This window comes from Agrobacterium cavarae (assembly GCF_004310285.1).
Taxonomy (GTDB): Bacteria; Pseudomonadota; Alphaproteobacteria; order Rhizobiales; family Rhizobiaceae; genus Agrobacterium; species Agrobacterium cavarae.
This window is the reverse complement of the sequence record NZ_SISF01000026.1, coordinates 112,656-170,326: the sequence shown is the minus strand read 5'-3', so window position 1 is coordinate 170,326 and position 57,671 is coordinate 112,656. Positions and strand designations below refer to the sequence as shown.

The window sequence follows — 57,671 nt, the reverse complement described above, 5'->3', positions numbered from 1 at the left end:
CTCTTCGAAAAGCCTTGTAACCTGCTCTCTGGACGCATTGATACCATTCTCCAACTCATTCATTTGCGAAGACATCTGCGACAAAAGCGAGACGACGCTGCCGGAACCAGTCGTGCCCGTCAGCGCCCCTGACTGTCGTTCGGATGCCGCAAGTTGGGCGAAACGCTCTTTGGCGCGTTGAATATCCGGCAAAAGACTCTGTGCTGCGAGTGCGTTCTGGTGCGCCTGATCGAGATCTCCGGTGTAGTCTTGAACAGTTTCCGCGAGATGCTGTTCGAGGGCAGCTGACCCCGCAAGCGCAGCGGCATTCAGCCAGCTCGACATTGCCAGGATCATCACGCAGCCAATCGCCATCACTGCTAACATAGCCGTGCGACTAGAACGGCTGGTCACGTGCGGGTAAAATCGCGCCATGTAAGACCAAAACGCGTAGATTCCCACTGAAACCGAGGTGGAGTAGATGATGGCTGCAAAAAAGACTGATGTAGGAGAGCCATCTAGAATACTGCGTACGCCTAGATACGTGTAGACGCCTGAAGCGAGCGCAAGAACAGCGAGAGCAAAACGAGTCATCGTTTCGACCGCCGCCAAGCTTTCGTGCAAGCGATGCGATTCGCCTAGCGCCATAAATCTTTCTCCGGAGAAGGGTTTCGGTTTCAATTCGAACTGAAATGTCGGCGAATTCAAGGCCTGAAACATCAAGCTCGGTGAAAGCACAATGATCGGTCTGAAGGCTCGGCTTGAGATTAGATGGTAGATCTTTGACAATTTGTCATCGATTACCGCGCATCTCGCCGATGTAACAACGTTATGGTGGAAAGGGGTGGGAGATATGCGTTGACACAAAAGGATTTTCCGTGGGCGGAGGCCTCTTGTGCTTGAAGATCGACCACGCGCGCGTCAGAGCCACTGTAGAGACCGACGTCGGTGTTAAGGATCGCATGCCAGGTGCCAGCAAAGGGCACTCCTATGCCATAGCTGTTCGCTCGACGGGAGTAAAGTTAGACACGACAAGCATCGTAAACCGGCGTTCGATGTCGTATCGCAACATCGCCACCACAGAGTTTTTCCGCGTCATCGACGACAGCCTACTCGAAACCCTCCGGCTGAAGATCCCCAAATTGAAGCGCTGGCTGATCGCGATAAACCCTATTCAAGTCCCTGACCAAGCGTTGGATGCCACTATGGCTGGGGAGATTGATCAAATCCCAATACACCGAGGAGTCGTGGTCCCGTTCGTTGATCTGACCTATCTTGCCACAGATCACATAGTGACCAGGCACGATCTAGGCGGTGAACCCATAAACTGGGTACCGGATTACTGATTGTCTCGACCGATCAAATCCAGCGCTACATCGAAGGATGGCGCTACCGGTCTGAGGCTTTCTTCCAGGTCCACGTTGAACATGTCGAAGGCGACGAGCGGATATGGCGCATTTTCCCGCAAGTCGAATGCCACGGCTTCGCCGCCACCGTTGCCGCCGATCACGAACAAACCCCGGAAAAACTCTCGGAAAGTCCCGTCCCGTTCAATCTGAGCAGCTTCCTCGGCGGGATAGAGTTGGAACCAAAGCGGTTGAACCGCTAGCGGTCCTTCACCGCCATTGCTGAAAGTCAGCAATGCGTAATAACTCTCAGGAAGATCGACCGGAGCCAGCGATTTGAGCGCGGCGATTGCGTCTGCGGAGGCTCCATCGACTTTATGCCATTCTCGATTTTGCAGCACGCGGCCTCCACTTTCGCTTTCCTGAATGATGACGGCTTCCATTACAGATCAAAAGCTGATTCAGCGCTAGCATGAGCCGATATGACCTGACCGATTTTGAATGGCGCGTGATTGAGCCACTTTTACCCAACAAGCCAAGAGGGGTGCCGCGCGTCGATGACCGTCGCGTGCTGAATGGAATCTTCTGGGTGCTACGATCCGGTGCGCCGTGGCGCGACCTGCCCGAACGCTATGGTCCGCGAACCACCTGCTACAACCGATTCATACGATGGCGGAAAGCAGGCGTCTGGGACCGAATGATGGGCGCCATCACTGCTGCCCATGATGGCGACATCCAGATGATCGACAGCACTTCCGTTCGCGCCCACCAACAGGCTGCGACGGCAAAAAGGGGGATCGAGATCATTGTCTCGGCCGTTCCCGAGGCGGGCTCACGACCAAAATCCACGCGGTCGTCGACGGGCAAGGTCTCCCGATCAGGCTGAGCCTAACCGCTGGGCAAAGCCACGACGGGCAAGCGGCTGACGGTTTGCTTGACCATGTGGGTGCCGGAACCATCGTGCTCGCTGACAAGGCCTATGATGCCGATCGCATCCGGGCGTCTCTCCGCGAGAAGGGGGCGTTCGCCAATATTCCGCCCAAGGCAAACCGTAGATCAAAACCGTACTTCAGCACATGGCTATATCGCGAACGGAACCTGATCGAGAGGTTCTTCTCCAAGCTGAAGCATTTCCGTCGGGTCGCTACCCGCTACGACAAGGTGGCGGGAAACTTCCTCGCCATGGTCCAGTTGGCGTCAATGCGCCTGTGGCTGCGGGCTTATGAGTCTACGGCCTAGTTCCCGAATAAAGAAAGCCGCAAGGGTAACGGATTAACTACGATCTGGTGACGCCGCGAGTTTGCCCTGGCACGTGATGGAGGCAGGACGTAGCATGATCGTAGTCATACTCGGCGCAGGTCTCATCCTGATTGACGCCAACTCGCGGCGAGATTGCCGCAAAAGATGGACGCTGGAGTCAAGACGTCTCCTCTAAAGTTGCCATCCGCGCGGAGACAGCTCCTGTTCTCGGTGACCGGTGATACCATCTACTGTGTTGAAGCGAATTTCTTCTCACTCGCCCCCTGCTTTTGAGCTTTTTCCAGTACAGAAGCGGACAGAGGAACAAAATTTATTCTCTAGTAAAGCGGTTTTTATGAAATATTGAGTATTTTTCAATGATGGTCCCCCGGGCACATGCACACGACCGGGGGTACTTTTTATGACTGCAGAAGCTGTACGAAAACCACTTTGGATAAAGATCACCGGCTACGGCTTCGCCGCAGTCCTTTTCGCGAGTGCCTCCATCGGCGGATTAGCTTGGTCCCGCCAAGCTGACATGAACAATAAAGCTCTGCAGAGCAAGGCAACGAGTGATCTCGACGTCATTCAGACAGACATGGCAGCCATTCAACGCTCCGCCTCAGCGCTAGCTTTGGCGTTCGCCGGCGAGCCTGACATGGCCGGATATATCAGTACGAATGATCGACAGCGACTTCTGGAAAAGTTTTCCGCTAACATCAAATCGGTAGCGCAAATTGGTGGGTTGCAGAACATTACAATCGCAGACGCTCAAGGCAATGTCGTCGCGCGAGCGCATGCGCCGGAGAAGTTCGGGGATAACTACTTGGGCCGCCGCAAGACTGTCGCATCAGCTATTTCAACCGGGAAGGTGGCGGCCGGCATCGAACCTGGGCGAACAGGCATCGGCATTTATGCAGCTGCGCCAGTCCTATTAAACGGTAAAGTCGTTGGCGTCGTTGACGTTGGCACGGAACTGTCGAACGCGTATTTTACGCCTCTGGCGGAAAGCCTGGGCGCAGAGATTTCCGTGAATGTGCTCGCCGAAGGAAAGCTGGTGAACCAGTCATCAACGGAGAACGGCAAGACGCTTTTGCCTTCAGAACAGATTCAGGCTGCCTTTGACGGCAAGCCTGTGCTTGAAACGACCATGATCGAAGGCCGCGACATGCTAATCAAAGCGGTACCCTTCAGCTCATTCACTGGAGAAACGATTGGCGTCTTCGAAATCGGTACCGACGCCACGACGATTACCGCTGAAGCCCGTACCGCCTTGTGGAGCATGCTCGGCCTCACTGTCCTCACTTCGATCATAGCCCTCACCGCCTTCTTTCTGTTCGCGAGGTCTCTCGGGAATGCCATCGGACGCCTGACCGGCACGATGTCTCGACTTGCTGCCGGGGACCTCTCCGCTAGCATCGATGGCGAGGACCGCCCTGACGAAATTGGTGCCATGGCGCGCGCCGTTGAAGTGTTCAAAAGCAATGCACTGAAGACAAAGGAACTGGAGCACCAAGCCGAAGCGCAGCGCAACATGACCGAGGAGCAGCGTCGTCAGAATGCCGAGGAAGAGCGCATTCGCGCTGAAGCTATGGCGGAGGCGACAAACGGTCTGGCCACCGGCCTGAAGCACCTCTCGTCAGGCGACCTCACCTTCCAGCTCGCCAGTCCATTCGCTGCCGATTTCGAAAGTCTCCGCGCCGACTTCAACGCTGCTGTTGAACAGCTGCGCTGTACCCTCGGATCGGTTTCGGAAGCGGCTCGCTCAATCGACAGCGGTTCCCGCGAAGTCAGCAACAGCGCTGACGATCTGTCGAAGCGCACGGAACAGCAGGCGGCGTCGCTGGAAGAGACAGCCGCGGCGCTTGATCAGATTACGGCCAATGTCACCAATTCGTCCAAACGGGCCGAAGAAGCTCGTATTGCAGCTATCCAGGCAAACGAAAGCGCTCGTCAGTCCGGTTCCGTTGTTGCTAATGCTGTAGACGCTATGGGACGCATCGAAGAGTCGTCGGGCCAGATCTCCAACATAATTGGAGTCATCGATGATATCGCGTTCCAGACCAATCTGCTCGCACTTAACGCCGGTGTCGAAGCGGCGCGCGCCGGTGAAGCTGGGAAAGGTTTTGCGGTCGTTGCACAGGAAGTGCGTGAATTGGCGCAACGTTCTGCCAAAGCTGCCAAGGAAATCAAGGATCTTATCGGAAAGTCTACCGGAGAAGTAAGCACAGGCGTCAAGCTCGTCAAGGACACTGGTGAAGCCCTTCGTTCCATCGAAGCCCATATTGTCACCATCAACCAGCATATGGAATCGATTGCCACCTCGTCACGTGAACAGTCCGTTGGTCTCGCTGAGGTCAACACCGCCGTCAATCAAATGGACCAAGTCACCCAGCAGAACGCTGCTATGGTTGAAGAAGCCAACGCCGCTGGCGCTACTCTTGCCACCGAAGCTGGTCGGTTGCGCGAATTGATCAGCCAATTCCAGCTCGGTCAAGCGAACGTATCAAGCGCGACCACAAAAAATCTCACGCTTGCCAATACCGCGCCGGTGATAGCGATTACGGCCCACGCAAAGTCTGTCGCTTCGCCAGTCCGCGGGATGGTTGGCAAGATCGCCAATGCTTTTACCAGACACGGCAATGCAGCTGTGGCGACTGATAGCTGGGAAGAGTTTTAATCGACTGGATGGTATGGAGAGGACGCAAACGGGGGCATTACGTCCGCGTTTGCACCAAACCTCTTGTGAATGCGCTTTTTACTGGAGCTAAACTTACCAACCTGCCGCAATCCTTATCTTAACGATCAGACTGACCAAGGCGTACGGGTGATTTTCTGGAGCCCGTAGCTCACCAATCAAGACGTTTGTCTTGATAATCAAGGTAGAGATTTTCGCCGGTGGCCATATGCTTTTCTACTACATCGGCAACGCCGCGAACGCTCGGTTCAATCCCGATGTCAGCTTTCACCGAGCCTCCCAAGGTACCCATCGCAGTACTTACCCAGCCAGGATGGATAGACAGGACCGTAAGTCCCCTTTCCTTATGCTCCGCATAAATACCGCGCGCCAGCATATTGGAAGCAACCTTGCTTGCCCGATAAAGTTCAAGCCCACCCTCGAGGTTGATGGCGATACTGCCACGATGAGAAGACATGAATGCCAAGGTGCCGCCCGGCATGACGAGGTAATTGAGAAGATGGCGGGCGAGCCTTACAGGCCCAAATGTGTTTGTCAGCATGATCTCGGCAAATTCCTGATCTGTTGCCTCCAGAACGCTCTGATGCTCGGCACCCCAAATTCCAGCGTTCATGAAGACGACATCAAAGCGACTATCTCCAAGAGAGTTGAGAAACGGCTTAATCTGGGCAGGGTCCGTCACATCTATAGGTGCAACAGCCAGACGATCAGGATTGGTCGTACCCACGCTATTTAGTTCATCAACATTGGCATCTGGCTGGGACGTGCCCATCACGTTCCATCCGCGTCTGAAAAATTGATGCGCGAGGCCTAGGCCTAAGCCGCGTTCAGCAGCCACGATCAGAATCGATTTTGTCATCTTGTTTCGCTTTCTCATAGAGCGGTGTAACCGCCATCGGCCATCACCAAGGCGCCCGTCATAAAGGTCGGTGCAGGCGACGCCAAAAATGCAATCACCTCCGCTATATCGATTGGTTGCGCTACCCTACCGATCGGGTGAGCATTGCCGTAAGCTGTCAGTGTGCTCCTACTGTTCTCGACGATTCCCTCAAGGATGTCCGTTTCAACCACACCGGACGACACAGCATTGGCGCGAATTCCGCGATCGCCGTATTCAACAGCGACAACCTTCGTCAACTGGGCAATAGCGCCCATGGATGCGCCATAGACTGATGTATCCTTCATGCCGACGGCAGACACGATGGACGCGACGTTAACGATGGCGCCGCCACCTCTGCCTAACATAGCCCTCACCGCCTCCCGCGAATGCAAGAAGTTGCCGCGCGCATTGATCGCCATGATGGCATCCCAGTCGGCAGTGCTCATGTCGATCAGAGGCTTGTTCATGGTGCGCCCGGCGTTGTTCACGAGGATGTCGATACTACCGAAGCGTTGCAGTGCAAGCCTGCTCGTACCAATAGCCGTAGCCTCCTGAGATATGTCGCCGCAGAATGTGGCGATGTCCTCTCCGCCAAGTTCATTCACAGATGGATTGAGATCGCTCGCAACCACACGTGCGCCCCTTGACCACAGCAGGTTCACCCTTTCCAGGCCTATCCCGCGTGCAGCGCCGGTCACGATGGCGACTCTGCCGGAAAGATCCCATCCACTGGGTATCGGCATCATCTTCCTTCCTCCGGGTAATCGGTGCTAAGTGTGATCGCCTCCCAACCATCGATTTCATCCACGACCTGATCGAGCTTCGCACGCATACGCCGCAGGGCATCGCTGCCCAGCAGAAGGTGCAAGGGATGATGTTCAGAGCGGACCATGGTTATGATCGCAGCGGCTGCTCGCTCCGGATCGCCCAGTTGACGTCCAGCCGCCGCTTCGAAGGCCACGCTGCTCTTTCCGATCGTTTCGCTATAGGCGGAGTGCGCTTCGTCGCTCTTGCGGATCGAATGGTTCGAAAGAAAATCCGTCCTGAATGCGCCAGGCGCAACCGCCGTCACCTTTATGCCGAGGGAGGCCACTTCCAACGATAGCGCCGCAGACAGGCCTTCCAGGGCTGCTTTCGCAGATGAATAGAGTGCTGATCCAGTGGAGGGTGCTCTACCTGCAATCGAGGTGATGTTGACGATGTGTCCTGAGCCTTGCGCACGCAGATACGGCAAGGCGGCCCGAATAATACGAAACGGGGCGAAAACGTCGACCGCGAAGAGCCGGTCAACTTCCGCATCGGTGGCACTTTCGAAGGCGCCAAGGAGACCGTATCCGGCGTTATTAACGATGACATCAATCTTACCGACAAGATGAAATGCATCTCTCACTACAGCTTCGGCAGAGGCACCATCTGCTAGGTCGACGTTAAGAATGTGAAGAGATTCCGTGTCGTGACCGAACGAAACGGTGCCGGAGCGAACTGTTCCTACGACAGTGTCGCCATGCGACAGTGCTGCCTTTGCTAGCGCCTCGCCTAGGCCCCGCGAGATACCTGTAATGAACCAAGTCGTCATCTTTTGCTCCTTTGTGTGAACGGCATAAAGATGGCGCATGGACTCGAACTTTATAATGCGATAAATTTTTACTGAAGTTATTAGCTCAATTAAACAATGCGCGCACCCAGATGGACACTCTCTTAAACAGTCAGGACTACAATCAACTTCGTGCTTTCATCGTAGTGGCGGAACAACTGAGTTTCAGTCGAGCAGCCCATCAGCTTGGCGTTTCACCATCTGCGCTCAGCCAGATGGTCGGAAACCTCGAAGATCAACTGGGCATGCGGTTGCTTCATCGCACCACCCGCAATGTGTCGCTTACTGAAGTCGGCGAAACTTTGTTTCAGCGGGCGCGGATCGCAGCGCTCGACATGGGCGGCGCGATGTCACAGATCAAGCAGTCCAGAGAACAACCCACCGGAACGGTTCGGGTGCACACGTTCCGGTCCGCGGCACGAAAGTACATCCATCCGATCCTAGAAAACTTTACTAGGCAGTACCCGGAGATCGTGCTCGATATCACGCTTGACGATGAGGTCGTTGACATTGTCGCCGCTCGCTACGACGTCGCCCTCAGGATCGGGGAGGTGATCGAGAAGGATATGGTTGCGGTCCGCCTAGGACCTGAGCTTCGGCAGATTGCTGTTGCAACGCCGGAGTACCTTCAGCGTCACGGACAGCCAGTCCACCCACGAGACCTTGTCAATCACCGCTGCATCCGATGGCGCTGGCCCGGTCGATCGATGCCCTACGCCTGGGAATTTTTCGAGAACGACGCCTGGTTCAGTGTTACCGTCGGCGGTCCACTGATCTTCAGCGACAAAGAGAGCGCGCTCACCGCTACACTTAAGGGGATTGGCATTGGTTTCCCAATTGAAGACACCATCACGGAACATCTCAACTCGGGTCGGTTGATCCCCCTTTTGGAGACTTGGTCGGCGCCATTTCCAGGCCTCTTCATCTGCTACCCCGGGCAGCGTCAGATGGCTCCCGCCCTGCGAGCGTTTATCGATGCGTTGCGAGCTGGCGCTTGCATGTCAAAGTAAAGTTTGACCTAAACCGGTCTTCGTTGAGCGATTCCCGCCATTTCTTTGATTACCTCTTTACGGTGGTATTATCCGGTCACCTGTGCAGTGGAAAGATGGCCTGAGGAACCGCAGCCCATTATGAGTTGTTGAACCAAATGAAACCTGGACCGGTGCTTCACCGCGATTAACGGAACATTCTTGCTGTTCACCTCCATTGTAACAATATTAATGCCCGTCGTAGACATGTCTCGCAGGATGAAAGGCCTCAGCCGATCGCAAAGTCAGTCCACCACCTTTATTGCAAACTCCCCGTCTTACCCGGTCACGAGCCTGAACTCAGTATAGCTATCAGCCGCATCGACGAGGTCACCTGAGGGGCCGAACGTTGCTGGACTCGCTGGGCGCGGCCACTGATTACTTATGCTGAGCTGCCGCCCGGCTCAAAGTTGCAAAATAACTGGCTTGGCGCGCAGCGGGTAGCGGGTAGCGACGGCGCGCTCCTAGTCATCACCTGACCAGCACCAACAACGTCGTACGGACGTGATCACTTCAACTCGGATGCTCCGCCTTACTACCTGGACTAGCAGGAAGCACCCGATCGTGACGGGGGGCTTGTTCACCGCGATCTTTGCCTAACAGGCAACTGCTGTCGGAACTCCCTCAAACAGTTAGCTGGCGGGCGATCTATCAACTACCTCGATTTGTTCGACGATTTTTGCAAGAACCGACAGTTCCTCAGCGTTTAAATCTGTGAGGGGCGGCCGTACTGAACCGGGATCTCGACCAACGACCTTCAGCCCCGCCTTAATTATCGAGACGGCATAGCCACGCTTCTTGTTCCGCACGGCGACGAAGGGAAAAAAGAAGTCGTTCAATATTGCCTGGCTGGTCGCCCGGTCGCCGGACCGTAGCGCCTTGTAGAACCGCTGGGCAAGGACCGGGACGAAATTGAATATGGCTGACGAATAGGTAGTGACACCCGCTGCGAAATATCCCTGGGCGTAGACCTCATGGGTCGGCATGCCCCCCACATAAACGAGCCGGTCCTGAAGCTTCGTTGTGATCTCGATCACCTTATCGACGTCGCCCACACCATCTTTAAAGCCGATCAGGTTGGGGCACTCGTCACACAAGCGCGAAAGGCTATCTGCCGTTAGAATACAGTTATCACGATTGTAGACGATCACACCAATGCCGACTGCGTTGCAGATCGCTTTTACATGAGCAATCAGCCCACCTTGCTCGGCAAACATGAGATAAGGAGGCAGCAGAAGCAAGCCGTCAGCACCAGCCTTCTCCGCTGACTTGGCTATCTCGATTGCAAGCGCGGTGCCGTAGCCGGTTCCAGATATGATCGGTGTGGCACCGGCGACAGCCTTTGCAGCCTTCACCACCATTGGCACCTCGCTCGGTGCCAGAGAAAAGAACTCCCCCGTTCCGCCAGCCGCGAACAGCGCGGCCGCATCGAAATTTGCGAGCCACTCGAAGTGGCGACGATAGCCGTCCTCGTTAAAACTGAGATCGGCGTTGAAATGCGTCACAGGGAAGGAAAGAAGGCCACTGCCCACAGCCTGTTTCAGTTGGTTCAGATGCATATCTAATCCTACGGTAGAATTGTTTGAGACAGAAAAGGTGTCTTCGATGAACTGGTATGGCGTGGCACAGCTACGTCAGTTGGCGTTGAGCATAGTGCCTTGCTGCGCGAAGCTCGTGACAAACAGGCTGTTTTGCTGTTCAAGCTTAGCGGCCCCGGAATTCGCTGGAGCCAAGGCCCCAGCGAATTTAGGTTTCTTCACTGACGCGAGACCAGGTCATCCGGCAGTTCAGCATTGTGGTACTTTTTGTAGATATCGCGCAGCACCTTGTTGTCGAAATTGGTCTTGACCCATTCATCGAGCCAGCCTTTGAGAGCCGTTTCGCCCTTGGGGATACCAATGCCGAGATTGGTTTCCCTCTGGGTGAACTTAATCTGCAGTGGATTTGCGGTCATTTTCTTGTTGATGCCGTTGATGACGGCTGACTGGCTGGAAAGGATATTGACCTGTCCCGAGACGACAGATGTGATCAAGGTAGCGTCATCCTCGAAGCGGACAATATCGGCCCCTTTGGCCTTGGCGGTAATATCCTGATCATTGGTGGTCGCGCGTGTCACGCCGACGCGCTTGCCTTCGAGATCGGCGTAGTCTTTTATCGCCACGTCAGCCGGCCCGGCAACGACGAGAGCCAGCGTTGCATAGGGAACCGAGTAATCGATTGCCTTCTTGCGTTCTTCCGTGATGCCAAGTGAAGAAACAACCATATCCGCCTTACCGGTCTGTACCGACGGCACTCGCGCTGCATTCGTGATTTCCACGAGCTCGAGCTCGACTCCAAGGTCTTTTGCGATCAACTTTGCCGTCGCAACGTCCGAGCCGTCCGGCTTCAGGTTCTCATCGACAAATGAATATTCAGGAATGCCCATGGCCACGGCAATGCGGACCTTCCCAGCCTTTTTGATGTTGTCCAGCGCGTCGGCGTTGGCCAAAGATGCCAAGGTCAGCAGGCTTGCTCCGGCGACGATCAGCATTTTCGAAATCGTTCTTGTCGGCATATGAGACTCCTCTCTCGTGTTTCCGACCCTGCGGTTCTACGCAGGTACTCCTCCTCAGCTCACAGCTCCTCTGCCATGAACTCCTTCAGTTCGGGGGTCTGCGGGTTGGAAAGGATATCTGCCCCTCCAGTCTCGCAGACTTTACCGGTATGCATGTAGATGACACGATTGGCGGCGCGCTTGGCGAAACCCATCTCGTGCGTGACGACAATCATAGTCATTCCGCCGCGGGCTAGATCCTCCATGACCCGCAGCACTTCGCCAGTCAGCTTCGGATCAAGCGCCGATGTCACCTCGTCAAAAAGCATCACTTTCGGCTGCATGGCGAGCGAGCGCGCGATTGCCACGCGCTGCTGCTGTCCACCGGAAAGCTGCTCTGGATAGTTGTCGATCTTTTCCGACAGCCCGACTTTCGCGAGAGCCTCCTTCGCTATCTCGTGTGAGTCGACCTTGCGGATACCCTTCACCCGTCGCAGCGCCAGCATGATATTTTCCGCGACGGTCATGTGCGGGAAGAGATTGTAGCTCTGAAAGACCATGCCAATATCTCGGCGCAGCGCGCGGAGATCGAGCTTCGGATCCTCGACGTGGTGCCCGCAGACCTCGATCGCGCCACCCTGAATCGTCTCTAGCCGGTTGATGCAACGCAACGCCGTGCTTTTGCCCGATCCGGACTGGCCGATGAGCGCCACGACCTCGCCCGTATTGATCTCGAAGGTCACACCCTTCAGCACCTCGAGTGCTCCGAAACGCTTGACGACATTCGTAAGTTTAACGGCGGCCGGCATTGAGTTTCCTCTCGAGCGAGCGGCTCCAGACCGACAGTGGATAGCAGACGCAGAAATAGAAGAGGGCTGCGATGCCGAAGACCAGGAACGGTTGGAACAATGAGTTATTGATGACCTGCGCCGCGCGAGTCAGCTCAAGGAAACCGACAACGGAGGCGAGCGAAGTGTTTTTGACGAGTTGGACGAGAAAACCCACCGTCGGCGGCGTGGCGATCTTGAGTGCTTGCGGCAGGATGACGTCGCGCAATGCCTGCCATCTGCTGAGCCCCAAACACTCGGCGGCTTCGAACTGCGTCTTGGCGATCGACTCCACTGCACCACGCCAGATTTCGCCCAGATACGAGCTCGAATAGACCATCATGCCAAGACCAGCCGCAGCAAGGGGTGGCACCGAAATGCCAAACACGCCGAGGCCGAAATAGAGCAGAAACATCTGGATCAAGAGGGGCGTACCCTGGACGATCTGGATATAGACGAGGGCTGTGCGCCGTAACCAGCGAAAGCGCGAGATGCGGGCCAGCATCACGAAGAAACCGGCGACGCCACCCAGTAGGAAGGCGAGCGCCGAGAGGACGATCGTCCACATCAGACCGTTTAACAGGTAGGAAAGGTGATTGGTTGAAAAGGCTCCGAGCATAGTCATCTCACACCCCCAGCCCGAGCCGTCTACGGCGCGGGAATGCGATAAGCCCGAGTAGGAAGAAGGCAACGCGCATTAGATAGGTGATAGCGATGTAGATCAGTGCAACGACGAAGTAGGTTTCCAAGGACCGGAATGTGTTCGACTGGATGTTGTTGGCGATGCCCGTCAACTCCTCCGCGGAGATCTGTGAACAAATCGACGTGGACAGCATCATCAGGATGAACTGACTTGAAAGAGACGGATAGACACGCTCGATCGCCGGCAGAAGGATGATGTCCCGGTAGATTTGAAATTTCGATAGACCAAGCGCCTCCGCAGCCTCAATCTGGCTTGGATGGATGGAATCCATGCCAGCGCGAACGATCTCAGCCGTGTAAGCGCCGACATTGATGACCATCGCAAATACCGAGGCTGCGAGGATCGGCAGGCGAAAGCCGATCGACGAGAGGCCGAAGAAGATGAAGAATATCTGCACGATGAACGGCGTGTTTCGGACCGTCTCGATATAGACGCTGACGATGCTTCGTAAGATGGCGGAGTCCGAGCGGCGACCGATGGCGCAAGCGACGCCGATGCCCATGCCGATGATCACCGAGAACAGGGTGATCTCGACTGTCATCAGAGCGCCGGAGAGAAAATCCCGCCAGTAGGGCAAGAGCGCCCCGAAATCGAATTGATACTGCATAACTCCTCCGTGCGCAGCGCGTCGCGCAGCGCCAATGCATTATCGTGCGAGCCAGCCACCATCGACTGGGATGACGGTGCCGTGGACATAGTCGGATGCCGCCGATGCGAGGAACACGGCGGCACCGCCAAGCTCAGAGGGCTTTCCCCAGCGTCCGGCAGGAATACGCGCCAGGATCGCTGCATTTCGGTCGGGGTCTTCGCGCAGCGCTGTCGTGTTGTTGGTCGAGAAATACCCAGGGGCGATCGCGTTGACGTTGACGCCCCTGCCGGCCCATTCACAGGCAAACAACCGTGTGATACCGGCAAGGCCGCTCTTCGAAGCAGTATACGATGGGATGCGGATGCCTCCCTGAAACGACAGCAGCGAGGCGATGTTGATGATCTTGCCGCTTCCCATTTCCAGCATGCGGCGGCCAGCCGCCTGCGACAGAAAGAAGGCTGTCTTCAGATTGGTGTTGAGAACCGCGTCCCAATCCTCCTCGGTAAAATTGATCGCATCCGCACGCCGGATGATCCCGGCATTGTTGACAAGGATATCGAGAGAACCGAAGACCGAGATGGTCTCCGCAACGATATCCTGGACCGGAGCGATTGTGCCGAGATCCGCCTTGATCGCGTGAAAGCGCACCCCTTTCTTTGTCACAAGCGCTTCGGTTTCTTCCATCGAAGAGCGTCCGACGCCAACAATCGATGCGCCTGCTTGCGCCAGCGCAATAGCGATGCCCTGGCCGATGCCAGTATTGGCGCCGGTGACAATGGCGGTGCGGCCTGAGAGATCGAAGGGATGAGCCATCTTTCTACCTCAAATCCGCAACGGCAACATGGTCCATATCGGTGAAGCTCTTGTTGTCACCGGCCATCGCCCAGATGAAACTGTAATTTTTGGTGCCTGCCCCTGAATGGATCGACCAGGGCGGGGAAATGATTGCCTGTTCGCTCGCGACAAGCATGTGGCGCGTTTGCTGCGGCTCACCCATAAAATGGAAAACTCGCTGATCGGCATCCAGATCGAAATAGAGATAAGCCTCCATGCGCCGGTCGTGGGTATGAGCCGGCATAGTATTCCAGACGCTGCCCGTATCGATCATGGTGAAGCCCATGGTCAACTGGCAGGATTGGCAAACATCTGGATGGATAAACTGGTAGATTGAGCGCTTGTTGGCAGTCGCAGCTTCTCCAGGCGTCAGATGGCGAGCCTTGTCACGCGTCAGAAGCACGGTTGGATAAGCCCCGTGCGCGGGAGTGGAGACGAGATAGAACTTCGCGGGCCTTTCGGCATCGACGCTTTCGAACCGCACGTCTTTTGCGCCTTTTCCAATATATAGGCAGTCGTACTTCGCAAGATCATGAATCTTGCCGTCGACGACGACACGGCCAGGACCGCCCACATTCAGGGCGCCAAGCTCACGTTGGGCAAGGAAGAAGTCTTGACCAACCTCCTTGGGAGAGGAAAGAAAAAGGCCTTGATCGAGCGGCATAGCTCCCCCGATGACCATGCGGTCGTAGTGGGAGTAAGTGAGGCAGATTTCACCGCCCGCGAACACCGTCTCGACCAGAAAGTGGCGCCGCAGCGTTTCGGTATCGTAACTGCGGACGGCGTCGGGGTGGGAAGCGTGACGAACATCGATCTTCATGGCTTTTTTTCCTTCTGCTCGATGGATGGCGAGGGGGATTTCGCATCCTCGATAAAATAGTCCGGATCCCAGATTTCGGCTTTCTCGACTTCGACAAGCAGCTTGCCCAAGTGAAACCCCATCGCGGCAGCGGCCCCGGCTTTATCGCCGGTTTTCATGCAATCGATCACAGCAGCGTGCTCTTCGATAACTCGCGTCAAGCGCCCTTCCTGCGGCAGCGTCAGCAGGCGATACCTGTCCGAGTGGACCTTCACCTGCTGGATGATCTCCCAGATGCCCGGAAAACCCGCGATAGTGCTGATCAGCTTGTGAAAAGCGTTATCAGCGACATGAAAAGCCGCGACATCGCCATCTGACACACAGACGCGAAGGTTAGCTAGATTGCTCTCCAACGAGCGGATTCCAGCCAGAGTGATCTTTTCAACGGCAATCGAAACGGTCGTATCCTCGAGCGCCTTGCGCACCAGGATCGCCTCGTACAGCGCCCGGCGCGGAATACGCGAAACAAATGTGCCAGATTGAGGAAAGACATCGACCAGCCCTTCGTCCGAAAGGCGCAGGATTGCTTCGCGGATTGGTGTGCGGCTGACGCCGAACTGCGCCTGCAGTTCTTTTTCGTTGAGAAGGTCCATCGGCTTGCGGCGCAATGAAATAATGTCGTCACGCAGTGCGTTATAGACAAGCGTCGCGGCGCGTGGGGCGGCAGCGCGCTGATAAGACATTGGCGTCACGCCGCTGAGCGAGCGCCTCTTACTGCCGGGATCACTCACCACGAACTACTCCTCCCGCTGGCAAAAATACGCTCGTGCGCACTTCCCATCAGTCGCCACCTCCCGTCGGCTTGGAGAAGTAGTATATTAGTATTCAAGGCTACGCAAGTAGTCTGGTTCTTTGGCTGGCTTTTGTGCGTAAGCCACCTCGATTGAGTTTCACATTCGCGCGGCCTAAGAACTAGCGAGTTAATGGCGTTACAAATGCCTGTGACCTTGATGCACAAAACGCAATAATAGACCGATTATTTGCATTTAACACACGAGATCAAATTCAGTTAAGTCTGAGACAGGAGTGCTGTCGGCGATTCAAGTAGCTGACGGCTTGGAGGAAACCATGACATCCGTATTTGTAGCAACATCACTTATTGTGATGACGATCTCACTTGCCTGTGTGCCAGTAACATCTGCTTTCGCCGAGCCGCAGGATGCGACTGACCTGTGTTCGGCGATAGCCGCATCATCCATCCCCGCGTCAAGAATAAGCCTCCCAACTACGGGCGCGAAGGTACAATCGGCAACCCTAATCGGCGGGTCTGATCCAGCCAATCAAAAGGGGGAATATTGCAAAGTCATTGGGCAAATAAAGCCTGTCGATCCGAAGGCCCCGGACATCACTTGGCAGGTCAACTTGCCGAGCGCATGGAACGGTAAGCTGTTGCAATATGGTGGGGGTGGCTATAACGGCAGCATTCCCCCCACTACGGACAAAACAACTCTAGGACTAGATGTCGTACCGACACCGCTGGAGCAAGGATACGTCACCTTCGGCAGCGATTCCGGCCATCAAGCTCCGAACGCGGACGACGCCTCTTTCGCAAAAAATGATGAGGCGATGCTGAATTACGGCTACATGCACATCAAGAAGGCGCTCGATGTGGCGAAGGTTCTCGTTGCTGCGCGATATGAGAAGCCTGTTACCCACGTCTATTTTCAGGGCGGCTCGACAGGTGGACGCGAAGGGTTGACGGCAGCCTCGCGCTGGCCGGAATCCTACGACGGCATTTTGACGAATTACCCAACGGCAAACTTTGTGGGACTTCGTCTGTGGGGAGCCGGTCTAGCGCGGGCCGTTTATGACCACAAATCCGCAGGCTGGATCCCGCCGAAGCTCGTTGAGAGAATTTCCAAAGAAGCTCTGAAAACTTGTGACGGCCTTGATGGCGTCGAAGATGGCCTTGTGAGCAACATGCAGCAGTGCCGTGCTCAATCCGCAGCGCTGGTTCAAAGCCTGGTCTGCAATGCAGACGTGACCGGAAACCCTGACGATTGTCTGACGAAAGCACAGATCGAGCAAACTCTGAAGATTTACCATGAAGGATATTCACTGCCTTATCAGCTGGCGAACGGCATAGACACCTATCCAGGCTATAACAGCCTTGAGGGCATCATGATGCAACTCGGCTCAGAGCCTCAGATGCGCACACCTCCCGTTTCGGGGCCTAACGCGCATCACTCAAGCCGCTCCTTCGAATTCCTTCAGAACTTCGTCCAGCGCGATCAACCTCTCGATCTGCTTTCATTCGATATCCGCGAGCCGGGAAAGCTCAAGGATCGGATCGTTGAGCTTTCCGATGTAATCGGTGCGACGAGGACGGACTGGTCTACCTTCAGCCATCGCGGCGGCAAGATCATCTGGCTTCAGGGCAATGACGACCCGAGTGTCAGCCCGCTGGGCAATGCTAAATTGTTCGAATCCATAGTTGCGAAGATGGGCGCTGATAAGGTCAAAAATTTCATGCGCTTCTACCTCGTACCCGGCCTGGCGCATGGCGGCGGTCGTTTCTCTCCGACTTGGGATAACCTCGCTGCGCTCGATAATTGGGTTGAACACGGTGTCCCCCCCTCCGATCCGGTCGTCGTCGACGCGACGAAATCGTCGACCAAGGGCCGTAGCAGACCGCTGTGCGAATATCCGAGCTGGCCAAAATATAAAGGCGATGGCGACGTCGCAATCGCTTCCAGCTTCAACTGCGCCAATGATTGACTCTAACGACGGTCAACATAGTCATCTTAAATTTTTTGGGAGGAATAGAATGACAACAGGTCCCACTCTATCAAGACGTTCCGTTCTCGCAGCATCCGCAGCATCGACATTCGCCGCTGTCAGCCTTGTCGGAAAAACCGTATCCGCGGCAGACACGACACCTTGCGTCGCGACCGGGAAGCCATGGAAAACCGCAGGCGATGTGGCAGCCGCAGGCTGGTCTTTGGCAAAATTGGAGGAGATGGAGGCAAAGCTTTACCCATTGGCCACCACGTCTATGATGGTAGTACAGGGCGGAGAGATCGTTTATCGCTACGGCAATATGTCGGATGTGAGTTACCTGGCTTCGGCGCGAAAAAGCATATTGTCCATGCTGTTCGGGCGCTATGTCGCGGAAGGAAAAATCGATCTTGATATGACGATCGGCGAGATCGGCATTGATGAGGACGACGGACTTCTGCCGCTGGAAAAGACAGCCAAGGTCAAGGATCTGCTGACATCGAGTTCTGGCGTTTATCATGCAGCAGGTAGCCCAGGCGGTAACGAAAACACACCGGAACGCGGCAAGACAAAACCCGGCTCGGTTTTCCTTTACAACAACTGGGACTTCAACGTCCTTGGTGCCATTTTCGAGAAGCGTACCGGAAAAACCGTGTTCGAGGCGCTGAAAGAGGATTTGGCAGACCCGTTGGGTTTCGAAGATTTCGACATCAACCGTCAGCGGATGATGGGTTACGAAAATCAGTCGCGCTATCTCGCCTATCATCTTTTCCTCTCAGCGCGTGACATGGCGCGCCTTGGGCAATTGATGCTACAGGGCGGAAAGTGGGGAGGTAAAACCATCGTGCCCGCACGCTGGATTGCCGAGAGCACGGAAATGCGGTTCACGCCAGAGCAGACCAAAAGCAAGGAAGGTCTCGGATATGGCTATCTGTGGTGGATACCCACATCCAGCGACCCCGCGTTCAAAGGCGCCTATTTGATGAACGGCAATTTCGGACAGTTCGTTCTGTGCCTTCCGGCCATCGATACTGTCATCGTTCATCGCCGTGCGGTAACCGATGAGTTTGCTATCGCCAGAAATCAGGGCAAGACCACCTACGAACCGACAAAGGTTTCAGCCGGCGATTTTCTGAAAATTGCCGAAGCAGTCGTAGCTGCGAGAACCTGACAAGTATCCGGCACCTGGAGTTCTCCTCCAAGTGCCGGTTCGACATGCAGAACGCGTGCCGTTATGATCACCGGAGAGTGTCGAGAAAACGGACAGTGTTGCCATGCAGCGGTTTCAATTGGGGTCGGTCGATCTCAATCTTTTGAAAGTCATTTATGCTCTGGTCGTCAAAGGCAACATGACGGCAGCAGGAGAATATATCGGCCTTTCCCAACCCGCCATGAGCCACGCCTTGAAGCGGGTGCGCGCTGTAACGGGCGATGAATTATTCAAAAAGACCTCCGGCGGTTTCGTGATGACGCGATTTTGCACCGAGATTTTCCCCGCAGTGCGACGCATTATCGAAGACACAGAAACCGTCATGCTGCAGCGGTTGGCATTTGAGCCCGCGACATCCCATCGTGCTTTCAGAATCGGTATGAACGACTATTTTTCCGTGGTCCTCATGCCACGGCTTGTAGAGCGTGTACGCTCCAAGGCGGAACATTGCGTTCTGGAAGTCATTCACATGCCGCGCACGGGTGTCGGTCATAACAGAAACTTTATGCCGGTGGTTCAGGAGCACCTCGATGAAGGGACAATCGATGTAGCCGTGATGACTGCGGAAAACTTTCCGGCTCGGTATCGCTGCGCTTCGCTCTTTACCGAGAGGCGCGTCTGCATCATGTCGGCAAACAATCCGGCAGCGAAAGATCTGCTGACGCTAGATGCATTACTGTCACTGGGCCATGTGAAGGTTACGTCGTCCCCAAGCCGTCGGGGCTGGATCGATGAACGACTGGATGCAATGGGGCTGGAGCGCCACGTCGTGGCAGTCGTCCCGCATTTTTCCGCTGCGGTTGCAATCGTCTCAAGAAGCAATCTCGTCGCCATGATGCCGGAAAGCGTTGCCAAGCTATTCGAACGCTCTCACGAATTGCTGCTCTTGGAATCGCCTTTCGCAGAGGAAAAGCAATCGACCAGCATGATCTGGCTTGCCGAAAAAGAGCGCGATCCGGCAAGCCTTTGGTTGCGTGAACAGATCTCCGCGTGTTTCTCGGACGACCTGCACTGATTTTCCCTCTTATCTGACGCTCAGCTTTGCCGCAATGAATTGGTCGACGACGCTCAGGAACTGCTCCATTGTGACTGCCGGCAGCTCTTCCTTGAAGCTTCCGTCATTGCGGGCAATAGCCAGATCATCCGGAATAGCGCGTCGGTTGACAAACACCATATCCAGCACAGGCATGCAGAGGATGAATTGTCCGAAATGCCCAGCGGCCACAAAGGCGCCTTCCCATTCGGGTGTGTCCTTCGTCACAACAGGAATCCACCACAGATAGCTGTAGCCGGCGATGCGGGATTTCTCGCTCTCGTTCATCTTGTCGGCGGGAACACGGATACGCGTGCTTTCGGCAACCCAGTCTGCCGGTATGATCTGCTCATCGCCCCAGCGACCGTTGCGCACCATCGCCAGACCCAGGCGCGCCATATCTCTGCCAGACAGGAAGAAATGGTAAGCGAGATAACGGGACGCACCGTCGTAGCCCATCATGCGCTGACGTGATGGATCGAAATCCTGAAGGCCCATTGGACCTGCGAAATCCTCTTCGAAAGCCTTGAAGACGCTACGACCGGTCAGCTGTTCGAAAGCCGCGCCGAGAACGTTGAAGTCCCAGTTGTTGTAGTGGAAATAGTCGCCGGGTTTTTTCGAGCCCCGCTCTGGAATGTTCTTCGTATTGCTGCCTGGGCTGCCGGGCCGATGATAGACGCCGGAGCTGCTGATCAGCAGATCACGCAGCCTCGCAGTCTTCTCGATCGGAAGAAGACCATGGTCTTCATCGATGTTCAAATCCGCCATCGTCAGATCGAGATCGATCTTGCCTTCGGCAACAGCCTTGCCGAAGAGCATTGAAAGGATGCTTTTTCTGGTCGATGCGAGATAGCTGACTTCGGACACATCGCCATAGGTGTAGAGCGCTTTGCCCCCGGCGACCGCCATGAAAGATGTCGTCGACAATGCGTCGAGCATAGCCTCGACTTTTTCTTTGACGTCGACACAGAGACCGTGCTCTTCAGGAGAAGTCACCTTGGCCCAGTCCTGAGCAGGAAAGTCCTGACTTGCGGTTTGTTGCTGGCGTTCCAGAGGTGCTGAAACAGACATGTTCGATCCTTTTAAGATTGTCGATTGTGGGAGGTTCAATCGTTGAGATGGCAGGCACTCTTGTGTCCCGAAGCGACGGTCATAAGTTCCGGTCTCTCCACACGGCACCGCTCCATCGCGAATGGACAGCGGGGATGGAAATGGCAGCCCGACGGCGGAGACAACGGGCTCGGAATCTCGCCCTCGATAGACGAAAAGCGCCGCTGTACCGGATCGAGAACAGGCCGCTCCTGAAGCAGCGCACGCGTATAGGGGTGGTTCGGATGCGCAAACAGCTCTGCCACCGGCGCCTCTTCCACCACACGCCCGAGATACATGACCACAACGCGGTCGGAGATGTGTTCGACCACAGAGAGATCGTGGCTGATGAACAGATAGGTGAGATCAAGCTGTTCTCGCAGATCAAGGAACAGGTTGAGGATCTGCGCCTGTACCGAGACATCCAGCGCTGCAACGGATTCGTCGCAGATCAGCATATCTGGCTGAACGGCGAGAGCTCGTGCAATGCCGATGCGCTGGCGTTGGCCGCCGCTGAACTGGTGTGGGAAACGGCTCGCCATGGATGGATCAAGCCCTGATCGCTCCATCTGCTGGCAGACATAATCATCCACCTCACGGGCGCTCGTCATTTTATGGTGCAGCGGCGCTGCCCCGATGATCTCGCGCACGCGCTGTCGCGGGTTCAATGATGACGATGGGTCCTGAAAGATCATCTGGACTTTCAGTCGTGCATCTTCTGCTGCCTTTCCATTTATTTCCGTCAGTTGCCTGCCCCGAAATAGGACCGAACCTTCGGAGGCTTGCAGCAACCCGGCCACCACGCGACCCAGCGTCGATTTTCCACAACCAGATTCACCGACGATGCCGACGACTTCGCGTTCTGCCACGGTGAGGCTGACATCATCCAGGGCCCGGACAACCGGATATGGAGCTTTCAGGCCCATCAGTTCCGCACCGCGTTCCACCACGCCGGACTTGCGGCTGAAACGCTTGCTGACATTGCGCACTTCCAACCGATTGCTCATGATGGCGCTCCTTCCATGACGGGGTGAAAACAACGAAGCAGACGCCGCTCGACCGGCTCAAGCGCCGGAGGACGAAGACAGATATCAGTGGCAAAGGCGCAGCGCGGGTGAAATGCACATCCCTTCGGCATGTTGGTCACAGAAGGTGTGGTCCCGGATATCTGCTTCAGCCGCTCACCCCGCTTGTTGTGCGCGGGCAGGCTTGCGATCAGACCGTTGGTGTAGGGATGCAGGGGACGTCTCAGCAGATCCCCGGTTGCGCCTTGCTCGACGATACGCCCCGCATACATGACCGACAATTTTTCGGCCAATCCAGCAACGACGGAGAGGTCATGGGTGACCCATATCAAGGCCATCCCTTTATCCCTCGCAAGATTCTGCACGATGGAAAGGATTTGCGCCTGGATCGTCACATCGAGTGCAGTCGTCGGCTCATCTGCGATGATCAAGTCTGGTGACATGAGAAGCGCGATAGCAATGGCCACGCGCTGTCGCATGCCACCGGAGAACTGGTGCGGATAGGAGTTCAGGCGCTCCTCCGGACTTGGTATGCCGACCATCCCCAAGGCATCGCGCGCACGTTCCCGCGCAACCTGTTTGCTGACGTTCTCGTGCGCATGCACGACTTCCATCATCTGCGTATCGATACGAAGCACGGGATTGAGCGTCGACATCGGGTCCTGAAAGATCATCGCAATACGATTGCCGCGGATGGACCGCAATTCTTGTTGCGACGCGCTTCGCAGGTCCCGTCCTTTGAATAGGATTTGGCCGCCTGTCACCTGTACCGGCTTGTCGAGCAGGCCCATGATGGAAAGCCCTGTCACGGATTTACCGGAGCCGGATTCTCCGACAAGGCCCATGACTTCGCCGGCGGCAAGGCTGAGGTTGATGTCGTCGATAAGTGTGACCCTACCCTCTTCGGTCACGACCTCGGTTTTCAAGCCTTTGATTTCAAGCATGGCACTCATCTCCGTGCAGCCTTCGGGTCCAGCAACTGGCGCAGGCGATCTCCGACAAGATTGATGGCAAAGATCGTGACCAGAAGTGCGATGCCGGGGAATAGAGCGATCCAGTACGTACCTGACAGCATGAATTCGTATCCGCTGGAAATCAGAAGCCCGAGGGACGGCTCGGTAACCGGGACACCGAGGCCGAGAAAGCTGAGCGTCGCTTCAAGCGTGATGGCACGAGCCACCTGCATGGTCAGGAGCACGACGAGGGGCGACAGACAGTTTGGCAGCAATTGGCGAAAAAGAATATTCCGGTGCGGCAGCCGTAAAGATCGGGCTGCCTCGACATATTCCCGGCGAAGTTCCGTCAATGCAGCGCCGCGTGCCGTGCGGGCATAGGTCGCCCATTCCACAAGAACAATGGCAAACACCACGTTGCCGACGCTCTTACCAAGGAGAGCGAGAATCAAAAGCGCGGACAGGATCGTCGGAAAGGAAAGCTGAAGGTCGACAAGCCGCATCATCGCGGTTTCAACCCTGCCGCCAACATAGGCAGCCGTTAGGCCGAACGCCGTGCCGATGATAAAGGCGAGCGCCGCCGAGCCAAGCCCCACGATCAGGCTTATCCGCAGACCATAGAAAATAGCCGACAGCATGTCGCGACCCTGATCGTCGGACCCGAACAGAAAGGTAAAGCCAGCCGAGGATTCCGTCCCGGGAGCCATGCGCCCGTCCATGATGTCGAGCTGCATTAAGTCATATGGATTTTGTGGCGACAGATATGGCGCAAACACCGCCATGAGAACGATCAGGAAAATCAGCAGAAGTCCTACCATCGCCAGAGGCGAGCGCGCGAACTGCCGCATGAATTGCAGACCTGTCCGAAGTTTCGAGGAGTTCATAACTGCTTGCACGTCACTCTCCCTGAAGCCGGATGCGTGGATCGAGCAGCCTGTAGGTGACGTCCACAACGAGGTTGATGATGACGAACATGATGACCACGAGCATGAGATAGGCGACGATGACGGGGCGATCGAGCGCGGCAATGCTGTCGATGATGATCTTGCCGACGCCCGGCCAGGCGAAGATGGTTTCGGTCACCACCGAGAACGCAATCGTTTGTCCGATATCCAGACCGACAACAGTGACAACCGGGATCATGACGTTTTTCAGCACATGGACGCTGAGGATGCGCCTTGGCGAGAGACCCTTGGCCCTTGCAAATCGTACATATTCGCTCGACATCGCCTCACGCACGCCAGCCTCCGTCAAACGTGTGACCATCGAGATGTTGAAAAGCGAGAGGCTGACGGCTGGCAACAGCATATGCCGCAGGCCATCCAGCGTCACGAAAGACCACGGTATGCCGAACAAGGTTACGGTTGCTCCGCGTCCAGAGCTCGGCAGCCAGCCCAGGTGGACGCTGAAGATCATGATGAGCAGGATCGCGATCCAAAAAATTGGCAAACTGAAGCCGAAGATCGAGCCGATCATGATGACGCGTGCAAACGGGCTTTCAGGCTTCCAGCCTGCGGCAAGTCCAAGCGGCACACCGACGATCAGCGACAGCAGGACAGCGGCAAAAGCCAGTTCCAGCGTTGCGGGCAAGCGAGACAGGATCAGCTCGACCGCAGGCTCCTTATAGACATAGCTGACGCCGAGATTGCCTTGCAGAAGCCCTTTCAGAAACAGGAAGAACTGCTCGTAAAGGGGCCGGTCGAGGCCGAGATCCGCGATCAGACGCAACCGGTCATCGTGGGTGGCTTCCGGCGGAAGCAAGGTCTCAATCGGGCTCCCGATCAAATGAAGACCGACGAATACGATCAGGGCCATCGCAAGAGCGACCAGGATCGCTTGCATCAGGCGCTGTATAGTCCATAGGGTCATGATACCCTCGTGTTATTGGTAAAGATACGACCACCCGCGTCAAAGGGGATGGTGTCGCAAGCGCAGTATGGCCGACATTTGCTCAAGCGGCTTCGCCACCGATTGCCGGAAGGTAAGGCTGGCGCAATGGCACCAGCCGCCTCGTGCGCTTTATTCGGAAACATCCTTGGCGAGAGTTCGCTCATCGATACGCGGGGCATAGTTGAGACCCTTGCGCAATACCCAGGCATTGCTCTGCTGATAGAGCGGGATGATGGCGCCATCGGTGACGGCAGCCTTGACGGCCTCGATGAGCGCCGCTTCGCGCGCCTTGTCGTCGTAGATCGTCATCGCCTTGGAAACGAGGTCGTCGAGCGCTGGATTGGAATAGCCACTATCATTGGCAGCACCCAAACCACGCTTTGGATTGACGGTGCCAAGGACGTTTACCAGCATCGAGCTTGCGTCATAGGTCGCGTTGCCGAGTCCGAGCAGCTTCATGGCAAATTCCGACTTGCGCGACGAGAAGGTCGTCCATGGGAGAGCCTCCACATTCGTCTTCACGCCTATTCGCGTCCACATCTGCGCCACCGCCTGAACCACCGCAGGTGCGTTGGGGTAGCGATCATTCGGCACATGAACCGTCAGCTGGAAGCCTTCGGGATATCCGGCGTCGGCCAGAAGCTTCTTGGCTCCCACAGCATCGGGCTTGGGCGGCTGAATATCGGGCGTGTAAGAAAACGCACCCTTGGGGAGCCACTGACCGGAGGCGGTTGCGGTGCCTTCCATGATCTTATCAACAATGCCTTCGCGATTGATCGCTTCGGAAAGAGCATTGCGAACACGTGGATCGGCCAACGGATTTTTATCCAGCGCCTCTCCCTTCGGGCCCTTCACAAAGCCCTTCCAGGCATCACCCGATGTCGACGGCGCAAGATAGATGACACGCAGGCCCGGCGTACTGACGAAGGAAAGATTGGCAGTCGTCTTGAAACGAGCAATATCGGTCGCGGCCGGTGCGTCGATGACATCGACATCGCCAGCCAAAGCAGCGGTCGTACGAGCGCTTGCGCTGGAAATCATACGGTAGGTTGCGTGATCCCAGGCAACTTTCTTGCCCCACCAGTTGGGATTGCGCTCAAGGCCAACTTCGATACCCTGCTTGAATGTCGTAAAGCGAAATGCGCCCGTGCCGATTGCTGCCCTACCGGAATTGTAATCGGCAGTGTCCGCGCCCTCACCCGCATGGCGCGACACGATGGCGATATTTGCAAGATCGCCCGGAAGCGTTGGTGCCGGAGCCTTGGTGTTGATGATGACAGCATTGTCGCCATCCGCCTCGACGCTCGCAATATTGCGCATGAAGCCGCCGAAGCCGCCTGGGCTGTTGGGTACGCTTCCAGCGCGACCGAGGGTGAACATCACGTCATCGGAGGTAAAAGGCTTGCCGTCGTGCCATTTCACGCCTTCCCGCAGGCTGAAACGCCACCTCGTTTCAGAAACGGTTTCCCACTTCGTCGCCAAGCCCTCGACCAGTTGACCCTCGGCGGTGCGCTCCGTCAGCCGATCAAAAATCTGCATGGCAATGGCGTTGTTGGGGGAGGCATTATAGAAGTGCGGATCAATTGACGTCACGGTTCCGCTTAGACCGATCGTCAAATCTTTCGCGATCACGGGTTGGGCGCCCAGGCCGATAAGGCTGGTCAGAAGAAGCACACCAGTTTTCATTGTCTCGTTCCCTTTTTTCGAACCTGGAATTGTCACAAGTTCGCTTCTTCTGATCCTCCAACGAAAACTCATATTTAACAAATGAATGTTTTTTGCCTACTTCATTCATGGAATGAATAACGTGGTTGTGGATTGTTCGCCTTCAATCCCGAACTTCCCTTATTCGAGAAATGCTGGATCCCTTTTGGAGGAAAGAGCACCTAGAGGAGGTGATGCACCAACACTGAAAATCTGACGAGGTAAGGGTGGGGCTAGAATGAAATTTATGCTTAGCTTCCAGTTCAGTCGACCAGATCGAGAAGGTTGGCATTGAAGGGAATCGAACTTAAATCCTGCCCTTACTTTAATCGCCCCAGAGACAAGATAGCGGTATCGCCGCAAGATTATCACCAAATGGCAGGATCTTGTTGCCGTCGTACAGCACCCAGCCTGCCTTGAAGGTGCGTCCCGTGGCCGCGGCTACTTTGCGTAAGCCTTTGAAATCTGCTGCGGTCACCGTTGCCGCGGCCTTGACTTTAAGTCCAACCATATTGCCAGCTTCGTCTTCGAGAAGGATATCTACTTCGTCCTGATCCTTATCCCGATAGTGATGGCAGGTTGATTGGACTTCGCTCCAGGTCGCAAGCCGGAGGATTTCGCCTGCGACAAACGTTTCCAGCAATGAACCAAATAGTCCTCGGTCACTTGAAATTCGATCGATCGTCATTCCGACAAACGAAGCTAAGAGACCGCTATCGAGAAACAGGAGCTTTGGTGTCTTAACAAGACGCTTCAAAGGGTTTCGAAACCAGGGCTCGATGCGACGAACTAGGAACAGCTGTTCGAAGAGTCCGATATATCGCCGGGCGGTCTTGTCATCGATGCCGACCTGGCCGGCCAATTGGGTGAAATTGAGCAACTGTCCCGAATGATGCGCGAGCGCCCGCAGAAGCTGCGGCATTTGGTCGAGGCGTTCGACATCGGCAATTTCGCGCACATCTCGTTCAACGATAGCTCGTATGTATTCTCTAGCCCATGCGGATCGACGGCGGGGATCGCCACGACCGACCATCTCAGGATATCCGCCGATGAGCACTCGCTCAATCAGATCGTTTCCGACCGTGGGATTGCGAGGCGCTATGACCGTTCCGGCAAAAGCGGAATCGAGGAAGTTTGACTGGTTGCGTCGAATTTCGGACTGAGCTAGCGGCAACAATGTAACGACTTCCATCCGCCCGGCCAGACTATCGGAAATCGTCGGGAGTGCGAGAATGTTTGCTGAGCCGGTTAACAAAAATCGCCCAGGCCGCCGATCGTTGTCTACAGCCTGTTTTATGGCACGCAGCAACTCCGGTGCACGCTGCACCTCGTCTATGATGGCGGTATCAATCTGACGAACGAAGCCGACTGGATCGGTCTTTGCTGATAGTAAGGTCGTTTCGTCATCTAACGTGAAATACGGACGATCTGTCTGGAGCAGGGTTCGAGCCAACGTCGTCTTGCCACACTGCCGCGGCCCGTTCACAAGTACGACTGGCGTATCTTCGAGCGCGACCCTAATTCGCTCGGCTGCGCCTCTCGGATAAAGCAGGTCAGACGAACTTTCCCCTTTCAATCTGTTTTTCCTCCTGATCGCTACCAAATTCTAGGATTGCCGATGCGTTCAGGCCGGAGTTTACATGCGTCCAATTCGGATTGCAACTTCGTCCAATCCGGAACTTACTGCCGTCCGTTTCGGAAAATTGATGGGAACGAGCCAGCTATCGAGAAGAGTGAGCGGAGGCGTGTTGGAGTGAGGATTTAAATCGTATTGCTCTTGACAGGATTCGAACCGCCGACCAACCACAGCATTTGCTAAGTTGTTGATTCATAGCAGTTAACGTGATCAAAATCCAATATAGCCCTTCCAACTCTTTTTTCGCCTAGAATACTATTTGGAAATTACAAACGTCTTTTTCCATCCAATCGACCGCCAGACGAGCGTAGCGAACGTAGGCTTCGAGGAAGCATCTACGAATGCTTCTTTCACCAGTCGGTCCCCATCCTCCGCATCCTCGGAAGATGAGCTGGCCGGATTCGAGGGGCCTACGGCAAGCCCACAAGGCGGAAGAGGCACAATCTCTAACACTTTTGCTAGACTTAGGCTGCTAGAAATTAGAAAGCGAGCTTGCGACAGCGTGCTCAATTCAAGTGACCTACGATGCGCCCATCTTTCGACTGATGCACCGCAGTCCATGATCGGGACGAAAACCCAATCTGGTTGATATTGGCGGATCAAATCGTCGGCAACCGGACGGGCTTGTAGGTCTTGACAGATAAGTATTATGCATCGGCCGAGACCATCGGTATCAATGACTGTAATGTCGTGCCCAGATGCGGTATCTTCGAAGATCTGTCCGTCACCAGGATCAGGCAGCCCATACCGCAAAGCTAGGTCACGGGTGATACCAGCTGGCCAGACTTTCCGTTGACGCCAAAGCTCTACGCCGAAGCCGTTTAGCACGCGCGCTTCATTCCAAGGTTGCTCGTCAATGGTCTGCCTAGTTTGACCACTACCGGAGATCACCATCCGATGGGATGTGCCCGATTCCAGAAGGTGCTCGGCTATTTTATCAGCATCCTCTTCTGAAACCACAAGTTCGGGGACTAGCACGATGTCGGATGTTGAGGATTTTGCTAAAGCACTGGTAATCCGTCCAGCAACATCAATCGAATTGCTCATCCGAAAATCGACAAAATCATTTCCGCCTCGGCGGATATGACTCTTACTAATATCAGGAGCATCCTCTGCAACTGGTATAAAAACTATTTTTTCGCTTCCCGCAGCCGCGGACGGCCTGACACCCCTCATCGCATCAGCAGGAATCAATGTGTGTCTTATCGCGATGCTTCTTCCCGCATGATCTAGGGTCTTACGAACAAGCTCTAGTGCACAAAATCGATCTGCGAGAGTGTCCGCGTTGTTGGCAATTGGTTGCCTCGATGAGCGGGACAAGGGACCCCTGGCAATCAAACGATGGGTGTCAGATTCGAAATAGGCTCCAAATACGGCTCGAGTTTCACGAGCATCCGAGAGCCACGAAGTTATGCGGCTATGAGGGCTACGGCTGGGTGTTCGGTGACCTGTTCTCGGATGAATGCTGTAAAATGTGTGATCAATCAGACGCATTATTGCCAGAACCTGGCCTCGATAATGCTGCAGACTTGACGCCGGCTTTTCCCAGGCGTGATATATTGAAGTGCAAGCACTCTTCTCATCGGCGATTGATAGAGCCATTCGAACGGCGTCTTCAAATGTTTGTCCCGGCAGGGCAGCTGTCGCACGCTCACTAGGTGTCCAGCTTTCAGCAGCAAGCCAAAGCGTCGCGAACAGCGCCGCGATCGAGCTATCTGACGGTTGTTGGGATAAGAAGTCCGTCATTCGGTGCGAGGCCGCTTGGGGCGGTTATGCGAAGGCACATCGATAGCAACACCTGAACCTTGAACAAGCTCAAGCAACTCCCTCACTTGTTCACGGACATCTCCTCTACTTCTATCGCTGACTGTATGCCTACGACGTTCCAAATTGGCATTGATCAGTAGCGCCAAATTTCTGATCTGGCGAAGAAGAGAATACGCGCGCTCGGTTCCAGAGGTAGAAAGCTGACGGGCAAACTGCGTAAGTATATCCAAAAATGCAATTGCAACTTTTGGCTGTCTTCCGTAGTAGTTTGCAAATTGTAGATGGCCTCGACGTTCATCACCGAACGAGGCATCAAGAAATCGATACGCCATCTCTCGATCGCCAGCTGCCAAGACGGCACGCGAGAGATCAATGAAGTGGATAATCAATGCGTTAGTGCCGCCGCTCCAACTGACCGCTCGCACAGCCTGAAGAGCATGGTCGGCCGCCTCTTCGATGGAGACCGTGTCATGACCTATACGTGCCAATCTGCTATGCAAATCGTACCGCAATCGGAGTAATTCAGTACGAAAGCTCGAAGCGTGGGATGGATTTGCCAAAAGCTTATCAATTCCGCTTCGATATTCTCGAACACTCTTTGTGTAATTTTCTTGCTGTTGAAAAATATCTCCGCGAATAACTGACATTTCTACATCAGCCGATAATATTTCCTCGAATTGCTCAACAGGCAATTTGAGATTTGAAGCGACTTCTTTAAATTCTTTGATCAGTCTATTAAGATCACCTAAAGTCTGATTGGCTGTGTCGATTTCGTTTTCGTTTGCGTAAAGCCTTGCAGCCCTTCGTCTATTTGCGATGCGTTGCAATCTGCTGGACACTGTGGTTCCCGCAGAAAGGAGACCATCGAGCTCTTCAAGAAGCGCGAGTTCTTCATTCGGCTCCAGATAGGGGTTTAGATCTGACAAGCACCGCTCTAAGGCAGATATCAGCAGAATTTTCCACTTCTCTGGACGCTGCGCCGTTAAATCGCGGAGAAGGTCGATTGCACGATTGAGCATCTCGAGGGCTTCGAATGGGCTATCCGAATAGTCGGTCAGTCCAACCGCTGTCTCTACCAGTGCGGATACGTAGTCATCATCCAGGTCGGCTCCGTCGATCTCATCCTCGAACGCGCTTTCAATAAGTCTCGAAAGCTCGTCGACCGCGCGACTTGGTTCACTGGATTTGAGGTGCAGAACATAGTCGATGGTTGCGTGGGTTGGCTGCAGGCGCCGCTGGACGCTTTCCATCCAATCAGGATCAAAGTCCGGTATTTGCAACTCAACATTCAGGAGCTGTGTCGCTAGGCGCAAGTAATTTAAGGTCAAGTAGTCCAGAGAGGGGTCCGCGGCTAGAAATGGAGCCAGCGTTTCATAGTATGGCAATTCTAACGCAGTATTGACTGAAAGTTGCTTAAAATCATCTGCCAGAGCTTCTGCGGAAAACCCCCCAATTTTCGTGAGTTGAAGTTGGGCACGAGCTTGGGCGTCTGTCTCTAACGAGGCTCCCACACCTCCCGACCGTAGTCGCATTGGCACCGCACGCAGATCAACTTGGTTGTCACGCTTAGCACGGATCGCAGATGCAACCTTGGCGACGCCATCGATGTTTTGTCGATTTAGAACAAAGCAAAGCGCTACGCTATCAGGCATTTGCATCGTGCATATGCCTGCCACATCCGCCATACCTGTTCTGCTATCGATAAAAATGAAATCATAGTTGCGCTTTGCCCAGTCACGAAGACTTTGCAATAGCGCTCCGCCTGCATAGCTCTCGAAAAACTCGGGCCAAGAAAAATGCGCCAACGCGTCCTCGTAGGGCAGAGGATCTTTGTCGCCAATAAGCGGGCTACCGGCTCCGACGTAGTCCAGCACCCCGCGCTCGTTAACGCCGTCCCATTCTGCAACAGACTGGACGAATTCGGTGAATGGCTGTCCGTTTCCGATTTGCTCGAACAGATGATCGGTTTGCTTCTGTGTTTTGCTCCCCCCGATCAATGAACGCCATTTCCAGATCAGATTGAGTATTCCTGGAGCTTCCTTGAGCTGCTTAAGCTCGGTACCCTCCATCAGGCCTCGAAAATAATATGGCAGACCTGGCGCTTCCAAGTCCCAGTCCATAACAAGAACACGATATCCATTTTGAGACGCTAAGAAGGCCACATTGGCGAGAGCCATTGTACGCCCAACCCCGCCTTTGAATGAATAAAAGCTTATTATTCGGCCGTCACCTTCCACGCGCCTCACGATCGCGCTCCCCTCATACGTCGCGTTTCCAACGTGGCAGGCGAAGCAAATGTCAACGGGCTACGCATGTGTTGAGGTAACTGCTTTCGGTACGCATTAACACTGCGGCGAACCGCCGATCCACCGTGGGTCTTAGTCGCGTCAATTTCTGAAAGCGTCGCCGCAACCTCCTTAGCAGCAGGCGTTAGAAAATTAAGCAAACTTGTACCTTCTCGATAAAAATCGGTGATCCCTTGATCACGAAGCGCCTTTATCTTTCTGCTAACGGTCTCCGGGCGCAAGCCGGTTACGTCGGCAATTTCCAAGCCAGATCGGTCCTTCTCAAGGAGTGAAAGCACTATGTCGGCATTATCCTTAACAGCCACCTCAAATAACTCATCAACCCGACGATTGCCCGCCTGCGCTGCCATTAACTGCGCCAAGCTAATTTGCCCAAGCGCGAACGCTGCAGCAACATCTGCATCCGCCTTATCAGCGCAACGCATAGCCTCAACTACTTTTGAACTGGCTCTCTGGGTGTACGTTTTTAAAAAGGCTGCGAGGTGACGTTCTATTGACAAAATTTCATCGCGCGAACCAGTCGCGAGAATATCTTCCAGACGGCTTACAATTGCGGAAAACACACCTGCCGGAAGTTCGGCGGCCCCATTGATCCGCTCAGCCGTTTGATCGAGCAATTTCCAATGCTCCATAGCTACATCCTTCCTTCGAGACTACCGCACCATACCAAGTTTCAACACAACATCAACTAGCATCATTGATATATGATTGACACCGAACGTGTTCGGTGCGACAAAGGTTCCGAAATGGTTAAGAGCATACGCTTACAGATGGCTAATAATGCCTGAAAGGGCTGGCAAATAATTGCCATACCCTCTCAGCACCATTCAATATCCAAATGTAAGGCGACAGCTGGGCCCTGCTAGGCGCGGCACACGGTGCTGACAAAAGAAAAACCGCCGGGGTTGCAGCCCCAGCGGTTCAACTGAAGTCGGTTGGGTCAACTCGGTGAGGCGACACAAGCGGATCATGTACAGCGCAGAGCAAACTCTCCGCGGTCCTTCTTGTCAAGTCCTCGCCCAAGACGGCGAAGGAGTGAGTTCAAAACTAGCCCTGAATACCGGCACGTGTTGCGCACAATCCTCTATGGAGACGCGCAGCAGCGTCATTGCTTTGCTCCTCCACGTGCATGCTGCTTGAGGGATATCGTCGAGATCGATCATCCCGGCCAGATTTAAGCTGCATACACCTCGTCGAGCCAATGCAATTCCAGTCGCAGTCAAAGAACGCGCACTCGAGCAAATAGCTCCTGTGTAAAACAAGATTAGCCAATAGAGAGATTGAAACGATGGCTGCCAGTTCAGTTCATTTCAAAGTTAGCAATGGCGATATGACCCTCCTTCAGACAGGCGATGGTCACTATATCGTCGTAGACATCAACATCCGGGCTGCGGCAGACGATCCCGACGATGGGGCACCCGATGTTGCAAAACAGCTTAAAGAGCGCCTATCCCGCGATGATGAAGGAAGACTGTATGTAGATGCATTTCTTCTGACCCACCCCGATGCCGACCACTGCAGAGGACTGGAAAAGCATTTTCATCTCGGCCCACTCGATCAGTGGAAGAAAGCGGACGACAAGATCGTGATCCGCGAGATGTGGTCATCGCCGATCATTTTTCGTCGAGCTTCGAGAAACCATTCCCTCTGTGCAGATGCAAAGGCATGGGCCGCGGAAGCACGGCGACGTGTTCGTGAGTTTCGCGCAAATGGTTATGCCTACGATGGTAATCGCATCAAGATCCTGGGGGAAGACATTAACGGCAAAACGGACGACCTAACCGAGGTCCTTGTTGTAGGCGGTGACGTCTTCCAGACGATCAGAGGAGTAACCGACAATACTTTCTCCGCGCACCTTCTTGCTCCGCTCTTGGCTGACGATGATGAAGAAGCAGACTTCTTGAGCAAAAACAATTCGAGTGTCGTCATCAACATTTCACTCGGCAAGACAGATCTTCAAAATCCCAGCTTCTACCTTCTTGGAGGCGACGCAGAGGTAGGCATCTGGGAAAAACTCTGGGGCAAGTACGGTGACGACCCCACTCAGTTTCAGTATGATGTCCTGATCGCTCCACATCATTGCTCCTGGCATAGCTTGTCTTGGGACAGTTGGTCCGATTTCGGCGAAGATGCCGAGGTGTCCGAAGATGCGCGATCTGCTCTTGGCCAACCGATGCCGGGCGCTTTGATCATAGCCAGCAGCAAGGAAATCAAGGACGACGATTCCGATCCGCCTTGCATCAGAGCCGAGCGCGAATACAGATCGATATTGAAGCCCGTAAATGGGAAGTTCACCTGCCTGGGCGAGCATGTCGGTGACGCACCGCTTGAATTCGAGATCACGTCCTCCGGCGGGCCGAAACAAAAGGACAGAAAGGTAACGTCTAACCTCACAGCTCCTGTAATTCTAGGGCTTGCAGGAGCTGCGGCGGGAAGCTCCAGCGCACTTGGCGCTCAGCCGTTTAAACACGGATGACGGCTGTGGAGATCCCCAACTCGGCAATCCAACGCGCGGTGCGGCTCATTCGAGCCCACCCGCGCGTGATGGGTATTGAAGACCACTTAGGAGTCGATCTTTCGATCGTCGTGCATATCGACACGGGGTTGGGCAACAGATGGCGCGCGCGTGGTTTCAGCGACAACGGCGTTCTCGCGATTGAGCCCCTTACGTTCCGATTTTCCAATTTTTACCCTATAGACGTTCCCGATGTGACCCTTCGGGCGGATTTTGATAGGTCTCATCCTCACCTCCTGCCCGCTTCATTATCAGATCCCCCCAAACCTTGCTATATTGATGGTAGTCCGCGTGATTTAATAAGGCTGAGAGGCCCGCAGGGTCTTGTCACGCAACTTGCAGACTGGCTCGAAAAAGCGGCGAGAGCGGACTTGATCAATCCCACTCAAGGGTGGGAACCTGTCCGCCGTGACCACCTGGACGATTACGTCGAAGTTGATGCCGTCGCTCTTCGCAATCGCGTGGATGCGATAGGCGGCGGCACTTTCTATCAAGCGCCCTTCACAATGATCAGTAATGGTGATTGGCGCTGCTATTGTGCCCACTTCTTAGAACCCACAACGTTGCGGGATAACACCCTCCAAGAATGGAGCCAGCGCTTTGGTCAGGTAGGGCTTGGAATCGTAGTTTGGCCTGGACGTGCGGCATCGGGCGGCCCTTTGCTCGCTACGCGTTATCTACCAGAATCCGTCTCCAGTGTGGCTGAGCTTTTTAACCACGCCAAAAACCTCGGTGTAGCGGATCATCTCAAAGCTCAGATCGGTTTGCTACAACGGAGACTGAAATCTCTTACGGGTTCTTCACCTGTCCTTATTTCCATCATTCTGATGGTACGTCGACCGATAGACGTCATAGGTCAGGATTCCCCGATAGAACTACTGCCATACGTCGTCGAAATCCAACGTACGGGCGATCTAGATGAGGCCAGCCTGTGTCCCGTTCGACTTGCAGCTCAGCGAGACGTGATTAGTGAAAAACTGATGCGGCGAATCTCTGGTAAGCCATCAAGGCATACCACTCGATGGACGCTTCTCGGCGCAGGAAGCGTCGGCTCGAAACTGGCACTCCATCTTGCGAGAGAGGGATCGGCGCCGCGACTAGTCGTCGATAACGGCAATCTGAGGCCACACAATTTTGTGCGCCACGGGCTTCTTCCACGTCACAGATTCGAGGCATTAAACGATGGAAAGACACAGGCACTCATCGATGCCATCGGCTTGCTCGGCCAGGCTAGCTCTGGCTTGCATCGCGATGTAGTCGCACTCTGTGCACTGGGTGCCGACGACGAGCAAAAGACCGCATGGCCGAATGGAACTCAGTTTATCGTGGATTCTACCGGGTCGCCGGCAGTGACTGATGCGCTTTGCCTTCCGATGGTGATTCTCTCCAGGCCGAGAGCGATCGAGACGAGCTTGATGGGCGGCGGAAGGGTCGCTTACCTTGCTGTGGAAGGTGCAAGCTCGAACCCAAACTTACAAGACCTTGCTGCCGAAGCCTATCGTTTGATCAGTGCAAGCCCAACACTTAAGGAGACGGTCTTCGCCAGATCAGGAGATCTCATCCAAGTTGGCCAAGGTTGTTCAACACTCACTGCGCGAATGTCCGACGCCACTATCTCGGCACCAGTTCCAGCAATGGCTATGACCTTGTCTAGAATGTTTAATGGTGATTCCACCAACGACGGTGAAATCATGTTAGGTGAGATCGATGAAGATCTCCTCGGTCAGCAATGGACCCGGTACGTCGTGCGGCCCTTCACGATCGTAGCAGGCGCAGGAGCAGGTGCGCCGTCGGTTCGAATTTCTGCGCATGTGGCCGATATTATCGAGCGAGCAATTTGTGCGCGGCCGAATGTCGAGACAGGCGGTGTTTTGATGGGCCGTTTCAACGAAACTACAAACAGCTTTCACATCGTTGATACGATACCGCCGCCCGCCGATAGCGAGTTTTCGGCCAGTCTCTTTCTGCTCGGAATTGAAGGGCTTGCTGAGGCACTGCAGTCGTACATTGACCGGGCGAAGGGGACAATTTTTCCCGTTGGGACTTGGCACAATCATCTAGCGGAAAGTTCGGCTTCTCGAACAGACCTTGCGACCGGTGTGCAAATGGCTTTTGCGCAAACGTTTCCCGCTCTTATCATCATCCGAACGCCGGAAAGATTTCATGGTCTGGTTGTCGATGCAGTCGACCCCTCGGAGCCTGGGGCGGAAAGCGCTGTTGCCCACGTAATTTCGATTTCAGAGGTAAATTCATGATACCTGGTTTGCCTGATACCTATACGATTAGAGCGCGTATTATCCCGGCCTTGATCGCTGCCATTCCTGTCTTCGTCCTTGCCACATTGCTCGTGCCCTGGAACAGATTCAGTCTTTCGCAGGCCTTGTCGTCGCTGTCTGTTGCGATCTTGCTCTTCGCACTGTCGGATTTTGCCAGACGGCACGGAAAGCGGATTGAGCCAAAGCTCTATGCCAGATCGGGAGGGAAACCGACCGTGACCATGCTGCGTCATCGAGACCGTGTGCTTGATGAAATCACGAAATTGAAAATCGTTTCGTTTCTTGCTGGCAAACTTGGTGAAAAACCGCCTTCAGCTGACGAGGAGTCTACGCACCCGGAAAAGGCTGATGCCTTCTACGAGCGATGTGGCGCCTGGTTACGGGAGAACACGCGGGACCAGAAGCGCTTCGCCATTCTGTTCAATGATAACGTCACTTACGGATATCGCAGAAATCTCCTTGGCTTGAAATCAATCGCGCTCACTTTGAACGCACTCGTTTTGACGACAGTCGGAACGGTCCTGTGGCTAAGATGGGAAGACGGATTTGCAGAAGACCTTAATAGCAAAATGTTGGGTGTTGCGGCTATCGCAGGCCTGCACTCGGTCTATCTTCTGTTGGGCGTCACAGAAGCGTCGGTTGCTGAAGCGTCTAGAACATATGCCCGACAACTGCTCCTGTCGTGTATTAACCTCGGAGAAGCGGGCACCCCAAATACAAAACAGCCATCTCGATCGTCGAGACGTCCGACAATATCTTAAGATCGCCTCTCCTGTTCTAATTTGCGCAAAGCCTCCCGATCGGTTGCACAACGTCGGAGGTCTGTATCCCTAACCTCTAAATTACTCCCCATGCCCGAAACCTCCCCCTCCCCGTCATCTCCCTGAGGCCCAGTTCCAAAACAATCCGCCGCGCCGCCTGCGGCGTCACCTCGAGCGTCTTGGCCACCATCCCGGCCGACACCAGCGGCTTTGCCATGACGAGCTCGACCAGCTCCGGCAGTTTGGACGACGTCCGCCGCCCGTACAGTTTTCGGTCCATCATCGTTTTCGCCAGCGTCAGCCGGTCATGCTCCTTCATGCCGATCTCGACGGCCGCCAAAAACCCGTGGGCGATGGCGAGCAACCTAGTTTCCCGATCGCGATGTCGGCGCTGATCGACGGGAATGGTCTTGAGGCCGAGATTGATGGCGGCAAGATGCGCGCCTGACGTGATACCGGCCTGACGCAGGATCGAGGCGGCCAACAGCCGGCCGAGCCAGGGCGCGTGCTGCAGGACGGAGAGCTCGTTCCAGGCATCAAGGGCAACGATCGCTTGGAGCACCGCGGGCAGGTTTTCAGCTTGGTGCAACACGCCCCGCCATTCATCGAGCCGCGCGTCTTCGTCCCAGCCGAGATCGTAGATCATGGGATCTTTCTCTTGCGTCACGCCACGCCCGGGCCGTGTTGCGTTCTCGATCGCCGCCTCCGACCGGGCGAGCACCGCATCGATGGCGGCATAGTCGACACCTGGAAGATTTTCCACGTCGTCTGTGTCGTCCCCCTCCCCTTCTGGGTCGCTTACGACCGGGCGCCGGATGGCATCTGCGGTTGTCGCCTCGTCCGTGTCAGCCGCCGTGATCTCCGAGGTCTTTCGCAGCGTCCGAATACCGTCGGCCGACAACGCCCAATCCGGGGATTGGCCGGCGATCCGCCGGCGGGTGCGCAACACGTCGCGGGCGATTGTCAGTTCGTGGGTGGGTGTGCGAATATCCTTCGTGGCGTCGTGCAGGACGAGGTCCTCGAGATGGACCAGTTCGCCATCGATCCACAGGGAGGCGCAGGCGTCGGCAAAGTTTTGCCGCTCGAGGAAGCCTTGCCCGACCGGCGAACGAGAGACGCGCTCGTCGAGACGCGAAAGCGCGACACCGGCGTCGAAAGCCGGCCGCATCAACTCACTCATGCTGATTTTCGCGAGATCGTAAGCCATTGATTTTATGGTAAACGATTTACTAAACGAACTCTATAATAATATTATTGTTCCTCACCTGGTATGATTGCTGGTTGGGGATATAACCATCGATAAGTACCTCTTATCGGAGGTTATTGAATTGAACCCGCAAACGCCATATGTCGGTCGGCCTGGATGAGCGGAAACGCCTGATTTTCCGGCCTTTCAGGAAGATTTGGGCGAGGATCGGCGGAATAACTGCGGCTGTTAGAGCCGCGTTGAGCGCTCATCTCCTCTCGAGCTGAAGCAGACGTCCCAAGCAATCTCTCCCTCGGGCGGCGCTTCTTCCCTCTCCCCTCTCCGGAATGCCCTAATTTCCTGCATTTCCGCCTCAGATAGCCACCAGAATGCATTTAACGCAGTTGATGGGTCTGCGCCCATTTGCCATCGCGTGTCGAGTCTGGCGAGGCTGCATTTGAGCTATAAAACATGCTTGCAACTGTTCATTTTCTCGCGCATTCCTTATCTGTACAAAGCACCTGAAAAACGCACGTGAAAAACATGGCAAAACGGCATGCCGCCAATCCAGCGCCGAGCCCCAAACGGCTTATCGGTTATGCCCGCGTCTCGACCGACGATCAGGTCCATGATGCGCAGATGGACGAGTTGCGCGCCGCCGGTTGTGAGCGGATTTTTCAGGAGCACGGATCCGGCGCATCACGAGCTCGACCGGTGCTGACAAGGTTGCTCGGAGACCTGACTGCCGGCGATGTGCTCGTCGTCGTCCGCCTGGATCGCCTCGCCCGCTCTGTCAGCCACCTGTTGCAGGTGATCGAGGACCTTGAAGAGCGCGGTGTTCATTTCCGATCAATCCGCGATCCTATCGACACGTCCACGCCACAAGGGATGTTTTCCCTCCAGGTGCTCGGCGCCGTCGCACAGCTCGAACGAGCTCTGATCGCCGAACGAACCAAAGCTGGCATCAAGGCGGCAAAAGCGCGTGGCAAGCTACCGGGCAATCCGGGACTCCGAGAGCGGCGACCAGAGGCGATCAAGGCGGTGTCGAAGGCACGAGAAAAACTCTATCTCGACGAGCTGATCTCCTCCGCCCAAACCTGGCTGCCGATGGTGCGGCAGCTGCGGCCCCAACACAGCTGGGACAATGTCGTCCGGGTACTCAATCGCCGGGGCCATGACTGGACGGTTGAACGGCTGCGCCGCGCAGTGCATCGGATGGTCCGCGAGAAGCTGGTCGATCCCGAGCTTCTGGCGCGCTCGCCCCGTCGTGCCCCGGAAGATCACCTGATGAAGCTCGTTGCAGCGATTGCCATTGCTGATCCCGGCCTGTCACTGCGCGATATTGCCGCCCAACTGGATCAAATGGGTGAGCGGCCGGCGCGCGGTGGGCGGAAATGGCAGCCTTCCTCCGTTCGCCACCTGCTGGATGAGGCACATCGGTTTGGCCTCATTCGTCATTGAGGGCGCGGAGCATCAGCTTGCCGATTGCCCGGTTTCTTGCGCGCCCTGCTTTGGATGGCAAAGATTTCCAGCCTTCGCTTTGGATAATGCCGCGTGCCAACTGCCGGTATTCGGTTTCCGCACGGAGATTCACGACTGACGCCGTCCGCGTTGGTGGAGGTGCCTGATGACACTCTTCGGTCGGCCCTTGCTCGAATTGCCGAAAGGCTTCGCGAACGGAGGAAGAGAGCGGAACCGTTTTGGGAGCCACCTGAAAGAGGAGGTTGGCAATGGTCGTAATGGTTACAGCTCGCCATGCCGGTGGAAGGCTGGCCAGCGGCGCCGCGCCTTTCGCGACTGACGGCCGCTGACCATAAGGCAGTGATAAGCCCAGCGCGGCGATGTATGGCATCCCCTCCGGCCGAGGCGACCAGAGAAAGCGGCTTGCCGCGTCGATACGTTCAAACTCCGACCCACCCTTGCCGATAGCCTCACCTACCAACGAAGCAACCTGCAGCAGGTCTGTTTGATCGCGGCGCGGGAACCGCCGCGCCGAGACAATCGCATCGCAATCACGGCAAAACAGTCTGACAACGCCAACAGGTGTGGACCGAAACTGAAACAGACCACTACGGAAACACCCACTGCAGTTAATCTCGAGGCCAATCTTGGCGGGGGCAGGCAACTGCTTCGACACATGCCCAAGATCGCCGGCAATAGTGATCCCTCCCCTCTTCTGCGTCTTCATCCAGGCATGTCGGACAAACGCCTCGATGGGCGGGATCGCTCACGAATGAAGCCCCGCTGCGCCCGGTATTTTGCAAAGACAGCCGCTCCAGATCGACTTGACGCAGGCGACAGGCAAGCGCCCATAAACGGGTTGCGGGCTGGTCGGCCGAAACATCGTGGCGAAAGAGATGCGGGTTAGGGCCTACCGAGCCCCCACTTATCCAGTTTTCCACCTGCCGAGGTGAGCAAGAATAATGGCTCGACACCCGCCAATGCCAACAGCTTAGGAGTTCATCTTCAAAGGGTCGTGGAGCCAAAGCCAGCAGCCGCACCGGTCTCACTGGGTTGCACGTCGCTGCAGGCGGCCTTCAGTGCGCCGCGCCATCGCAACAAGCGGCAGGATCAAGTTGTCGCCGTCGAAGCTCTCCAAAGTGATCGCCTCTTTGCCATTTCGGACGGCTTCGACGGCAACTGTCTCGATCAAGCGAAAAATTCGCACCGTGACGCCGTCGGTCATATCCAACACCTTGCGACGCAACGGTGCGGTCCCGAGCTGTGATGGCTCGCGTAGAGGCAGTATGCTCCCGAGACTTGCGAGCAATTGGGCGAGCTGCGGCGTATTGGACCAGCGCTTCAGGTGAAAGGCCTCAAACCTTTCAGCAAGCTGCGGATCCGTCAACAACGCCTGCCGGGCGAGATCGGTGCCTGCGCAGATCAACGGCACTTTCAGATCGTTCGCCAGAAAGCGGATTACGTTGAGGAAGACCCGTTGCTGCCGATATGTCCCCGTCAACATGGCATGGATCTCATCGATGATCAGCATCCGTACCCCTATCCTTCGCATCAAGGTCCGGCACGTGGTCTTCAGTCGGTAGGTCGCGTCTCCACTTGGACCTGGTGCACTCAATGCATTGAGGAGTTCGCCGTAGACATCGCGCTCGACGGGTTTGGCCGGCATCTGCATCGCCACGACCGGCATGCTCGTGACACCCGTTCCACGATCGAAGACGGGCTGGTGATCCCGAAGAAATTTTCGAATGATCTTGGTCTTTCCCATACCCGTATCGCCGTAGAGAAGCAGACAGGGCATTCGGTCCCTTGGCGGATAGGTGAGCAGATCCTCAAGCCTCGCCAGCGCGGCCCTCGCATCGGCTGTTTCCAACCAACGATCAGCACGGATCCAGGCGATCCGTTCTTCAATCCCCATCTCGGCATACTGGCGATAGGCAGGCAGCAGATGGGAATATCCCGTCATGACCATTCCTCCACCGACAAGGGCGCCAAATCGGAGAAATCCTCGTCGTCGGCATCATCCGTCAGTTCTGCCTCGTTCCAGTCTGTCGCTGCCAGCGCTCGCGACCGTCTTTCGGCTCCGCGGCGGATGCTTCGCGTTTGGCGGCTTGCCCCCTCGACAAGCTGACGTTGGGCTTCGATGGTCTCGAAAATCAGATGCTCATCGACCGATTGAAAACCACGGGCCCTCAAAGCGGCCACGGCTTGCCGGTGCTCCCCGAGCGTGATCCGTGGTTGGCTGAGGTCTGCAAACCGAACCGGCCAGTTTTCGCCGTTTGGCCCGTCGACGAACACGCAGGAAATATCCCGAGGATCGTATCGGACGCGCATCTTATCCGGCGCACCGGTCCATGGGCTCAGGACATCGTCCCAATATTTGAGGCCGAACAGGTGCAGTCCGTCTCGACGGATGACGCGTTCCTCGAACGGCAGGAAATCCAGGACGAACCGATGTTCGTCGTAGGGAAGCCGCAGAGGCCCCCCACGCGAGAGGACGGCATCTTCCCAAGCCAGCCGAGGCGGAATCTTTAGCGCACGGTGGACATCGGCGTGATAGCGGCCGACAATCTCGAGGGTGAGCCATCGCTCCAGCTCGTCAAAGGTCATGACAGCATGTTTTTGAGGATCGTAGTCGCCACGAGCGCTTATATCGCTCGACGTTGAGCCGGGCAGAAAGTGAACGGCACCCATCATCGTGCCGATAAGCCGCTCGATATGGCCACCGTAATGTGGGCGAGCAACCGGTCGATGGATGAGCTTTATGCCGTGCTCGGCCGTTCCCCAAGCAAGTGCCTTTCCCCGAAACTCCCGAGCATTGTCGAGATGAATGGCGGTGGGCAAACCATAGACAGGCCAGTCGCCGACCACGTTTTGCTCCACGAGCCAGGAAGCCTTCGGCAAGACCATGTGCCGGATGGCCAGGGCGACAGATGTTGACGATGGGTGCTCAAGGCTCAGATAGAAGCCGACCACCATGCGGCTGGCGACATCTATCGCCAAGGTCAGCCAAGGGCGCTGCAATGGTTGGCGGTTTACAGCGTCAACAACAAAGAGATCGACCAACGTGTGATCGATCTGCACGACTTCCAGCGCGTGCACGACTTAATACTCATCGACAACCGGCACGTATTGCTGACGGGCGACGCTAGCACCCTCACGGGCTTTGGCCAACTTCCTCTGGTCGGAACGATCAATTCGAACCTTCACGGCCTTCCAGGAGGGCGCAGATATGTTTCGCTGACGGCAAATGAACCGGACATGATCATGGACGGCGGTGATCGTCGGTCGCTCGCGGCGGCAATAGATTTCTTGGATGGCGCAGCCGACTGCGTCTTCCTGCTCCGACAACAGCAGCCGCCTTCCCTTCTTCGGACCGGGCGTTTCATCCAGCAATGAACTGGTCACCGGCTTTCGCCGGAATTGACCGAGCAGCTGATAGAACCTTGTGGCTTTGAGACCCAACTCCCGGCACGCGGCAAATCTCTCCGCGGCGCTCAGTTTCTTTTCGAACGCGAGGGGCCGAATGACGGCCTCGCGAACCACAGCCTTTTGCCAAGCTGTCACCCTGTTGAGCATCTTGTCAGGTGTCTGCACCATTGGGGCTTCCTCGCCAACGTGTCTGCTTCGCCTTGGTCAATTGCTGCAGATGTCAGGATGCTCCCCAAGAATGACAGGTGAAAGACGCTTGGTCTCGGACGCCATTCTACCGAAAATGGCTGCTGTCGTCCAAAGAAGACATGCCGTCACTCGACAAAGAGAAACACAACGGATCGCTGTCCGTCATCGTTTTCGATGGAGTATCATCCGTGTGCCTTCTTTTACTGAGATTCAATATCGCCAATTAGAGGCCTCATTCGATTTGAAAGAGGCTTGAAAAATGAATGACTTCGTTTCCGGCGTGAAATCACGCAACATCCTCGTGCTCGGTGCAGGTGAGCTTGGGATGCCTGTCCTGCGCAATCTGGCTAGCCGCGCAAAGGTCATCGAAGGAGCAAAGATAAGCGTCCTGCTGCGCGCCAGCGCCGTGGAGTCCAGCGCGCCGACAAAGCAGCGGGACGTCCGCGAGATCCGTGACTTGGGCATAGAGATCGTCATATGCGATCTGGTGAAGAGCTCAATCGACGAGCTGGCATCCCTGTTTTCACGGTACGATACCGTCATTGGCTGCACGGGCTATGCGGCGGGGATCAACACCCCGATGAAACTCGCCAAGGCGGCGTTGCAATCCGGAATACCGCGCTATTTCCCTTGGCAGTTCGGCGTCGATTTCGAGGCGATCGGTCGAGGCGGTCCGCAGGACATCTTCGACGCGCAGCTTGATGTCCGCGAACTTCTGCGCTCACAGGATAAGACCGAATGGGTCATCATTTCCACCGGCATGTTCATGAGCTATCTCTTCGAGCCGGAATTCGGTGTTGTTGATCTGGAAAAGAACGCCGTGAAAGCCTTGGGCAGCTTCGATACGGCTGTCACGGTGACGACGCCCGACGACATCGGCGTACTCACTGCTGAGATCGTCTTCTACGAGCCGACCATCAGCAACGAAATTGTCTTCCTGGCAGGTGATACCGTTACCTATGGCGAGCTCGCTGAAAAGCTGGAGGCGGGTTTGAACCGGCCCTTCAACAGGTCCGAATGGACTGTTCCAGCTCTTATGGAAGAATTGGCAAATGACCCCCAAAACATGATGCGCAAATACCGAGCAGCCTTTGGCATCGGGCGCGGAATGGCATGGGACAAGGCCAGCACTTTCAACGTACGCGAAGGCATTAAGGTCACGGATGTGTCCGATTGGATTAACGCGAACCTTCGCAGCAACTAGATAGCCCTAAGCACCCGGCGTACTCAGCGGTCCTAGCCGAGCGGCCGCAGCCCTCATATTAAAACGTCTGCCAGGAAGGCTTCTCTGGCGGACGAGAATCATAATCCTCGCGTGATTTTCGAAACAGGTCGGAATTCTCCACGACCCATGTCCAAAGTGGGATCATGCGAATAAGAAGACCCATGCCCAATTCCGTGAGTTCATATTCTACGCGAGGTGGCATCTCAACCAGATCGTAGCGCGTGACGAGACCGTCTCTTTCCAGTTGACGCAGGGTACGGGTCAGCATCCGTTGCGTGACACCGTGCATTCGTCTTCCAATTTCCGCGTGTCGAAGCCTGCCATAAACCCCGAGAGTGTGTATCACGCCGAGCGACCATCTATTTCCTGCGTGCGTTAGAACCTCTCGTCTAACTCCGTCTTCGTCCTCGCGAAGGCCGTCGCAAACCGCTTGAGAGTAGCTAAGAATTTCTTCTCTGGTCATTTTTCTTGTGTCCGGTACCCTTTGTTCGGTCTTATCAGCCTTTAAGCTGCGTCACACCTCTCCCTTTGAAAGATTGATTACGCTAACCTTGCATGTCCGTAACGGGGAATTCCGGCGAATACGGAAAATTCCAATGATCCTGGCAGGCAATAAACTGAATTATCCCAACGAGATTGATTCCGCTTAATCAAGCGGATCGACACGTTCAGAATCGGTATCAAGCCCCGTGTTGATGGCAGATTTCGAAAGGCTGCAATGAGCAAACCACGCAATCCGGTCGACAGACGCGCTGAGGAGTTGGACACGATCGCGGCCGTTCTGCCTATGGAGCGACGTGACGAGCTGGCCGAGCTTCTGACCGATCAGGACATCGAAACACTCCGGCACCTGGTCAATGAAGGCATCGGCGAAAACACGCTTCGCGCACTGACCTCGGACCTGGCTTATCTGCAGGCATGGTGTCTGGCGTCGACTGGAAACAGTCTTCCCTGGCCCGCGCCGGAAGCACTTCTCCTGAAATTCGTTGCCCATCATCTGTGGGATCCGGAGCGCCGGCGTGAAGATTCCGGCCACGGCATGCCGCAGAATGTCGATCGGTTGTTACGGGATCAGGGATTTCTCAAATCGCTTGGTCCACATGCGCCAGACACCGTGCGCCGGCGGCTGGCCTCCTGGTCGACGCTCACAAAATGGCGCGGCTTTACCGGCGAGTTCGCCTCACCTGCCCTTAAGCAAGCCATTCGTCTTGCCGTTCGAGCCACACCGCGACCACGCAAGCGCAAGAGCGCAAAAGCTGTGACGGGAGATGTGTTGGCCAAGCTTCTTGCCTCATGCGGCTCGAGCAGTCTGCGCGATCTCCGCGACAGGGCTATCCTCATGGTGGCATTCGCATCGGGTGGCCGCAGGCGCAGTGAAATTGCAGGGCTACGCAAAGAGCAACTGACAGACGAACCTCCGATCGAACGCCCTGACGGTCCTCCCCTCCCCTCGCTGTCGATCCACCTTGGACGGACCAAAACGTCGGGCGCCGATCACGACGAGATCGTCTATCTCACGGGTCGTCCGGTCGAGGCGCTGAACGCCTGGATGGAGGCAGCCAGCATTAAGTCAGGATCGATCTTCCGCAAAATCGATCGTTGGGGAAACCTGTCGTCCCGCCCTCTCGATCCGAAATCGGTCAACGATGTCGTCAAACAACGTGCAGCGCTTGCCGGTCTCGACCCGGCGGAGTTTTCCGCTCACGGACTAAGGTCTGGCTATCTCACGGAAGCTGCCAATCGTGGCGTGCCGTTGCCAGAGGCGATGGAGCAATCACGCCACCGATCCGTCCAGCAAGCATCCAGCTATTATAACAGTGCTACACGCAGAAGCGGGCGAGCGGCGCGTCTCATTTAAGCAGGTTCATTGCGTAGGCCGATTATGGTGGCTCCACGATCCGAAGCTGTAGTTTGCGAGGGCCGGAGCGTGATATTTACCCCTGACACAACACAGCGGGCCAGTGGCCTGCCTCGGAGCGCTGTCTGGATGTCTACCGGCCATAGTCCGATGTTAGAACCGCATCTTCATCGTCTGGGCAACTGTGAAGTGCGGAAAATTCGGTAGTTTGCGCGACGTTTGCATCAGTTCGAAAAACTGGGCCCAAGCGAACTTGTTCACGATCTCGTCTGGCCGCTCAAAAGTATACAGCTCCAGGCCGTCTACAATTGCCGTTACTCTAAATCGTCTCATTGCCTCGGGGTGAATGTACAGCCTGATTGCGTAACGGATGTTGTTCAGGAACTCAGCAATCGTGCTCGCGTGGTAGGCGAGCAAGTGAGTGTGAAACCAGTCCCAGCAATCTGGCAGCGCCAGGTAGGCGTCACCTTCATCGATTTCGACGTGGTTTTCAGCCAAGATCCTACGAAGTGTATGAGCTTGCCCGCCGAGACGCAAAAAATTATGCTTCCCGATGTCTCCACTCATGCGGATAAAGTCGATCCGCCTTATACGAAGATCTACCTCTTTCTCGATGTGACCGAACCGGACGTTCTCGACGAATGCGTACGTATCCAACCACCCGCTGAACTCTTCGACGATTCGGCTGAGGTGATTGATCTTCGTTCCGATCAACGGCTTCATGCAGATCCGTTTCAAATAATAGAGAGTGGTATAGTCAGTCTTGCTTTCTCCGGGTGCGGGCTTCGGCAAACCGAACGGGAGGGGTGATCCGCCTTTACTAGTTACGGGCGACAGGAAGTCCCGAAGTAGTGTCCCGAACTGCCGTAAACTTCCAGAGCTTTGCGGAAGGAGATTAGTGTCGTGTCGCTTCTCGCCAAGAGGACAGAAGATCGCATGGTTCACCATGTCGTCGACCATACTCAGGACCGCGCCTAGGACAATGGCTTCTTGCTCGATTTCGGAATATTCCCTCGGTTCAACCATCAACTTACCCGCTGCATTGCAGATGATCGGATGGCAACAGAGTGCAAGTCACCTCTCCTCCGATGCGGCTTTCATTAGTTAGCCGTAGTGACCTTTGCCGTTTGCCGCATAACCCTTGTAGCGAGATCGAGTACGTCCCTTAAGCAAATCTCGTGCTTCTCAGAAAGACTGAATACGAGTTCGTGCTTATTAACATTCGCACGGCCTGGGTCTGGATACCTCCCAGCCCACATCGTGAAGTGAGTCAACACGTCCAGAATGGCGCGATCTTTCTCGGTCAGATCGGGAATGAATTCCGCCAAATCTCGAAGACGGTGATGATAGAACTGCTTTTCGTTCTCAATAAATTTATCGACGCCGTGCTTCAAGATATGCATCGCTTTGAGCGAAATTTCCAAGCTATAGCCAAGAAGCATCATAGCGATCGCAGAAAACTGGCTATCGCAAATGCCCTGGATTGGAACAGGCATGTTTTCAAATGATGGTTGCGCTTCAATCAAGGTTTTCGCTGCTTGGCTCATAGCTTCTGCTTGGGAAAGCCATAGGATTGGATTCTTCAGATCCTCCGCTTTAGGCGTGGAGGTGGGGTCCACATCCTTACCAAGTGCGGCGCCAATCATGGCCCATCTCTGCCACGCGGATGAGCTATAACCGAAGGGGTCCTGCGCGAACATCTGTCTGTCAGGAACTAGGGGATCCAAGTACAACTCCTCATGAGTTAGATTCAGCAGCTACTTTCTCAGAGATTTCACGACTGGCGGCGAACTTCAGAATGTTACCGTCTACAAACGTGGTACGCTTGTAATTAACCCGCGAACGACAACGTCGCTGTCAGCTTGGATACGGCACACCGCCTCAAACCTCTGGCCCGGCATATTGTGCTCGGCCATGAAGCCTTCAACGTTCGGTTTCTCTTGTTCAGTAGGGGGACTGCATTTTGCCCAAGTCTCTTTAAGATAAAACGGAACATCCATCGGATACCCTAAATATCTCCGGCTTTCCTGTTCATTTTTGATACCGATTAAAATTGCCCTGAGGCCGCTTTTGTAAGAAATCGAAAACGCCCCTTCAGGCATGTCTGGGCGTGTAAAATAGCCGGCACGATGGTAGTCCCATGCAGCGTAACCCAGATATCCCAAGACAACGATACCCAGTCCACGTTTAACCAAAGTCCACATTCTCGCATCCCGTCAAAATACACTCTGGGATTCTTAGTTGTTGTGCTTGCAAAACACAACCTAACGAGAAGTATTTGAGATACGCCCTACGCCCTCCGGCTTTTGTCGCTCTCGTCCCTCAAGCAAGGCCTCTGGCTCGGCAGGTCACCGCTCCAGCGAAAAAGCGAAGATGTGGTCAAGACGATTGCTCGGTTTTGCCGGCAGATCAAATATCGGGCCACCATTTGGATGAATAACGGCTGCAACGAGTTTTGGCCAACAGCGCTATCGGCCGTCCGCCGAACTGCGCTTAAACCCCCGAAAATCCCAGTTGGTGCAGGCTTGAAATCCTCTCTCTCATTGATAGGTCGATCAATTTTCAGAGTCTCGATACTCTGTATTTCTCAAAGTGTCGGTAGGTGCCTCTCCGAAGGCTTCACGGTACAATTTTGAAAACCGTCCGTGGTGAAAAAAACCCCACTGGTTGGCAATTGCGGCCACCGTATCTCCATCTGCGGCGCATAGAAGGGAAGCGCGTGCGCCCTTAAGTCGAAGAGTCCTGAAATACGCCATAGGCGTCAATCCAGTGAACTCCTGGAACGCAGACTGCAATGCTCGAACGCTTGCGCCTGCTTCACGCGCAATCAGTTCGACCGTCAGCGCGCGTCCAGGATGCGCATGCATAAAGTCTATAGCCCGTTTAACTTGACGGGGTGCGAGCGCTGGTGGTCCAGCTAGTAATTTGCAAGAAAAATTATTGGGATAATTCAGTAAAAATGCATCGATTATGAAGTCAGAGAAACTGGTTGTCCTGTCGCTCCTGACTGCAATGTCAATGATTTCCTGGTCTTTGATTGCGTCGAGCAAATTACTCAGAGCGCCAATGCTTCTTGTAGATACAGGGGTTGTCTCAAAATTCAAGGCGAACGAAATTTCGTCGTCCATCAATACTGACAGCCTTTTTCGCAGAGAGAGCCACGGAATGAAAGCCGACGTGTGATAGCTCTGGTCAAAAATATCGACGCTCTTGAGGTCGCGGTAGGCCAGCGCGAAGCCAGGTTCCACATCAAATGACCGGGACTTAAATCTGTGCACACTCCCCTTCAAAACGGGTCTGTTGAATATGATGCCATCGAGCTCCGAAAGGGGTTCGATCCGATGACTGCCAATCATCTGAGCCCATTCGACCGACAAGTGGTCATTAGAAAACAGCTTCCCGCTCCTTCCCATTTCGGCGGGTTTCGCTAGCGCCGAAACGCGTGCTGGACCGTAAGCCTTGTTGATATATTGTTCGAATGGCTCAATGGATGGGGAAATAAATCTAAAGTTCGTAGGCATTTGATCCCTTCATCATCCATTTTTTATATCTGACCAAAATCAGTGATGACCTGAGCCACTCGCTCGACTGCGGCTAAACTCAGCCCCCGCTACTCTATCGATTGCGCAAACCAGAGCAGCGCACTTCTTGCTTAGGGCGACTGACTTGGTGAAATCAGCTAATGTGCTGATCTCGCCAAGGCGCACCTTAACTGCTTCCATCAATGTAATTGCATCTGCAAAATACGCCTCACTTAGAATACGGTCTCACTCTCAATGACGAGCGATGTGAATTCCCGAAGTAAGACGGGGTCGAAATGACCTTTGGCGGCCGTCATCATCGACAAGCTTTCGTCTAGTGAAAGTGCCGGTTTATAGGGCCTGATGCTTGTCAGGGCGTCATAGACATCGCAGATAGCCGCAATACGCACATTGATCGTTATTGCTTCACCCATCAATCCTTTGGGGTATCCGGTACCGTCAATTTTCTCGTGATGATACAGGGTGATGTCCAACACCTCGTCACTCACGCCGCTGATGCTTTTTAGCATCTCAAAGCCACATGCTGGATGCTTCTGAACGATGCAGATTTCCCCAGCTGTCAGCCTACCTCGCTTTCGTAGTATGGAGATAGGAATAGCTGCCTTACCGATATCGTGCACCAACCCACCCATAGCAAGCTCGTGAATCACGGGTTCGGGTAACCTCAGAGCGCGGGCAAAAACGATTATCAACGCACTGACAGACAGGGAATGGAGAAACGAAGCTTCATCACTGTTCTTTAGTTTCGCAAGCGCAGATATGGCAGCGACATTTTCACCAGACGTCATCAAATCTTTGATGAACGCATGGGCATCGTTCAAAGATGGGCGCTCACGATTTCTCATTTGGTCAAAAAGCTTTGTGACCACTGGCATAGATTGCGAGATTCGCTTCTGGGCGTTCTGGATATCGTCCGGACTAAAACGCTCCGCAATCTTTTGCTTGTGCTCAACCACCGCTATTTTGGCGTTCGTCCTGACGGTCCCTCGCCGCTCCTCCAGACATAAATCGGTGGACGCGTTTTCATGAAAACCAACTTCGTTCGCATTTCCAACTTTTAAATAGTATTGCCGGATTGGCTTCATGATCGCCCCCTCTCGCGAGGGTCGGGGGTTGCGGAAGCAAATTTCTTGCTTTTTAGACCTGGAGCGATCTCAGTGACATCACATTGATTAATATGTGATTTGAGGTATTCCAATTCCAACACAAGTTCCCTCAAACTATCCCTGAGAAGGAATATTAACAGATCGGGCTGACTTGTGACTTGGCGAGTATCCGGTTTTTTATTGGGCCGAAACGATAGGACATTATTCACAACGGGTACCTATTCAATAAATGGTGCATGACGAATTCATAGGAGACATCCTGTGTCTGCTGTCCGAATCCAGTCCCTAAGCTTCATTGTCGCGGCTTTTGGGGGCAAAGTGCCGCGACCTATGAACACAACTATGTCCAAACGTGTAAGGAGCAATCTCCGCTGTAGTTTGCGGATACCTTCTTGCGTTCACTCAGAACTCACGCCATTCCTCCTGGCGCGCTGCGCTACCGAAGAAAGCGCGCTGGACACGACCCGCAAGTCTATGCACCGGCGAAGCTTGAGTTGAAGGAGCTTGTGAGTGAGTAGGGCTGCCTGTGGTTGCCTGCGGGACGTCACCAAGGTTAAATTGTTCCAGAAGACGGGTAAGTGAAGCTGCTTCTTTCGCTAGGCTGTGGCTGGCCGCAGTCTGTTGCTCGACCATCGCCGCATTCTGCTGTGTTCCCTGATCCATTGTATTGACCGCGGTGTTGATTTCCTGAAGACCTGTTGCTTGTTCCTTGGAAGCGTCAACGATTGCAGAAACGTGACGATTAATTTCCTGTACGTCTGATACAATCACCTCCAGCGCGTTTCCGGTCTCACCAACCAGCTCGACACCGTTGCGAACCTGGGCGCCAGATGTGACAATCAGCTCCTTAATTTCCTTTGCCGCAGTCGCAGATCTCTGCGCCAATTCTCGCACCTCCTGTGCCACCACTGCAAAACCCTTTCCCGCGTCTCCTGCGCGAGCAGCTTCGACGCCTGCATTGAGCGCCAGGAGATTCGTCTGGAACGCGATCTCGTCAATCACTCCGATGATGTTGGTAATTTCCGAGGAAGAACGTTCAATCTGCTGCATCGCAACGACTGCTTCTTTTACGACACCGCCGGATCGCTCAGCGCTGGCTCGAGCGCGCGCAACGAGCTGACCTACTTCTTCAGCGCGTCGGCTGGAATCTTTTACTGTCGTGGTGATCTGTTCCAATGCGGCAGCTGTTTCCTCTACTGAGGCAGCCTGTTGCTCGGTTCGCTTCGAAAGATCGTCTGCCGCCGCCCGGATTTCGTTAGCGCCCGCATCGATACCGCGCGCATTCTCCCCGACGGCTCTCAGGACTGCCTGGAGTTTCGCAGATGATGAGTTGAAGTTATCGCGAACAGCGTCGAGATGACCTACAAAGATGTGCTCAATTCGATAGTCAACATTCCCATTGGCTAGCTGATCCAGCGCATCGGCTAACGAATCCACAGCAAACTGAATATTGGCAGATTCTTCAGCCCTTTGCGCTTCACGCAGATTGCGTTCTTGTTCAGAAAGGTCGCGCATCTCTGCGGCTTCCCGCTCTAGACGCTGACGCTCCAGCGCGTTTGTTCGGAAAACAGCCACAGCGGATGCCATGCTTCCCAGTTCATCTCCGCGGTTAACCCCTTCGATTTCTGCAGACGTATCTCCAGTTGCCAGTGTCGTCATTTGCTGGTTCAACCGTGATATTGGCATTGTAATGCCTTTCGCGCTGAGTATCAGTGCTGCGATGATTCCAACGCTGAACACAATCCCAATACCCGAAAGCGAAAAGGCGATTGTTTGATAGGTTGTTGCCGACAGATCGGAGCTCGCCGCATCGACTGCACTCGTGAGTTCGTCCTGCCACTTACGCACGTCCTCAATAAGAGGGCTTACGAGTGCGTCCGCCTGAGCCAAAAACAAACGCGCCTGATCATTCTCGTCGCGGCTTCCAAAATCGACAGCCTTATCGGAAAGCTGATTCACCTCGTTAACGCGCTGGATCAAGTCGTCAACTCGATTAGCTTCGAGTGGAAGATCCGCCTTCACCTTCTGTAGACGTTGGAAAAGGCGGGACTTCTCATCTTTGTAAGCTGCCACAGCTCGTTCCATCTGGGCTGTCTCTGAAGGATATTCCAGAATTTGGTAAGCTCGGTAAGGCACCGCAACCATATTGCGCGATGCGCGAGCCATGTCATTAGATGCCAAAATTTGATGGCCTATAAGCTTCTCATATGCACTGTCAGCACGTTTTAACTGCGCCGCAAGCAAACAGGCCGCCAAAATGCCCACGAAACAGATGGGAAGTACCAGAAGTAGCACTTTTGTACGAATTTTCATATTTTGAAGAAGAAACATTATTTCCTCGCGCATAGAACAAGATTGTAAATCCGTCATCCGCCACTCATTCGACCTGCTACCTCCCTCGAGACGAACGGGAAGCGAAGAAAAACGAGTAGAATATTTGTAATCGGGACGATTTATAGTGAAACAAATAAGATCTATTATATTTATGACGTATTAACGTGTATAAGACATGCGTTATTTGTATATTTGAAACGCGAAATGGATATAATTTATCAAAATCTAACATAATAAATCTATCCCTCTGAAAAGTTCTGTTTGCTTATGTTCGGTGGTCTAATCCCGCTTGCGTGACCTTTGAGAAGCTAACTTTGCTGGCAGGCGCAAAGGCGAGACCAGCAGTTTCCACGGCTCCGACTGTTTCTCGGGCTAGTACGACGACGGTCTCGCGACTGATCGCAGGAGCACAGGCATGCGCCGCGCCCAGCTGTCGGCGACAGCAACCCGTCCCGTCAGCTTCCTCCCCAAAAACTGGATGGCGATTTTCGTGACACCTGCAACTCATAGCCCTGCAGATGGTCGGCGCCCTCGGTATCCATGACGATCCCATCGACAGCGACGATCGGCGAGTAGATCGTCAGCGCCCAGAGCGTGATCCGCTCCAGTGCCGTGGCGTCGGCTTGTGGATCAGCGTCCATCAGCATGAGGCCACGAAACAGCGACTGCGCTTTTGCCGCTGGCATGCCGACAAGGACGCCTGCCTTTCTGGCAGCCGGGTCGGCCGCCGAGACCGATCGTTTGATCCGCTTTTGGCGATCACCGCGATTGCCTGCTCAGGCGGAATAGAGGGATCGGCCCGACGAATGCGATCCGTCGGCAGGTCCGATAGAAAGATTGAGACGACCCTTGTCATCGCACGCCCTCACGAGAAACTCAGCACACTCACCCGCTTTCACGCGCATCAATTCCAGAAACCACTGGGGTCGCCCCACTCCAGGCACTGGCAGCTCTTCCGATGGCATGACGCTCACTCGCCATCTGGTGGTCGAGGCCGTCGGCTGGCCAAAATCATTGGCTTCCGTCTGCCGTCGCCATCGCCGTATAGCAAGTGCCATGGTTCCCGTTCGCTCGGCCGCCAGCTGCAAGCGACGGGAAGCTACCATCGGCAATCTGACGAGCTCGCCGACTACGGCGCCCAAGCCACCAAACGATAGACCCTCTTCCATGTTCGCCAGCACATCGTCCTCCTTGTCGGACTCCACGAAAATGACCCGGTCGGGATGGAGACCCGCCTGAGCATGAGCCGGGAAAAACAGATCCTGGCGGGTCAGGCACCACACGATAGGTCCTTTCGTGCGGGCTGCGATCCCGGCTGCGAAGAGAGCGGCCGCCGCACCGTCCACAGTGCCGGCTCCGCCTCCCGCAAACTCATGGAGTGCGCCGAAGGACAGGCCACCGCCTGGAAGGGCGGCGTCGATGGCTGGGACTCCAAAGGCGAGACAGCTCGATTTTCTCGGAAATACAGCCGTCAATGAAGAAACCCGCTCGCGTAGGTCGGCGATCACCCTGTCGCGGGCAGCAGTCATCGTTCACGGCCCCCTTTCAGGTCGCGTTACAGGTTGCGGCACGTCGGCATCATGCCGCGTCAAGCTTGGATGTTCTATATTTGTTCTTGTTAACGCATGGAGTCAAGCGGGTGTAACAGGGATGAGCTCCGCGAAGCTTCGCGCCTTTTGCGATTCCCTATTCGAATCAGCGAACTAAACTCGTCTGTTTTTTTGCGAATCCTGATCGTCCCGTGGAAATCTCTTCGTAACACCTCTGTGCTTCACTGCATGGCATGAAGAAGCCCAAGGCCTCCAAGCCTCTTTTGAGGCATGACGAACCGCTTCGCTCACGCCCAAGGCGCCGGCGCGATCCAGCGCAGCCAAATCTCCTCCTCGATCCGATGCCAAGTCGCATTGAGCCCTGTCTGGCGCTCCTGAAAGCAACGCCGCCCAAAGGTGATGATTGGCTGTTCGAAGTGAAATGGGACGGCTATCGCATCGCCGTTCACATCGAGCTCGGCAAAGTCCGGATCCTCACCCGCGGCGGCCACGACTGGACCCATCGCTTTCCCACCATCGCGGCCGCAGCGCTCAAGTTGCCGGTCGCGAGCGCCATCATCGATGGCGAAGCTGTCGTGATGGACGCCGAAGGCCGCTCCGACTTCAGCCTCCTGCAGAAGTCCCTCGGCGGTCGATCGGGCAAAGCCGTTTCCGCCGACGCTGTTCTCGTGGCGTTTGATCTTCTCTACTTCGATGGTCACGACCTGACGTCGGTGGAGCTGTCATCACGCCGGCACATGCTGCACGATCTGATCGGCGCTGGCGTGCCGGACATCCTGTTTTCCGAAACCATCGACGCCGACGGCGAGCAGTTGCTTGCGCATGCCTGTGAACTCGGTCTCGAGGGGATTATCGCCAAGCATCGGGACAGTCCGTATCGCTCCGGTCGCACAGGCGACTGGCTGAAGATCAAATGCGTCCAGAGCGACAGCTTCTTCATCATCGGCTATGAGCCATCCTCGAGCGGCCTTGGTGGGATTGGGGCGCTTCTTCTTGGAGCCTATCAGGGTGATGAGATCGTTTATGTCGGATCAGTCGGGACAGGTTTCAGCGAGGCGCAGGCCGTCAAGCTGCGCTCAACCCTTGACCGGCTGAAACGAAAGGGCCCTCCCCTCGTCTATGATGGCGCGCGCAACAATGTCGTCTGGGCTCAGCCAACCATTATAGTCGAAATACACTATCGCGGCTGGACCCATGACCGGAAGCTCAGGCACGCCTCCTTCAAGGGAGTGCGGGACGTCCAGGATAATGCCGACGTCTGTCGCACCGAGTAGGCTGGAGCGGATCCGCAGCTAGTTACGATTGGCGAAGCCTGCTGGATACCCGCGAGCCATGGCGGCGAAACTGGCATCGCCTATCGTATGCACGCCAAGTATGGCATGTTTGCCAAGGGGGCTTGTCGCGTAAAGATCGAAGGCAGACCACTCCGGCCTCGCACCCAACGACTCTACATATGTGCTGACCACGGCCTTGGCGGCCGAGTAGCTGCTTGTCGTGACGAACAGTGGCACGGCCACCTCGAGAATCCGCGGACGACCGATCTTCTGCACCAACTCAATATGGGCGGGATCAGTCAGCCAAAAGTAAACTCCTTCTCCACCCCAATGTTGTAACAGCAGCTCCACTCCTCCATCGGTTTGAGGATAGGGATGCGACACCATCCAAAACTTCCCGGAACGGGAATCCGCTTGCGAATGAAACGGACTTTTTCGGTAGATCGCATCGGCAGTTTCGGTATCGAAGGCTCCCGCTTCCACCTGCGCGTTAAGCCTCCGCCGGACACCCGTCGCGTCAGACAT

The 57,671-nt window shown here is 55.1% G+C and carries 53 protein-coding genes and 1 pseudogene (2 of these 54 cut by a window edge); 14 read left to right on the top strand and 40 right to left on the bottom strand.

Features of this window, described 5'->3' with window-relative positions; all coding sequences use genetic code 11:
- Together EYC79_RS07730 and EYC79_RS24030 are read right to left on the bottom strand one after the other, a co-directional pair.
- Positions 1–627: the beginning of a hypothetical protein gene (locus tag EYC79_RS07730; RefSeq protein WP_113175547.1), read on the bottom strand. It extends 693 nt beyond the left edge of the window; only the first 627 of its 1,320 coding nucleotides appear in the window; it begins with the start codon at positions 625–627; its stop codon lies off the left edge, out of view.
- A 152-nt stretch (positions 628–779) separates the two neighbouring features.
- The gene (locus EYC79_RS24030) at positions 780–965 is read right to left on the bottom strand and encodes an alpha amylase C-terminal domain-containing protein (protein WP_162734145.1); all 186 of its coding nucleotides are present in this window, start codon (positions 963–965) and stop codon (positions 780–782) included.
- Here EYC79_RS24030 and EYC79_RS07720 point away from each other — a divergent pair.
- On the top strand, positions 879–1,325 hold the full coding sequence (locus EYC79_RS07720; protein WP_130977583.1) for a hypothetical protein: 447 nt from the start codon (positions 879–881) through the stop codon (positions 1,323–1,325). The genes EYC79_RS24030 and EYC79_RS07720 overlap by 87 nt on opposite strands.
- Here EYC79_RS07720 and EYC79_RS07715 read toward each other — a convergent pair.
- Positions 1,319–1,768: an SMI1/KNR4 family protein gene (locus EYC79_RS07715; protein WP_113175544.1), complete on the bottom strand. Its 450-nt coding sequence runs from the start codon at positions 1,766–1,768 to the stop codon at positions 1,319–1,321. The two genes, EYC79_RS07720 and EYC79_RS07715, sit on opposite strands and share 7 nt — an antisense overlap.
- A gap of 29 nt (positions 1,769–1,797) precedes the next feature.
- Between EYC79_RS07715 and EYC79_RS07710 the strand changes: the two genes are divergently transcribed.
- Both EYC79_RS07710 and EYC79_RS07705 read left to right on the top strand, forming a co-directional pair.
- Positions 1,798–2,564 (top strand): IS5-like element IS427 family transposase gene (locus tag EYC79_RS07710; RefSeq protein WP_113175543.1). Its coding sequence is split into 2 segments (ribosomal slippage): positions 1,798–2,110 and positions 2,110–2,564, totalling 768 coding nucleotides; the frame shifts between segments, so codons are not numbered across the junction.
- 421 nt (positions 2,565–2,985) lie between these two features.
- Positions 2,986–5,244 carry a methyl-accepting chemotaxis protein gene (locus EYC79_RS07705; protein WP_113175542.1) on the top strand — a complete coding sequence of 753 codons (2,259 nt, stop codon included), beginning with the start codon at positions 2,986–2,988 and terminating at the stop codon, positions 5,242–5,244.
- A gap of 169 nt (positions 5,245–5,413) precedes the next feature.
- Here EYC79_RS07705 and EYC79_RS07700 read toward each other — a convergent pair whose 3' ends face one another.
- Genes EYC79_RS07700 through EYC79_RS07690 form a run of 3 tightly spaced genes read right to left on the bottom strand, consistent with a single transcriptional unit; the run spans position 5,414 to position 7,718 of the window.
- A complete protein-coding gene (locus tag EYC79_RS07700) occupies positions 5,414–6,121 on the bottom strand; it encodes an SDR family NAD(P)-dependent oxidoreductase (RefSeq protein ID WP_205654329.1) in 708 nt (235 codons plus the stop codon).
- Positions 6,122–6,135: 14 nt separating this feature from the next.
- The gene (locus EYC79_RS07695) at positions 6,136–6,888 is read right to left on the bottom strand and encodes an SDR family NAD(P)-dependent oxidoreductase (RefSeq protein ID WP_113175540.1); all 753 of its coding nucleotides are present in this window, start codon (positions 6,886–6,888) and stop codon (positions 6,136–6,138) included.
- Positions 6,885–7,718, bottom strand: a complete 834-nt coding sequence (locus EYC79_RS07690; protein WP_113175581.1) for an SDR family NAD(P)-dependent oxidoreductase — start codon at positions 7,716–7,718, stop codon at positions 6,885–6,887. Before EYC79_RS07690 ends, EYC79_RS07695 begins: the two co-directional genes overlap by 4 nt.
- 110 nt (positions 7,719–7,828) lie before the next feature.
- Between EYC79_RS07690 and EYC79_RS07685 the strand changes: the two genes are divergently transcribed.
- Entirely contained in the window at positions 7,829–8,746 is a 918-nt protein-coding gene (locus EYC79_RS07685) for a LysR family transcriptional regulator (RefSeq protein ID WP_113175539.1), read from the top strand.
- 650 nt (positions 8,747–9,396) lie between these two features.
- Here the strand turns inward: EYC79_RS07685 and kdgD are convergent.
- The 8 genes from kdgD to EYC79_RS07645 all read right to left on the bottom strand — a co-directional run bounded on the left by kdgD (position 9,397) and on the right by EYC79_RS07645 (position 15,792).
- The gene (kdgD, locus tag EYC79_RS07680) at positions 9,397–10,323 is read right to left on the bottom strand and encodes a 5-dehydro-4-deoxyglucarate dehydratase (protein WP_113175538.1); all 927 of its coding nucleotides are present in this window, start codon (positions 10,321–10,323) and stop codon (positions 9,397–9,399) included.
- A 197-nt stretch (positions 10,324–10,520) separates the two neighbouring features.
- A complete protein-coding gene (locus tag EYC79_RS07675) occupies positions 10,521–11,318 on the bottom strand; it encodes a transporter substrate-binding domain-containing protein (RefSeq protein WP_113175537.1) in 798 nt (265 codons plus the stop codon).
- A 59-nt stretch (positions 11,319–11,377) separates the two neighbouring features.
- The gene (locus tag EYC79_RS07670) at positions 11,378–12,106 is read right to left on the bottom strand and encodes an amino acid ABC transporter ATP-binding protein (RefSeq protein ID WP_113175536.1); all 729 of its coding nucleotides are present in this window, start codon (positions 12,104–12,106) and stop codon (positions 11,378–11,380) included.
- Positions 12,090–12,743, bottom strand: a complete 654-nt coding sequence (locus tag EYC79_RS07665) for an amino acid ABC transporter permease (protein ID WP_113175535.1) — start codon at positions 12,741–12,743, stop codon at positions 12,090–12,092. The genes EYC79_RS07670 and EYC79_RS07665 overlap by 17 nt, the downstream gene beginning before the upstream one ends.
- A gap of 7 nt (positions 12,744–12,750) precedes the next feature.
- Positions 12,751–13,434, bottom strand: coding sequence for an amino acid ABC transporter permease (locus EYC79_RS07660; RefSeq protein ID WP_113175534.1), 684 nt, complete (start codon positions 13,432–13,434; stop codon positions 12,751–12,753).
- Positions 13,435–13,473: 39 nt separating this feature from the next.
- Positions 13,474–14,229: a 2-dehydro-3-deoxy-D-gluconate 5-dehydrogenase KduD gene (gene kduD / locus EYC79_RS07655; RefSeq protein ID WP_113175533.1), complete on the bottom strand. Its 756-nt coding sequence runs from the start codon at positions 14,227–14,229 to the stop codon at positions 13,474–13,476.
- 4 nt (positions 14,230–14,233) lie between these two features.
- The gene (gene kduI, locus EYC79_RS07650) at positions 14,234–15,070 is read right to left on the bottom strand and encodes a 5-dehydro-4-deoxy-D-glucuronate isomerase (protein WP_113175532.1); all 837 of its coding nucleotides are present in this window, start codon (positions 15,068–15,070) and stop codon (positions 14,234–14,236) included.
- The gene (locus EYC79_RS07645; RefSeq protein ID WP_113175531.1) at positions 15,067–15,792 is read right to left on the bottom strand and encodes a GntR family transcriptional regulator; all 726 of its coding nucleotides are present in this window, start codon (positions 15,790–15,792) and stop codon (positions 15,067–15,069) included. The genes kduI and EYC79_RS07645 overlap by 4 nt, the downstream gene beginning before the upstream one ends.
- A gap of 385 nt (positions 15,793–16,177) precedes the next feature.
- Here EYC79_RS07645 and EYC79_RS07640 point away from each other — a divergent pair, with 385 nt between their 5' ends.
- From EYC79_RS07640 to EYC79_RS07630, 3 genes are all read left to right on the top strand, one after another.
- Positions 16,178–17,827: a tannase/feruloyl esterase family alpha/beta hydrolase gene (locus EYC79_RS07640; protein ID WP_130977582.1), complete on the top strand. Its 1,650-nt coding sequence runs from the start codon at positions 16,178–16,180 to the stop codon at positions 17,825–17,827.
- A 49-nt stretch (positions 17,828–17,876) separates the two neighbouring features.
- A complete protein-coding gene (locus EYC79_RS07635) occupies positions 17,877–18,998 on the top strand; it encodes a serine hydrolase domain-containing protein (protein WP_113175530.1) in 1,122 nt (373 codons plus the stop codon).
- Positions 18,999–19,101: 103 nt separating this feature from the next.
- Positions 19,102–20,052 carry a LysR family transcriptional regulator gene (locus EYC79_RS07630; RefSeq protein ID WP_113175529.1) on the top strand — a complete coding sequence of 317 codons (951 nt, stop codon included), beginning with the start codon at positions 19,102–19,104 and terminating at the stop codon, positions 20,050–20,052.
- 9 nt (positions 20,053–20,061) lie between these two features.
- On the opposite strand, the gene EYC79_RS07625 is transcribed toward EYC79_RS07630, so the two are convergent.
- The 10 genes from EYC79_RS07625 to EYC79_RS07580 form a co-directional block, all read right to left on the bottom strand.
- A complete protein-coding gene (locus EYC79_RS07625) occupies positions 20,062–21,141 on the bottom strand; it encodes a serine hydrolase domain-containing protein (RefSeq protein WP_113175528.1) in 1,080 nt (359 codons plus the stop codon).
- 35 nt (positions 21,142–21,176) lie between these two features.
- Entirely contained in the window at positions 21,177–22,166 is a 990-nt protein-coding gene (locus EYC79_RS07620) for an ABC transporter ATP-binding protein (RefSeq protein WP_113175527.1), read from the bottom strand.
- Positions 22,163–23,137: an ABC transporter ATP-binding protein gene (locus tag EYC79_RS07615; RefSeq protein ID WP_113175526.1), complete on the bottom strand. Its 975-nt coding sequence runs from the start codon at positions 23,135–23,137 to the stop codon at positions 22,163–22,165. Before EYC79_RS07615 ends, EYC79_RS07620 begins: the two co-directional genes overlap by 4 nt.
- Positions 23,134–24,021, bottom strand: coding sequence for an ABC transporter permease (locus tag EYC79_RS07610; protein WP_113175525.1), 888 nt, complete (start codon positions 24,019–24,021; stop codon positions 23,134–23,136). The genes EYC79_RS07615 and EYC79_RS07610 overlap by 4 nt, the downstream gene beginning before the upstream one ends.
- 13 nt (positions 24,022–24,034) lie before the next feature.
- Entirely contained in the window at positions 24,035–25,006 is a 972-nt protein-coding gene (locus EYC79_RS07605) for an ABC transporter permease (protein WP_162734144.1), read from the bottom strand.
- A gap of 150 nt (positions 25,007–25,156) precedes the next feature.
- Positions 25,157–26,713, bottom strand: a complete 1,557-nt coding sequence (locus tag EYC79_RS07600) for an ABC transporter substrate-binding protein (RefSeq protein WP_113175523.1) — start codon at positions 26,711–26,713, stop codon at positions 25,157–25,159.
- 343 nt (positions 26,714–27,056) lie between these two features.
- Complete coding sequence (locus EYC79_RS07595) at positions 27,057–28,307, bottom strand: ATP-binding protein (protein ID WP_245495216.1); 1,251 nt, start codon at positions 28,305–28,307, stop codon at positions 27,057–27,059.
- Positions 28,308–28,622: 315 nt separating this feature from the next.
- A complete protein-coding gene (locus EYC79_RS07590; RefSeq protein WP_130977581.1) occupies positions 28,623–29,561 on the bottom strand; it encodes a hypothetical protein in 939 nt (312 codons plus the stop codon).
- A gap of 548 nt (positions 29,562–30,109) precedes the next feature.
- Positions 30,110–32,371 (bottom strand): KGGVGR-motif variant AAA ATPase, encoded by a 2,262-nt coding sequence (locus EYC79_RS07585; protein ID WP_280956450.1) that lies wholly within the window; start codon positions 32,369–32,371, stop codon positions 30,110–30,112.
- A gap of 5 nt (positions 32,372–32,376) precedes the next feature.
- Complete coding sequence (locus EYC79_RS07580; RefSeq protein ID WP_130977579.1) at positions 32,377–33,072, bottom strand: helix-turn-helix domain-containing protein; 696 nt, start codon at positions 33,070–33,072, stop codon at positions 32,377–32,379.
- A 656-nt stretch (positions 33,073–33,728) separates the two neighbouring features.
- Here EYC79_RS07580 and EYC79_RS07575 point away from each other — a divergent pair.
- The 3 genes from EYC79_RS07575 to EYC79_RS07565 are packed head-to-tail and all read left to right on the top strand — an operon-like array spanning position 33,729 to position 37,992.
- Positions 33,729–34,916, top strand: coding sequence for a ComEC/Rec2 family competence protein (locus EYC79_RS07575; protein ID WP_130977578.1), 1,188 nt, complete (start codon positions 33,729–33,731; stop codon positions 34,914–34,916).
- A 5-nt stretch (positions 34,917–34,921) separates the two neighbouring features.
- Entirely contained in the window at positions 34,922–37,210 is a 2,289-nt protein-coding gene (locus tag EYC79_RS07570; protein WP_165456975.1) for a hypothetical protein, read from the top strand.
- Positions 37,207–37,992, top strand: a complete 786-nt coding sequence (locus EYC79_RS07565; RefSeq protein ID WP_130977576.1) for a hypothetical protein — start codon at positions 37,207–37,209, stop codon at positions 37,990–37,992. The genes EYC79_RS07570 and EYC79_RS07565 overlap by 4 nt, the downstream gene beginning before the upstream one ends.
- Before the next feature lie 76 nt (positions 37,993–38,068).
- Here the strand turns inward: EYC79_RS07565 and EYC79_RS07560 are convergent, their stop codons facing one another.
- Positions 38,069–39,208, bottom strand: coding sequence for an RHE_PE00001 family protein (locus EYC79_RS07560; RefSeq protein WP_130977575.1), 1,140 nt, complete (start codon positions 39,206–39,208; stop codon positions 38,069–38,071).
- A gap of 513 nt (positions 39,209–39,721) precedes the next feature.
- Here EYC79_RS07560 and EYC79_RS07555 point away from each other — a divergent pair.
- Positions 39,722–40,639, top strand: coding sequence for a recombinase family protein (locus tag EYC79_RS07555; protein WP_035209839.1), 918 nt, complete (start codon positions 39,722–39,724; stop codon positions 40,637–40,639).
- Here EYC79_RS07555 and EYC79_RS23735 read toward each other — a convergent pair.
- The 5 genes from EYC79_RS23735 to EYC79_RS23730 all read right to left on the bottom strand — a co-directional run bounded on the left by EYC79_RS23735 (position 40,626) and on the right by EYC79_RS23730 (position 44,215).
- Positions 40,626–41,366, bottom strand: a complete 741-nt coding sequence (locus EYC79_RS23735; RefSeq protein WP_245495215.1) for a hypothetical protein — start codon at positions 41,364–41,366, stop codon at positions 40,626–40,628. The two genes, EYC79_RS07555 and EYC79_RS23735, sit on opposite strands and share 14 nt — an antisense overlap.
- The gene (locus EYC79_RS24025; protein WP_418122169.1) at positions 41,269–41,613 is read right to left on the bottom strand and encodes a hypothetical protein; all 345 of its coding nucleotides are present in this window, start codon (positions 41,611–41,613) and stop codon (positions 41,269–41,271) included. Before EYC79_RS24025 ends, EYC79_RS23735 begins: the two co-directional genes overlap by 98 nt.
- A 71-nt stretch (positions 41,614–41,684) precedes the next feature.
- Positions 41,685–42,608: a TniB family NTP-binding protein gene (locus tag EYC79_RS07540; RefSeq protein WP_113175503.1), complete on the bottom strand. Its 924-nt coding sequence runs from the start codon at positions 42,606–42,608 to the stop codon at positions 41,685–41,687.
- Complete coding sequence (locus EYC79_RS07535; protein ID WP_335625457.1) at positions 42,599–43,507, bottom strand: Mu transposase C-terminal domain-containing protein; 909 nt, start codon at positions 43,505–43,507, stop codon at positions 42,599–42,601. The genes EYC79_RS07540 and EYC79_RS07535 overlap by 10 nt, the downstream gene beginning before the upstream one ends.
- 234 nt (positions 43,508–43,741) lie before the next feature.
- Positions 43,742–44,215: a DNA-binding domain-containing protein gene (locus tag EYC79_RS23730; RefSeq protein WP_245495218.1), complete on the bottom strand. Its 474-nt coding sequence runs from the start codon at positions 44,213–44,215 to the stop codon at positions 43,742–43,744.
- Positions 44,216–44,516: 301 nt separating this feature from the next.
- Here EYC79_RS23730 and EYC79_RS07530 point away from each other — a divergent pair, with 301 nt between their 5' ends.
- Positions 44,517–45,461 (top strand): aromatic alcohol reductase, encoded by a 945-nt coding sequence (locus EYC79_RS07530; RefSeq protein ID WP_113175502.1) that lies wholly within the window; start codon positions 44,517–44,519, stop codon positions 45,459–45,461.
- 58 nt (positions 45,462–45,519) lie between these two features.
- Here the strand turns inward: EYC79_RS07530 and EYC79_RS07525 are convergent, their stop codons facing one another.
- Entirely contained in the window at positions 45,520–45,945 is a 426-nt protein-coding gene (locus tag EYC79_RS07525) for a winged helix-turn-helix transcriptional regulator (RefSeq protein ID WP_035209835.1), read from the bottom strand.
- A gap of 255 nt (positions 45,946–46,200) precedes the next feature.
- Between EYC79_RS07525 and EYC79_RS07520 the strand changes: the two genes are divergently transcribed.
- Positions 46,201–47,340: a site-specific integrase gene (locus EYC79_RS07520; protein ID WP_130977574.1), complete on the top strand. Its 1,140-nt coding sequence runs from the start codon at positions 46,201–46,203 to the stop codon at positions 47,338–47,340.
- 153 nt (positions 47,341–47,493) lie between these two features.
- Here the strand turns inward: EYC79_RS07520 and EYC79_RS07515 are convergent, their stop codons facing one another.
- The 8 genes and pseudogenes from EYC79_RS07515 to EYC79_RS07480 all read right to left on the bottom strand — a co-directional run bounded on the left by EYC79_RS07515 (position 47,494) and on the right by EYC79_RS07480 (position 55,851).
- On the bottom strand, positions 47,494–48,366 hold the full coding sequence (locus tag EYC79_RS07515; RefSeq protein WP_113175500.1) for a hypothetical protein: 873 nt from the start codon (positions 48,364–48,366) through the stop codon (positions 47,494–47,496).
- Between the two features lie 74 nt (positions 48,367–48,440).
- Positions 48,441–48,986, bottom strand: coding sequence for a hypothetical protein (locus tag EYC79_RS07510; protein ID WP_205654327.1), 546 nt, complete (start codon positions 48,984–48,986; stop codon positions 48,441–48,443).
- A gap of 162 nt (positions 48,987–49,148) precedes the next feature.
- Positions 49,149–49,544 carry a hypothetical protein gene (locus EYC79_RS07505; protein ID WP_113175498.1) on the bottom strand — a complete coding sequence of 132 codons (396 nt, stop codon included), beginning with the start codon at positions 49,542–49,544 and terminating at the stop codon, positions 49,149–49,151.
- Between the two features lie 351 nt (positions 49,545–49,895).
- The gene (locus tag EYC79_RS07500; protein ID WP_113175497.1) at positions 49,896–50,861 is read right to left on the bottom strand and encodes a helix-turn-helix domain-containing protein; all 966 of its coding nucleotides are present in this window, start codon (positions 50,859–50,861) and stop codon (positions 49,896–49,898) included.
- Between the two features lie 233 nt (positions 50,862–51,094).
- Positions 51,095–51,967, bottom strand: a complete 873-nt coding sequence (locus tag EYC79_RS07495; RefSeq protein ID WP_130977573.1) for an HD-GYP domain-containing protein — start codon at positions 51,965–51,967, stop codon at positions 51,095–51,097.
- A gap of 423 nt (positions 51,968–52,390) precedes the next feature.
- On the bottom strand, positions 52,391–54,319 hold the full coding sequence (locus EYC79_RS07490; RefSeq protein WP_130977572.1) for a methyl-accepting chemotaxis protein: 1,929 nt from the start codon (positions 54,317–54,319) through the stop codon (positions 52,391–52,393).
- A gap of 306 nt (positions 54,320–54,625) precedes the next feature.
- Positions 54,626–55,178, bottom strand: a pseudogene (locus EYC79_RS07485) (Y-family DNA polymerase); the annotation flags it as partial.
- A complete protein-coding gene (locus tag EYC79_RS07480) occupies positions 55,099–55,851 on the bottom strand; it encodes an ImuA family protein (RefSeq protein WP_113175495.1) in 753 nt (250 codons plus the stop codon). The gene EYC79_RS07480 and the pseudogene EYC79_RS07485, both read right to left, overlap by 80 nt.
- 254 nt (positions 55,852–56,105) lie before the next feature.
- Here EYC79_RS07480 and ligD point away from each other — a divergent pair, with 254 nt between their 5' ends.
- Positions 56,106–57,146: a non-homologous end-joining DNA ligase gene (ligD, locus tag EYC79_RS07475; protein ID WP_130977571.1), complete on the top strand. Its 1,041-nt coding sequence runs from the start codon at positions 56,106–56,108 to the stop codon at positions 57,144–57,146.
- A gap of 18 nt (positions 57,147–57,164) precedes the next feature.
- Here the strand turns inward: ligD and EYC79_RS07470 are convergent, their stop codons facing one another.
- A protein-coding gene (locus tag EYC79_RS07470) for a hypothetical protein (RefSeq protein WP_113175493.1) crosses the window boundary here: on the bottom strand, positions 57,165–57,671 show its 3' portion. It continues 297 nt past the right edge of the window; 507 of the gene's 804 nt are visible here — the last part of the coding sequence; its start codon lies beyond the right edge, outside the window; the stop codon is at positions 57,165–57,167.

Excerpts from the sequence above, each read along its gene's own strand:
- EYC79_RS07495 (WP_130977573.1), bottom strand. The coding sequence starts at position 51,967 with ATGAAGCCAATCCGGCAATACTATTTAAAAGTTGGAAATGCGAACGAA.
- EYC79_RS07540 (WP_113175503.1), bottom strand. The coding sequence starts at position 42,608 with ATGGTCATGACGGGATATTCCCATCTGCTGCCTGCCTATCGCCAGTAT.
- EYC79_RS07600 (WP_113175523.1), bottom strand. The coding sequence starts at position 26,713 with ATGAAAACTGGTGTGCTTCTTCTGACCAGCCTTATCGGCCTGGGCGCC.
- EYC79_RS07490 (WP_130977572.1), bottom strand. The coding sequence starts at position 54,319 with ATGTTTCTTCTTCAAAATATGAAAATTCGTACAAAAGTGCTACTTCTG.
- EYC79_RS07685 (WP_113175539.1), top strand. The coding sequence starts at position 7,829 with ATGGACACTCTCTTAAACAGTCAGGACTACAATCAACTTCGTGCTTTC.
- kduD (WP_113175533.1), bottom strand. The coding sequence starts at position 14,229 with ATGGCTCATCCCTTCGATCTCTCAGGCCGCACCGCCATTGTCACCGGC.
- EYC79_RS07645 (WP_113175531.1), bottom strand. The coding sequence starts at position 15,792 with ATGTCTTATCAGCGCGCTGCCGCCCCACGCGCCGCGACGCTTGTCTAT.
- EYC79_RS07580 (WP_130977579.1), bottom strand. The coding sequence starts at position 33,072 with ATGGAGCATTGGAAATTGCTCGATCAAACGGCTGAGCGGATCAATGGG.
- EYC79_RS07665 (WP_113175535.1), bottom strand. The coding sequence starts at position 12,743 with ATGCTCGGAGCCTTTTCAACCAATCACCTTTCCTACCTGTTAAACGGT.
- EYC79_RS07605 (WP_162734144.1), bottom strand. The coding sequence starts at position 25,006 with ATGACCCTATGGACTATACAGCGCCTGATGCAAGCGATCCTGGTCGCT.
- EYC79_RS07700 (WP_205654329.1), bottom strand. The coding sequence starts at position 6,121 with ATGACAAAATCGATTCTGATCGTGGCTGCTGAACGCGGCTTAGGCCTA.
- EYC79_RS07675 (WP_113175537.1), bottom strand. The coding sequence starts at position 11,318 with ATGCCGACAAGAACGATTTCGAAAATGCTGATCGTCGCCGGAGCAAGC.
- EYC79_RS07705 (WP_113175542.1), top strand. The coding sequence starts at position 2,986 with ATGACTGCAGAAGCTGTACGAAAACCACTTTGGATAAAGATCACCGGC.
- EYC79_RS07555 (WP_035209839.1), top strand. The coding sequence starts at position 39,722 with ATGGCAAAACGGCATGCCGCCAATCCAGCGCCGAGCCCCAAACGGCTT.
- EYC79_RS07620 (WP_113175527.1), bottom strand. The coding sequence starts at position 22,166 with ATGAGCAATCGGTTGGAAGTGCGCAATGTCAGCAAGCGTTTCAGCCGC.
- EYC79_RS07525 (WP_035209835.1), bottom strand. The coding sequence starts at position 45,945 with ATGACCAGAGAAGAAATTCTTAGCTACTCTCAAGCGGTTTGCGACGGC.
- EYC79_RS07715 (WP_113175544.1), bottom strand. The coding sequence starts at position 1,768 with ATGGAAGCCGTCATCATTCAGGAAAGCGAAAGTGGAGGCCGCGTGCTG.
- kduI (WP_113175532.1), bottom strand. The coding sequence starts at position 15,070 with ATGAAGATCGATGTTCGTCACGCTTCCCACCCCGACGCCGTCCGCAGT.
- EYC79_RS07660 (WP_113175534.1), bottom strand. The coding sequence starts at position 13,434 with ATGCAGTATCAATTCGATTTCGGGGCGCTCTTGCCCTACTGGCGGGAT.
- EYC79_RS07530 (WP_113175502.1), top strand. The coding sequence starts at position 44,517 with ATGAATGACTTCGTTTCCGGCGTGAAATCACGCAACATCCTCGTGCTC.
- EYC79_RS07510 (WP_205654327.1), bottom strand. The coding sequence starts at position 48,986 with ATGATTGGCGCCGCACTTGGTAAGGATGTGGACCCCACCTCCACGCCT.
- EYC79_RS07670 (WP_113175536.1), bottom strand. The coding sequence starts at position 12,106 with ATGCCGGCCGCCGTTAAACTTACGAATGTCGTCAAGCGTTTCGGAGCA.
- EYC79_RS07640 (WP_130977582.1), top strand. The coding sequence starts at position 16,178 with ATGACATCCGTATTTGTAGCAACATCACTTATTGTGATGACGATCTCA.
- EYC79_RS23730 (WP_245495218.1), bottom strand. The coding sequence starts at position 44,215 with ATGCTCAACAGGGTGACAGCTTGGCAAAAGGCTGTGGTTCGCGAGGCC.
- ligD (WP_130977571.1), top strand. The coding sequence starts at position 56,106 with ATGAAGAAGCCCAAGGCCTCCAAGCCTCTTTTGAGGCATGACGAACCG.
- EYC79_RS07610 (WP_113175525.1), bottom strand. The coding sequence starts at position 24,021 with ATGAACTCCTCGAAACTTCGGACAGGTCTGCAATTCATGCGGCAGTTC.
- EYC79_RS07625 (WP_113175528.1), bottom strand. The coding sequence starts at position 21,141 with ATGTCTGTTTCAGCACCTCTGGAACGCCAGCAACAAACCGCAAGTCAG.
- EYC79_RS07515 (WP_113175500.1), bottom strand. The coding sequence starts at position 48,366 with ATGGTTGAACCGAGGGAATATTCCGAAATCGAGCAAGAAGCCATTGTC.
- EYC79_RS07500 (WP_113175497.1), bottom strand. The coding sequence starts at position 50,861 with ATGCCTACGAACTTTAGATTTATTTCCCCATCCATTGAGCCATTCGAA.
- EYC79_RS23735 (WP_245495215.1), bottom strand. The coding sequence starts at position 41,366 with ATGAAGACGCAGAAGAGGGGAGGGATCACTATTGCCGGCGATCTTGGG.
- EYC79_RS07505 (WP_113175498.1), bottom strand. The coding sequence starts at position 49,544 with ATGTGGACTTTGGTTAAACGTGGACTGGGTATCGTTGTCTTGGGATAT.
- EYC79_RS07575 (WP_130977578.1), top strand. The coding sequence starts at position 33,729 with ATGGCTGCCAGTTCAGTTCATTTCAAAGTTAGCAATGGCGATATGACC.
- EYC79_RS07630 (WP_113175529.1), top strand. The coding sequence starts at position 19,102 with ATGCAGCGGTTTCAATTGGGGTCGGTCGATCTCAATCTTTTGAAAGTC.
- EYC79_RS07695 (WP_113175540.1), bottom strand. The coding sequence starts at position 6,888 with ATGATGCCGATACCCAGTGGATGGGATCTTTCCGGCAGAGTCGCCATC.
- EYC79_RS07565 (WP_130977576.1), top strand. The coding sequence starts at position 37,207 with ATGATACCTGGTTTGCCTGATACCTATACGATTAGAGCGCGTATTATC.
- EYC79_RS07615 (WP_113175526.1), bottom strand. The coding sequence starts at position 23,137 with ATGAGTGCCATGCTTGAAATCAAAGGCTTGAAAACCGAGGTCGTGACC.
- EYC79_RS07690 (WP_113175581.1), bottom strand. The coding sequence starts at position 7,718 with ATGACGACTTGGTTCATTACAGGTATCTCGCGGGGCCTAGGCGAGGCG.
- kdgD (WP_113175538.1), bottom strand. The coding sequence starts at position 10,323 with ATGCATCTGAACCAACTGAAACAGGCTGTGGGCAGTGGCCTTCTTTCC.
- EYC79_RS07480 (WP_113175495.1), bottom strand. The coding sequence starts at position 55,851 with ATGACTGCTGCCCGCGACAGGGTGATCGCCGACCTACGCGAGCGGGTT.
- EYC79_RS07520 (WP_130977574.1), top strand. The coding sequence starts at position 46,201 with ATGAGCAAACCACGCAATCCGGTCGACAGACGCGCTGAGGAGTTGGAC.
- EYC79_RS07635 (WP_113175530.1), top strand. The coding sequence starts at position 17,877 with ATGACAACAGGTCCCACTCTATCAAGACGTTCCGTTCTCGCAGCATCC.